Raw genomic sequence first — 57671 nt, 5'->3', positions numbered from 1 at the left:
CGCTATCGGGGGCAAGCCCCCTCCCACCTTTGGTTTGTGGACGCGGTCAAAATGTGGGAGGGGGCTTGCCCCCGATAAGGCCTTAAAGGTCGCCCATGATCCGTCCGGCAAATCCGAATACCCGGCGCCCACCGCTCAAATCGACCAGCTCGACCTCACGGCTCTGCCCCGGCTCGAACCGCACCGCCGTCCCGGCCGGAATATTCAGGCGCATGCCACGGCTCGCCGCGCGGTCAAACGTCAGCGCGTCATTGGTTTCAAAAAAATGGTAATGCGAACCCACCTGGATCGGCCGGTCGCCGCTGTTGGCCACGCTGAGGGTGACGGTACGCCGGCCGACATTCAGTTCGATATCGCCAGGCTGGATCTGATATTCACCAGGAATCATGCAGGTTGCCCCAGGGTCTTGTAGTAGATGGCGGTCGGGCTGTAGCGCCCGTCCGGGCTTTGGCAGTAGTCGGGCAATTCACCGATTTTGGTGTAGCGCAGCGACTGGTAAAAGGCTTCGGCACCGGAGCCGGCTTCGGTGTCCAGGTACAGCAGGCCGCGCTTGTGCTGGCGCGCGGCGAGTTCCAGAGCGCTCATCAATTGCTGGCCCAGGCCATGGCGGCGGGCGCTGCTGTGTACCAACAGTTTTTGCACTTCGGCGCGGTTGAGGCCATTGGCTTTCTGGCACAGCGCCAATTGCACGCTGGCGATCACCTGTTCATCGCGCACCACCACCCACAGCAGCAGGCTGGCGTCTTCGATGCTGGCTTGTACGCCCTTCAGATAGTCGCGGGCCTGGGCTTCATCGAAATCCGCCATGAAGCCCACCGACGCACCATGCTTCACCGCGTCCAGCAACAGCTCGATCAAGCCCAGACGGTAATGGGCAAAACTTTCAGCATTTACTCGACGCAGTTGAGCAGTGTTCATCGATCTCACTCCTTGGGCGGTTCGGCGCCCGGATTCAATGTCAGTTGCATAAAGGTCAGGTCCAGCCAGCGGCCGAACTTGATGCCCACTTGCGGCATTTGCCCGGTGGTGGTGAAACCCAGGCGCTCATGCAGGCGAACAGACGCCTGGTTGCCGCTTTCGATGGCTGCGACCATCACGTGTTTGCCGGCGCTGCGGGCGCGCTCGATCAGCGCTTGCATCAGGCGCGGGCCGAGGCCTTTGCCGCGCTGGTCATTGCGCACATACACCGAGTGCTCGACGCTGTAGCGAAAGCCTTCAAAGGGTCGCCAGTCGCCGAACGAGGCGTAGCCGGTGACTTCATCGTTTTCCACCGCCACCAGGATCGGGTACGCCTGGGCCTGACGCGCCGTGAACCAGGCCTGTCGGTTGGCCAGGTCGACGGGTTGTTCGTTCCAGATCGCCGTGGTGTTGAGCACCGCGTCGTTGTAGATGTCTCGAATGGCCGGCAGGTCTTGCTCGGTTGCATCACGAATCATGATCGGCTCTCACGCGATAGGCTGGTGGACGGTGACCAGCTTGGTGCCGTCGGGAAAGGTGGCTTCCACCTGGATATCCGGGATCATTTCCGGGATGCCTTCCATCACTTGCTCGCGGCTGAGCAGGGTGGTGCCGTAGTGCATCAAATCGGCGACGGTGCGGCCATCGCGGGCACCTTCCATCAAGGCAGCGGAAATGTAGGCGATGGTTTCCGGGTAGTTGAGCTTCACGCCTCGTGCCAGGCGGCGTTCGGCGACCAGGCCTGCGGTGAAGATCAGCAGTTTGTCTTTTTCCCGTGGGGTCAAATCCATGGTTCAAGGTCCTTCATAAACAGCATTCTTAAAAACAACAGAGATCCGAGAGTGGGAGCTGGCTTGCCTGCGATGGCATCACCTCGGTACATCAGCTATACCGAGTTGCCTGCATCGCAGGCAAGCCAGCCCCCACAGGGGACAGGTTCCACTTCAGATCGTCATGTGCTCCAAATTCTTGGTGGGACCGCCTCTCGCCCCAGTACGGTCGGACGCAGCAGTTTCCACACATCAATCAACCAGCCCCGCGCCAGCAGTGCTTCACTGGCCAAACAGCGGGCCACCAGCAGCCCGGGCAGTTGGGTCAGGTCGCCGCGCACCGCATGGGGCAAGGCGCGGCAGCTTTCCAATAAGTCAGGCTCGATATCGCCAGTGAGCAGCAGTGTGGCGAACACCGGTTGCCCGTCCAGCCCGATGGGCGAGTCGAGCAACCCGTCGGCGCCTACAATGCGCTGGCGCTCATGCCAGAGCAACTGGCCGTCGCGGCGGATATCCAGGTGCGCTTGAAAGTGGCCCAGGTCAAAACGCTCGCCACTGGCTGGCCGGCCGAGAGCGACCACGTCCCAGTAGAACAGCCGGGCATCGCCTTGCAGGTCAATGCGGGTGGTGAGTTCGGCCTGGGCGGCGCTGAACACGATGGTTTCCTGGGGCAGCCACTCCAGCGTGGCGCCCGCTTCCACGGTCAATTCAAGCTGTTGAAAGGCCGGGCCGCTGGCGCGGTACCACTTGGCCGCGCCGGGGCTGGTCAATTGCGCCCAGGCACCGGCGCCAACATGGGCGCGGATGTCCAGGCGATCACCGCCGGCAATCCCGCCGGGCGGGTGCACGATGATGTGCTGGCACACCTGAGGACCTTCGGCGTACAGGTGCTTTTGCACGCGCAGCGGGCCGAGGTGGCGGCGCATCACTGGGCGCGTGGTGTCGCCGAAACGCGCGTAGCCGAGGTCCAGCTCGGCATGCCAGCTGGGGGTGAACAGGGCAGGGGAAACGGGCAGGTTCATGGTTGAGTGCTTATCGTCAGGACGCTACAGATTAGATGGTAACCAGCCCGCGTACACCCTCACTTTCCATATTTTCACCGCGGCCTTGCTGGACGATTTCGCCGCGTGACATCACCAGGTATTGGTCCGCCAGCTCGGCAGCGAAGTCATAGAACTGCTCCACCAGCAGGATCGCCATATCGCCGCGTGCGGCGAGCTTCTTGATCACCATGCCGATTTCCTTGATCACCGACGGCTGGATGCCTTCGGTGGGCTCATCGAGGATTAACAGGCGCGGGCGGCTGGCCAGGGCGCGGCCAATCGCCAACTGTTGCTGTTGGCCGCCGGACAAGTCACCGCCGCGCCGGTGTTTCATTTGCAGCAGTACGGGGAACAATTCATAGATAAACGCCGGCACTTGCTTGGCCTCAGAACCCGGAAAGCGCGACAGGCCCATCAACAGGTTCTCTTCCACCGTCAGCCGCGCAAAAATCTCCCGGCCCTGTGGCACGTAGGCAATGCCAGCGTGCACGCGCTGATGCGGCTTGAGCCCGGTAATGGCTTTGCCTTCCCAATTCACCGCGCCTTCTTTGGCCGGCAGCAAACCCATCAGGCACTTGAGCAGGGTGGTTTTGCCCACACCGTTACGGCCGAGCAGGCAGGTGACCTCGCCGATCTTCACGTCAAAAGACAGCCCGCGCAGGATATGGCTACCGCCGTAGTACTGATGCAGCTTGTCGACTTGCAGCATGTTCAAATTCTCCTCAAATCCCTGGTAGGAACCGGATCAACTGTGGGCGCTGGCGTGCCTGCGATGCAGGCAACTCGGTATGCCTGATGGACCGAGTGATGCCATCGCAGGCAAACCAGCTCCCACATCTGCATCGGTTCCCACGAAGCAGCCCGCATCTTGGGTTAGCGACCGAGGTAAACCTCGATCACTCGCTCATTTTCCTGCACGTGTTCCAGCGACCCTTCGGCCAGCACGCTGCCCTGGTGCAACACCGTCACGTGGTCGGCAATCGAGCCGACAAAGCCCATGTCGTGCTCCACCACCATCAGCGAATGTTTGCCCGCCAGGCGCTTGAACAGTTCGGCGGTAAATTCGGTTTCGGCGTCGGTCATGCCCGCCACGGGTTCGTCCAGCAGCAATAGCTGCGGGTCTTGCACGAGCAGCATGCCGATTTCCAGAAACTGCTTTTGCCCGTGTGACAGCAAGCCCGCCGGGCGCTGCGCCGAGGCGCTCAGGCGCAGGGTGTCGAGCACTTCATCGATGCGGTCTTTTTGCTCGCCGCTCAAGCGTGCGCGCAGGCTGGCCCACACGGATTTGTCGGTTTTCTGCGCCAGCTCCAGGTTTTCGAACACGCTGAGGGCTTCGAACACGGTGGGTTTCTGGAACTTGCGGCCGATGCCGGCCTGGGCGATCTGCACCTCGCTCATGCTTGTCAGGTCGAGGGTTTCGCCGAACCAGGCCTTGCCGTGGCTGGGGCGGGTCTTGCCGGTGATCACGTCCATCAGCGTGGTCTTGCCCGCGCCGTTGGGGCCGATGATGCAGCGCAATTCGCCGACGCCGATGTAGAGGTTCAAGTCGTTGAGCGCCTTGAAACCGTCGAAGCTGACGCTGATGTCTTCCAGGGTCAGGATTGTGCCGTGGCGGGTGTTGAGGCCCTTGCCGGCGGCCTGGCCGAGGCCGATCGCATCGCGGCTGCTGCCCGCGTCTTTGTTTGGCTCAAGAATGGGTTCGAGCATAAATTCCGCCGTCGCAGTGACTCTCATTGTTCACCCCGTTTCTTCAACAGGCCGATCACGCCCTTGGGCAAATACAAGGTGACGAGGATGAACAGCGCTCCCAGAAAGAACAGCCAGTATTCCGGGAAGGCCACCGTGAACCAGCTCTTCATGCCGTTCACCACACCGGCGCCGAGCAATGGCCCGATCAGCGTGCCACGCCCGCCCAAGGCCACCCACACGGCGGCTTCAATGGAGTTGGTCGGCGACATTTCGCTGGGGTTGATGATGCCCACTTGCGGCACATACAACGCGCCCGCCAGGCCACACAATACCGCGCTCAACACCCACACAAACAGCTTGAAGCCACGCGGGTCATAGCCGCAGAACATCAAGCGGTTCTCGGCATCGCGCAGGGCGGTGAGCACGCGGCCGAACTTGCTCTGCGCCAGGCGCCAGCCGGTGTAGAGGCTGGCGACCAGCAACACGACCGTGGCAAAAAACAGCACCGCCCGCGTGCCCGGTTCGGTAATCCCAAAGCCCAGAATGCTGCGGAAATTGGTGAAGCCGTTATTGCCACCAAACCCGGTCTCGTTGCGAAAAAACAGCAGCATCCCGGCGAAGGTCAGGGCCTGGGTCATGATCGAGAAATACACGCCCTTGATCCGCGAGCGGAAGGCGAAGAAGCCAAACACCAGCGCCAGCAACCCCGGCGCCAATACCACCAGGCACATCGCCCAGAGGAAGTGCTCGGTGCCAACCCAATACCAGGGCAGTTCGGTCCACGACAAAAAGGTCATGAAAGCCGGCAGCTCATCGCCGGAGGCCTGGCGCATCAGGTACATGCCCATCGCATAACCGCCGAGGGCAAAGAACAAACCGTGGCCGAGGGACAGCATGCCCGCATAGCCCCACACCAGGTCCAGGGCCAGGGCGACGATGGCGTAGCAAAGGATCTTGCCCACCAGCGTGAGGGTGTAGGCCGACACGTGCAGCGGGTTTTCCGGCGCCAGCAGCGAACACAAAGGCAACGCCAGCAGCAGGATCAGGATCACCGCGCCGACGGCTATTGTCAGCGTGGGGCCGGCCTTTCGCGTGGCCGTAAGCATCAATGGCTGGTTCATCAGTCGATCACCCGTCCTTTCAGTGCGAAGAGTCCTTGCGGGCGTTTCTGGATAAACAGAATGATCAGCGCGAGGATCAGGATCTTGCCGAGCACGGCGCCGATCTGCGGTTCGAGAATCTTGTTGGCGATGCCCAGCCCGAAGGCGGCCATCACGCTACCGGCCAACTGGCCGACACCGCCGAGCACCACCACCAGGAACGAGTCAATGATGTAGCTCTGGCCCAGGTCCGGGCCGACGTTGCCGACCTGGCTCAGGGCCACGCCACCCAGGCCGGCGATGCCGGAGCCCAGGCCAAAGGCGAGCATGTCCACACGCCCGGTGGGCACGCCGCAGCAGGCGGCCATGTTGCGGTTCTGGGTGACGGCACGCACGTTGAGGCCCAGGCGCGTCTTGTTCAGCAACAGCCAGGTCAGCACCACCACGCACAGCGCGAAGGCAATGATCACGATGCGGTTGTACGGCAGCACCAGGTTGGGCAGCACTTGAATGCCGCCCGACAGCCACTGCGGGTTGGAGACTTCGACGTTCTGTGCACCGAACACCAGGCGCACCAACTGGATCAGCATCAAACTGATGCCCCAGGTGGCGAGCAGGGTTTCCAGCGGACGGCCGTAGAGGTGACGAATCACGGTGCGTTCCAGGGCCATGCCGATGGCGGCGGTGACAAAAAACGCCACCGGCAACGCGATCAATGGGTAGAACTCGATGGCCGCTGGCACGTAGCGCTGCATCAGCAGTTGCACCACGTAAGTCGAATAAGCGCCGAGCATCAGCATCTCGCCGTGGGCCATGTTGATCACGCCGAGCAGGCCGAAGGTGATCGCCAGGCCCAGGGCCGCAAGCAGCAGAATCGAACCCAGGGACATGCCGCTGAAGGCCTGGCCGAGGATCTCGCCGACCATCAATTTGCGTTTGACCTGCGCCAGGCTGGTCTCGGCGGCGGTATGCACGGCGGCGTCGGTTTCGACCCCCGGCGCCAGCAGGGCTTCGAGGCGTGTGCGCGCCAGCGGGTCGCCGGTGCTGCCGAGCAAGCGCACGGCAGCAAGGCGCACCACGGGGTCGGTATCAACCAATTGCAGGTTGGCCAGGGCCAGGCTGAGGGCGGTGTGCACGTCTTCGTTGGTTTCGGCGGCCACTTGCTGGTCGAGGAATTTGAGCTGCGCAGGCTGCGCGGTTTTTTGCAGGGTTTGCGCGGCGGCCAGGCGCACCTTGGGGTCGGCGGCGAGCAACTGCTGACTGGCCTGCACGTTGTCGATCAAGCCACGCAGGCGGTTGTTCAGGCGCACGGTTTTGGTTTCGCCGTTGAGCGTGATCTGGCCTTGTTGCAGGGCGTCCACCAGCTCGATGCGTGCCGGGTCAGGCTGGGCGGCCCAGTCCTGCAGCAGCTTGGCTTGTTGGGGCGGGTTGGCAGTGAGGAAGTCTTCGGCGTCGCCTGCATATACCGCCAAAGGCAGCAGCAACAAGGCCGTGAGGATGAAACGGTGCAGGGCAGTGGGCATAACAAAATGTCCTGATCATGCGCGGACAGTGTGGGAGGGGGCTTGCCCCCGATGGCTGGGTGTCAGGCACTGCATGTGTTGCCTGATGCACCGCAATCGGGGGCAAGCCCCCTCCCACATTTTTAATCTGCGCTAGGGGCCTTAGTTGCTCTTGACGGCGTAATCCGGCTTCTTGTCATTGCCAGGGATGTACGGGCTCCATGGCTGCGCACGAATCGGCTCCTGGGTCTGCCACACCACCGAGAACTGCCCGTCAGACTGGATCTCGCCGATCATCACCGGCTTGTGCAGGTGGTGGTTGGTTTTATCCATGGTCAGGGTGAAGCCCGACGGCGCGGCAAAGGTCTGCCCGGCCATGGCTTCGCGCACTTTGTCGACGTCGGTGGACTTGGCTTTCTCCACCGCCTGCGCCCACATATGGATACCGACGTACGTGGCCTCCATCGGGTCGTTGGTCACCGCTTTATCCGCGCCCGGCAGGTTGTGGGCCTTGGCGTAAGCCTTCCAGTCGGCGACGAATTTCTTGTTCACCGGGTTCTCCACCGACTGGAAGTAGTTCCAGGCGGCGAGGTTGCCCACCAGTGGCTTGGTGTCGATGCCGCGCAGTTCTTCTTCACCCACGGAGAAGGCCACCACCGGTACGTCGGTGGCTTTCAAACCCTGGTTGGCCAGCTCTTTGTAGAACGGCACGTTGGAGTCGCCATTCACGGTGGAGATCACCGCGGTCTTGCCACCGGCCGAGAACTTTTTGATGTTGGCCACGATGGTCTGGTAATCGGCGTGGCCGAACGGGGTGTAGACCTCTTCGATATCTTTGTCGGCTACGCCTTTGGAGTGCAGGAACGAGCGCAGGATTTTGTTGGTGGTGCGCGGGTACACGTAGTCGGTGCCGAGCAGGAAGAAGCGCTTGGCGCCGCCGCCTTCTTCGCTCATCAGGTATTCCACCGCCGGGATCGCCTGTTGGTTGGGCGCCGCACCGGTATAGAACACGTTCGGCGACATCTCTTCGCCTTCGTATTGCACGGGGTAGAACAGCAAACCGTTGAGTTCTTCGAACACCGGCAGCACGGATTTGCGCGACACCGAGGTCCAGCAGCCGAACACCACGGCGACTTTGTCCTGGGTCAGCAGCTGACGGCCTTTTTCGGCGAACAACGGCCAGTTCGATGCAGGGTCGACCACCACCGGCTCGAGCATCTTGCCGTTCACGCCGCCTTTGGCGTTGATCTCGTCAATGGTCATCAACGCCATGTCTTTGAGCGAGGTCTCGGAGATTGCCATGGTCCCGGACAGCGAGTGCAGGATGCCGACCTTGATGGTCTCGGCGGCCTGCACGGTCCAGGTCAGACCCATGGCGGCAATGGAGGCGGACAGGGTGAAAGCCTTGATCAAACTGCGACGCTTCATGGTGCGGTCTCCAGAAACTCAAGTTGTTATGAGGGCATTGCACAGGCTTTTGCAAAGGCTGTGCCGAGGTGCACGCGGGCGCTTGTTTGCGCAGCAGACGGACGCTGCCGGGCCGGGCGCGCGCACCAGATCGGCGCGCTGGCGGGGTGGGCGTGCACGGGGTGCGCTGAAGTGGTGCCGGGGTCGACAACTATCTAGCGCCGCCTGGAATCGCGTTGATGGAACAGTGACCGCTCCTCACTTTCCAAGGACTGAACTTATGCCACGTACCCCAAGAGTCGCTGCGCCACAGCCGACCCTGCCGGTCTTGAGCCCGCCGTTTATCAGCGCCGACGATGCCGCGCGCTGGGCCTATGAGCAGGGCGACTACGCAGCGGCCGACAAGGAATTGGGTGGTGCGATTCTCAAGCAGGGCCACTACTGGTTTGCCACAACGCCTGTGGCCGACCAGCACGTCACCTTCGATCATCGGATCGTGCTGGCCACCGACGCCGAGGATAATTTCATCGCCCCCGAGGGCTATACCTGCGAGGCGCTCTATCACTCGCACCCGCCGGACATGGCGCAGGTGAAGCGGCACAACCCCGGCATGAGCGATGAGCAGGCCTCGGTGTTCATCAGTTTTTTCTCGCCTGCCGACCTGCGTTTTATCATCGAACACCGGCGTTCAGTGGTGGCGCACTATGTGTTCGGTCCCGAAGGCTCATTGCTCAAATACATGAGCAGTGGCTCGGCGGCCGAAGTGCTATTGAGAAAGCGCATTGCCGGTGAGGAGCCATTCGCGCCCTCTGCAGACTTCGAGTCGTTGATCTGGCAGGCCGCGCAAGCCGGCGATCTGCGCGTGGTGGTGGCCAACGCGCATTGGGGCGGCGTGCGCGGCCGGGTCAAGCACGGCTGGCGGATCAACGCCGCCGTCACGCAGGTGACAGAGGAACAGCCGTTCTGCACGCCGGTCTTTGAGCGCGCAGACCTGGCGCTGATGGCCGCGCGCGCGTTGTTCCCTGAAGGCTCAGCTCAGGGCTTTGTGCTTAAGCACACGCGCGGCGAAGCGTATGTGGCGACTTACCCCGAGGCGCTTGGCACGCCATTGTTCTCTCCCGCAGCCCGGTTTCCGTTGCGCGCCGATGGCCAGTTACGCCTGCCCTCAAACTTTCGACTGGAGGCCATCTACTACCGCGCCACGCCCTTGGCCGCGGAGATTCCCGCACGTGAACCCTGGCTGTATTCCACCTTCTTTACCCCCGCCGAAGTGGCTGCCGCCATCACCCAGTCGCGCGCGACCCTGGCGCTGCAGGACAAGGCGCGTGGGCTCCAGCTGTATCTGCAGGCGTCGGATGGCGCGCTGCTCAAACTGCAAGTGCCCGGCGCCGAGACCGACCTGGCCGGCGCTGATGTTGACGACAACGGCGCCCAGGCCGCGCTGCTGGCCGGCACGCTGAGCCCGCGTGGCTATGTGCGCCGTGTGATTGCCTCAACGACGGTGTCGGTAGTGGCGGCGGGGTTGCTTTGGCGAACGGTCGGCCCGGTGGACAATCGCTCGGCAGTGCTGGACGGTGTTTCGCGGGCGGTGATAAGCCGCGCCTTTATTTCGGCTCACGATGCAGCGGTGTATGCGCACGAGCAGATAGGGCGGCGCCGCGAGCGTGCCTACGGCGGCTACGTGCTCAAAGACGCTAAAGGACATTTCTTTATCACCGCGCCTGAGGCCAGTGATGCCAACCCGTTCGCCCAGTTGCTGTTTTTTCCTGCGGATGGGCAAGGCCCGTTGATTCCGCCTGAGCCGTATCAGGTATTTGCGCGTTACGGCTCGCACCCCGCGCTGTCGATGGTCGACCCCGAGTGGGTGGCGCAACGACGCTGGAGCCGTGAAGACGCGCTGATCAACCTGCAGGTTTTTTCCGCCGATGAAATTCACGCTGTGATCAGTCACAGGCAGCCGGCCTATCTGTCGGCCGCCGAGGATTGTTTACTGGCGTACACGCCGAGTTTTTCCAGTGCTGAGCAACGGCTGCTGAGCCAAACTGCGCCGCAACCGGGTGGCAGTGCCGCTCAGCAACGGCTGGACAGCGGGCAGGTCAAGCCTGCGCAATGGGTCATCGTGCTGGCCGAAGCCGGTGATTTGCGGGTGATCCTGGGCAATGCCTTGTGGGGCCCGCGCTCGCCGGTCTATGACGACTGGACTGCGTATTTTGACTATGCGCCAAGAGTCGGCGCGCCGGACTACGCGACCTATGGCGCGCTGTTTGCCAGCGCAGACGCGGCCGCTCGCAACCTTCATGCACGGGTTCATGGGCGCAACCTTGCCGAGCAGGCGTACTTCGGTTTTATTCTCAAGCACAAGGACACCGAGCAATACCTGGCGAGCGAGGTCGCAGGCGCGGGCGACCAGAATGCCCTGTTCAAGCTCAACCGTGTGTTTGCCCCGATTGCGGGCGGCGATTTCCGTTTTCCTGACGGGTTCGTTCTGTGTGGATTGTTTCGTTCGCAGCAGTGGCAACCGGCGGACCTGCCTGCCCCAACCGCCTGGCTGACCCGCTATTTCGTGATGCCCAAGGTGCTGTACGTCGCCCTCTACGACACCAAGCGCGCGGGCGAAAAATACAACCATGGCAAAAACCTGCCGGTGTACTTCTCGACCGAGGAGGGCGCCTTGCTGCGGTACGTGTCGCTGCCCTTCAACGTGGGAAGTGGCGGCCCGGTGGACAGGGTCCTTGAGGAAGACGAACGCTTGTTGATTTCGGGCCAGAAGACGGCGCAAGCCTTTGTCCGCGACTGGGCCGACCGAGGTGAACTCAAGGTGATCCACACCAGCCAGTGCTGGGACACCCCGGGCGTGGTATCGCGTACCTGGGCCGGCTACGAGCACCTGGCTCGACGCCGGTTGAGCCCGGCCTTCGCCAGCGCGGATGATGCGGCGCGTTATGCCGCCGACATTATCGGCGAGGGACGCCGCCGCGCCTATGGCGGGGTGCTGCTGCGGCAGGCGGATGGCCTGTACGTGGCGACGGACCCATTGGCCTTGCCGCCCCAGGGGTTTGCGCTGAACTGGGTGTACCCCGATGTGGCCGTCACTGGCGGGCTTTATCCCCATGGCAGCACTGTCGTTGCGCGCTACCGCTCGGTGCTTGGCGAGGAGACGCAAATGCTGTTGGCCGCCGAGCAAAAGGCTATCTACCAGAGCATGCTGCCCACCGCCGTGCTGTCGAACCTGTTGCACCGTGACCCGCGCATACAGCGCGAATACCTGTTCGGGCCCCACGGCACGATCCTGCGTTACCAGTTGACCGGCTCGGTGGAGGAAGCGGCGCTGAAAGCGCGTCTGGTGCCCCTGAACCCACTGAACGGCAACCAAGTAGACACCGAGGTTGAACGCCAACTGCGGGCCGGTACCCTGCTGCCGGGTGACTTCGTCGGCCAGGTCGCCAAGGCCGGCGACCTGCGCGTTATCAAGGGCAATGCGTTGTGGGGGTTTGCCCGGCGCGTGAGCGCGCCCTTCGTGGCGAATCTGGCGACCCTGCCGGCCCTGGAGATCAAGCAGGTATTCGCCGATGCGCCGTGCAGCCCGATCTTTGCCCGCGCCGACGACGCCGTACGTTATGCACAACGATTGGCATCGCCCCGGCCAGAGGTACAGTTCGGTTACGTGCTCAAGGCCGTCAATAAAAATGCCTACATGACCACTCTGCCGCTGGTGCGCGGGGATTGCACGCGGCTCGCACAGGTTTTTGCCGACGGGTTGCTGCCCCAGGGCTATGGCTTGGATGGCCTGTATTTATGCGCCTCTACCGCTGCGATTGCGCCGCCCAGCGATGCCATGGCCACCAGCTTCTTCACTCCCCAGGCGTTGGCCGGTGGCGTCGGCTTCGTCAGCAATTTGTCCAAAAGCCGAGGCTTGCCGCTTTACCTGCTGTGTGCCGACGGGGCGCTGCTCAGCTATGTGGTCAACAAGAACGGCCGGCAATTGGCCTACGCGATGCTCAGCCAAGCGGGCGCCATCGCCCGGCGCATGCTTGAGGGCAGCTCGACCGTCGCAAGCTTTGTCAGAGAACTGGCGGCCAAGGGCGCGCTGGAGGTGCGGGTGCGCAGCACCGTGTGGGGCAAGGAGCAGGCCGTGACGGCGCAGTGGCAGCCCAACGCCGAACCCTGGCCGTTCGAACACAACCCGCACGTGCTGTCATTTTGTGGGCCGTTGTTCAGTCATGCCGATGATGCGGCGCGCTGGGCTCGTAAACAGGTGGGCCCGTTCAAGGGCGTCGAATACCTCGGCGCGGTGCTGACCTGTCCCGGGATTACGGGGTTTGTGTCACTTGACCCGATAGAGGACCGCCACGCCTGGCTGCAGGACACGATTGTGAAACTGTTCCGGTTCGAGCGCGCCGGGCTTGAGGTCACGGTCGCCCACCCGCTGTTCGGCTACGCGGTCAACGCCGTCCAGGCCTTCTACAAAGGCATGGCTGCCGTGCCGAACCTGCAGGCGCAGGAATGGAAGCTGCTGAACAATTTTGTCTCCGGCACCGAGCTGAGGTCGTACTTGGACATCGTCAAGATCAACCACCCCGTCGCCGAGAGTGTCTACCTGACGTGCCGAGGCGGCGCGCTGCTCAAGTATGTGCCCGGTTTTACGGCGGCCGAGACGCAATTGCTGAGTGCCGGTGCGTCGGTTTTGCCCAGCGCGTTGGTCAGCGGTTTGTGGGCGGCCGGCCAGCTTGCGGTGCTGGAAACCGACGCCTTCTGGACCCGCGCAGGGGTGTTGGGCACGGCGTGGCAAGCCAACCTGCAGGCCGAACCTGATCCGCTGGACGTCCAGTACGGTCGGGACAAGGACGAACTCTGAGGTGTTATCAGCGCTTGCGCATCAGCCCGATAAAAAACAGCCCGCCAATCGCCGCCGTGGCCACGCCGATCGGCAAGTCCTCGGGGGCGATCAGCGTGCGTGCGGCCACGTCGACCCACACCAGGAACACGCTGCCCAGCAGCACGCACACCGGCAATAAACGCCGATGCTCGGCGCCGACCAGGCGCCGGGCAATGTGCGGCACCATCAGCCCCACAAAACCGATGGAGCCGCTGATCGACACCAGCACTGCGGTCATCAACGAGGCGACCAGGAACACCTTCAACCGCACGGTGCGTGCGTTGAGGCCGAGGGTCACGGCGGTCTGTTCGCCGGCCATCAAGGCATTGAGCGGGCGCGCCATGCTCAGCAGCAACAGCAGGCCCAGCAGCACCGTGATACACGGAATCGTCAGCAGCTCCCAACGTGCGAGTCCGAGCCCGCCAAGCATCCAGAACATCACCGCCGACGCGGCGCGGTGGTCGCCCATGAACAGCAACAGGTTGGCTGCCGCCATCATGACAAACGACACGGCCACGCCGCACAGCAGCAGGCGATCGCTCTCCAGTCGCCCGTTGCGGCTCGCCACCGCCAGCACCACCAGCATGCTCAGCAGCGCGCCGATAAAGGCGGCGATGGGCAGCGTGAGCAGGCCGATGATTTCCCCCACATGCAGCACCACGATCACCGCGCCGAGGGTGGCGCCGGAGGTCACGCCCAGCAGGTGCGGGTCGGCCAGCGGGTTGCGCGTCGCCGCTTGCAACACCGCACCGATCAGCGCCAGCCCGGCGCCCACCAGTGCACCGAGCAGCATGCGCGGCACGCGGATCAGCCAGACGATGTGTTCCTGCCCGGTGCTCCAATTCACTTCACCGAGGCCGAACGCCTTGTTCAGCAAAATGCGCCACACCACGTCCACCGGCACCCGCGCCGAGCCGAACCCCAGCGAAATCACGCAGGAGACCAACAGCAACGCACCCAGAGCGCTTAACAGCAGGACGTAGCGCCGCGTGATCATTCGCCGTGGAACCCCTTGGCCAGGGTTTCCACCGCCAGCACGTTATCGATGCCCGGCGTGGCCTGCACGTAGGGGATCACGATAAAGCGCTGATTACGGATGGCGTCCACCGATTGCAGGGCCGGGTTGTTGAGCAGAAAGTGCGCCTTTTGCTCGGCTGTGACTTCGCTGTAATCGACGATCACGATCACCTGCGGGTTGCGTTCCACCACCGTTTCCCAGTTGACGCGGGTCCAGCTGGCGTCGATGTCATCGAGAATATTGCGCCCACCGGCGGCCTCGATCAGCGCCTGCGGCATGCCCAGGCGGCCGGAGGTCATGGCGCGGTCTTCGCCGCTGTCGTAGAGGAACACGCGAGGCTTCTCGGCGGGCAGGTCTCTTTGCACCTCGGCAACGTGCGCCTGCATCTGCGCGATCAAGGCGTTGGCGCGGTCCTGCACGTCGAAGATCCTGCCCAGGTTGCGCAGGTCGTTATAGGTGTCTTCCAGCGTGGCGGCGGGGCGCTTCATCACAAAGGCGCACGACTCGGTCAGCTCATACACGTTGATGCCCAAAGGTTGCAGGGTTTGCGGCGTGAGGTCGCCGCCCACGCGCATGCCGTAGTCCCAGCCGGCGAAGAAGAAATCGACGTTGGCATTGAGCAGCGTTTCCACCGACGGGTACTTGCTCGCCAGCTCCGGCAGGCCGTCGAGGCTGCTGGCCATTTGCGGAGTGACCGACTTCCAGCCGGTCACTCCGCTGTAGCCGGCCATCTGCGGCTTGAGGCCGAGCGCGAGCATCATCTGGGTCATGTTGATGTCGTGGCTGACCGCATGTTTGGGCGCTTGCTGAAAGGTCACGTCGCGGTTGCAGCTTTTGACGGTCACCGGGTAATGGGTCGCTTGGGCGAACGCTTGGGCAGTGCCGAACATCAGGGCGAGAGACAACAGGGCGCGCAGGGTCATGGTTGGGTTATCCAGGTGATTCGGGGGTAGCCGGACAAGGGGTGAGTGTCGATCAGTGCGTCAACGCCAAACACGTCACGCAGCAACTCGGCGGTCAGCACGTGGTGAGGTGTGCCGCTGGCGACGATGCGCCCGTGGTTGATCACGTACAGGCGGTCACAGAAGGCGGCGGCCAGGTTCAGGTCGTGGATGCTCGCCAGGGTGCCGATGTTCAGGCGTTTGATCAGCCGCAGTAGCTCAAGCTGATAGCGCGGGTCGAGGTGATTGGTCGGTTCGTCGAGGATCAGCAATTGCGGTTGCTGGGCCAACGCGCGGGCGAGGATGACGCGCTGCTTTTCACCGCCCGAGAGGGTGGCGAACGCATGGTCTTCAAAGCCCTGCATGCCGACTGATGCCAGCGCTGCTTGAATCAATTGTCGGTCGTGAAGCGTGTCGCCATCGAACAAGCCTTTATGAGGCGTGCGGCCCATGGCGACCACTTCATCCACGCGCACACCGAAGGCGTCGGGAAACTCCTGCAGCACCACGGCGATGCGTTGTGCGCACCACTTGGCGCTGTGCTTCCAGACGTTTTGGTGTTCGAGCAGTACGTCGCCGTGTTCCGGTTTGGTGAAGCGATAGGCGCAGCGCAACAGGCTGGTTTTACCGCTGCCATTGGGACCGATCAGCCCGACAAACTCCCCCGCACCGACCTGCAGGCTGGCGTCACGCAGTTGGAACTGGTGATTGCAGTGGTCGTGGCCCGGTGGGGTCCAGGTCAGGTCGGTGAGTGAGAGTGAGGCCATTCATGTTCTCAAGGTCAGCGCAGATCAAACGACGTGGGAGCGGGCTTGCTCGTGAAGGCGGTGGTTCAGTGAAAGACGTGTTGGCTGACACACCGCATTCGCGAGCAAGCCCGCTCCCACAGGGCTCCATGGTGTATTCGTTAAAAGGTGTAATCCGCCGTCACGAAGAACGAACGTGGCTCACCCAAAATCCACTGCTGGCCGTTGTTGTACTGGCTGACCGCGTAAGTGCGGTTGAACAGGTTGTTCAGCTCCAGGCCCAGCGTGGTGTTGCGCATCGCCTTCCACGACACGGTCGCGTCGGCCACGGTGTAGCTCGGCACCTCGCTGCTGTTGGCGGTGTCGGCATACCGCGCGCTGACGTAACGCACCCCGGCACCGGCGCGCACATTATCGGTCACGGCCTTGCTCAGCCACAGGTTGGCAGTACGGTTGGGGACGTCCACCGGGCGGTTGCCGGCGCGGGACACCGCCTGGCCATTCACCGCTTCGGAAAAGTCGTCGTACTTGGCCCGCACGATGGCGGCGTTCGCTTGCAATTGCCAGGCGTTCGGCAGTTGCAGGTCGAGGCTGGCTTCCAGGCCGGTCGAGGATTGCTGGCCGACTTGTTGTTGCAGCGTGGTGCCGGGGATGTTGGTCAACAGCTTCTTTTTGACGATGTGATAGGCCGCCAGCGTCCACTCGCCGCGCGAGTCCCAGAATGCCTGCTTGATACCGACTTCGGCTTGCTTGGCAGTGGACAAGCCAAACTGCTGCTGGCTCGGGCTCAAGCTGATCAGGCTGCCGACGCCGTCGGTGCTGGTGGCGTATTGGCCGTAGACCGAAGTGTCCGGAGTGATCGCATAGACCAGGCCAGCTTTCCAGTTGTTGCCGGTGAGGGTTCTGTCGGCATCCTGGTTCGCTGTGGTCAGGTCGTTGCTGTCGATGTGCAGATAGTCACGGCGCGCGCCGGTGATCAGCGACAGTTTATCGGTCAGTTGCAGGCGGTTTTCAGCGAAGGCGGCGAGCTGTCTGGTGGTGCTGACCGACTGCGCAATAAAGGGGCTGTCGCTTTCAAACGGTTGTGGCACGGGATGGTTGATGTCCACCGGCTGGCCGCCACCCGGCAGGTCGTCGAAGGGCGCGTTGCTCGCCAGACGGAAGCGAATACGGTTGTACTCGACCCCTGTCACGGTCTGGCTGTCGAGGCCCAACAGGGTGTGTTTGAAGGTGAAGGTCTGGCGATCGCCGACCTGCTCCTGATCGTGCTTGATGCCCAGGTAGCTCTGGCGTACGAGGCCACCCTCGACATAGTTGTAGCTCTCGGCGTTTTGCCAGCGACGCTGGTTTTTCAGGTACGACAGCTCGTTGGTGGCCGTGACGTTGTCGTTGATTTGCCACTCGCTGGTCAGGCGTGTCCACTGGTCGTTGTAGTGCTGTTTGTCGTCGCTGACGTTGTAGTTTTTGTCGCGCAGGCTTTTGTGCAACTGGCCATTGATCAGCGGCGTGCCGTAGTAATTCTGCGGGGTCTGGTCGCCATAGTCGTGTGCCAGGGTGACGCTCAGGTTGTCGGCCGGCTGCCAGCGCAGGGCGCCGCTGACGAAGTCGCTGGCAGAGTCGCCGCGCGCGATGAAACCGTTGCTGCGCAGGCGGTTGATGTTCAGGCGGTAGCTCAGGGTGTCGGTCAGCGAGCCGCCGCTGTCCAGGGCTTGCTGCTGGCGGTCATAGGAACCGTAGCCGAGGCGCAGGTGGTTTTCGATCTCGCCTTCAAACGGCTTTTTCGGCAGGGTGTTGACCACCGCGCCCGTGGCGCCCTGGCCGTAGATCACCGAGGCGGGGCCGCGCAACACATCCACGCGTTCAACCGACCAGGTGTCTACCGGGAAGGTGGAAGTGCCCGCGCCGTCGAACATGCGCTGGCCGTCGTACAGTTGCAGCACCGCACTCTGCCCGGTAAAGCCGCGCGCCTGTAACGAGGTGCCGCCGTCGCCCGGCGTGCCGGTGCGGCTGATGCCGGTGGCGCGCGAGATAGCGTCCTGCACACTGGCGTCGCCGCGTTCGCGGATTTTTTCGCCGGTCTGGCTTTCAACACTGCCAGGGGTTTGCAGGGCCGTAAGGTTCAGGCGCGAGCCCGCAGTGGTCGGGGTGTTGAGGTCGACGCGTTGGTCATCCACGGCGGTTGCGGTGACGGGGCTGGCGGGCAGGGTCAGGGCCTGGGCACTGGTGTGCAGGGCGAGCAGGCACAGGCCGGGCGCTAGGTACTTGTTCATCGATCAATCAATCACTTCTTGGAGGGGTACTCGCCGCAGTGCGCGGCGAGCAACGATAACGCAGTAAGTGTTATAAGTTAACACTTATTGGCTGCGGGACAAAAGTCGCGCAAGGCTACAGAAGGGCTCTGCCGAGGGCATCTCGCCTGCCTCATGCAGAACCTGAGGTAGATTCACGTTGGTTGAAAACGCGCGCCAATACCAGCCGATCCAATGCCCACACCCCGATCAACGAGGCGCCGACCAAGGGGAAAATGATCGCCAGCGCGAGCATGATCCCCATCGCGGTTTTCCACTTCGGCACGTCATGGCGCAGCGGCGGCACACCCAGGCCACCGGCAGGCCGGCGTTTCCACCAGATCACCACACCACTGACCGCGCTGAGCAAAATCATCAGGCAGATCAGCAGCACGATCAGTTGGTTGACCCAACCGAACATCTTGCCTTCGTGCAGCATCACACCCGTTTCGGTGGCGCGCGCCACCGTGTTGTAGTGTTCCCAGCGCACATCGGCGAGCACCTTGCCGGTGTATTGGTCCACGTGCAGGGTCGCGTCGTTGCGTGGGTCGTTGGCGAACACCGCGACGGTGAACACACCGTCGGCGGTGCTGGGAAAGGTGATGCTGTAGCCGGGTTCAACCTTGCGAGCATTGGCCAGATCGACCACCTGCTGCAAACGCACGGTTGGCGCGGCCGGGCCCGAATGCATGGCGCCGTGGTTCATGTGTTCGGCGTGGTCGCCGGACAACGGCATCGGCGTGTTTTCCATCGCCCACGGCACGGTTTGCTGGCTGGCGGTATTGAGGCTGCGCGCCTGCTGATCCGACTGCGGCACGGCGTTCCACATCGCCGCCGGAAAGCGATTCCACAACGCGGCGTATTGCTTGCCCCAGAAGCCGGTCCAGGTCATGCCGCTGAGCAGCATCACCAGTAAAAACGCCGCCCCCCAGAAACCGGCGACGGCGTGCATGTCGCGCCAGAACACGCGCCCACGCGCGTTGAACCGTGGCCATAACACCCCGGCCGACGACTTGCCGCGCGGCCACCACAGGTACAGGCCGGACACCACCAGCATCACGCCCCAACCGGCGGCGAGTTCCACCAGGCGGTCGCCGACGGTGCCGATCATCAGCTCACCGTGGAGTGCGCGGGCGATGGCTTGCAGGTTGTATTTGGCATCCTGTTCGCCAAGCACGGTGCCGCGGTACGGGTCCACGAATACGGTCACTTCGCGGCCGCTGTCATGCATCACGAACTGCGCGCTGCTGGTGGCGTCGGCCGGTGGCAGGTATTTACTGATTTTGCCCTGGGGAAAGGCTGCCTGCGCGCGCTGTAATTGCTCGTCGGCACTCAAGGCGTGTTCGGCGCTTTGCACGGTGAGCAGGTCGGCGTACATCAGCGGGTCGAGCTGGGGTTTGAACAGGTAGATGATGCCGGTGAGGGCCAGCAGCACCATGAAAGGCGCGACGAAAAGCCCGGCGTAGAAGTGCCAGCGCCAGGCCAGGTTGTAGAAGGAAATCTTTTGAGTGGTCATCAGGATGCTCCGCAAAGGCTTTAAAAATTTTATTCAGTTATGCCGCCTTCGCGAGCAAGCCTCTCCCACATTTGAAATGCATTCCAAGTGTGGGAGCGGACTTGCTCGCGATGCTGTTAGAAGCTCATGTCCACCTTGGTCCAGAGCGTGCGCCCCGGTTCCTTGATGGCTTGCGGGTCGCTGGCCGGGTAGCCGAAGCCGGCGTTGCCGGCCAGGTTCAAGTGCTCGGCGTAAGCCTTGCCAAACAGGTTGTCGACGCCGGTGCTGACCTTGAAGTGCTTATTGATGCGGTACGCCGCGTTCAGCGAGAACACGCCAAAGCCGCCGCTTTTGTCGAAGTCCTTGCCGACCACGTTGCCCTTGTTCGGGTCGATGCGGTTTTGCGCTGCAACCACGCGCCACAAGGCACCGGCGCTCCAGTCGTCTTCGCTGTAGGTCAGGCCGAAACGCGCGTCCAGCGGCGGCATTTGCGGCAGGGCCTTGCCGTCGCTGGTGTTCTTGCCCCAGGCGTAGGCGAGGCTGGCATCGGCCTTCCAATGGCGCGTCAGCTTATAGGCCGCGCCGAGTTCGCCGCCCATGATGCGGGCATCGACGTTACGCGCCTGGGAGGTGGTGCCCATCATGCCGGGCGTGTAGTCGAACAGGATGAAGTCGCGCACCTGGCCGACATAAGCCGAGGCCCAGGCTTCCACGTCAGCGGTTTTGTACTGCGCGCCGAAGTCGAGTTGGGTGGTTTTTTCCGGCTTCACACCCTCGAAAGCATTCACTGAACCGACCGCGCCGGTATTAGGGGAAAACAGCTCCCAGTAATCCGGGAAACGTTCCGAATGGCCCAGCCCGGCGTAGACAGTGGTGGGGCTGTCGGCCAAGTCGTGCTCATAGCGCACAAAGCCCGACGGCAGCGTATCGGCGCGGGTGTCGTCGGCGGTCGGGTTGGGGCGGGACATCATTCCTGAACCGGTCGTCTGGCGAAAATCCTTGGCCGAGGCGCGGTCCAGGCGCGCGCCGCTGATCAGGCGATCGCGGTCGGCTGCGTACCAGGTCAGTTCGCCGAACACGCCATAGTTGTGGAAGTTGGCGTCCTTGTTGCGCGGCAAATCCTTGTAGGTGTCGATGCCCATGCTGCTGCGCTGGCGGTGCTCGTTAGTCTGCGCGTCCAGGCCGCTGATCAGTTGCACATCGGCCCAGCGCCAGGTGGCCTTGATCCGCGCGCCGAGGGTGCGGCGGTCGACGTTGGAGGCCATGGGCCCGGCCATCATGCCGGTGCCGGACGGCGTGCGCAGGCTGTAGTTGTCCATCACATGGTCGGCGTAGTTGTAGTAGACCTGGGCTTCAACTTTATCCAGCACCTCGCCGATGTTGGATTTTTCGAAGCGCAGGCCCAGGCTTTCGCGCAGGAACTGCGAACCGTCCATGCCGCGCCCGGCGTAGCGTGCTTCGCCATCGCCACGGCCGGCGGTAAGTTCCAGCAGGGTGTCGGCGTCGGGGGTAAAACCGACGGCGACATCGCCGTTCCATTTGTCGTAGCGCGAGGCAACCGTGTCGTTGTTGCCGTCCTTGTAGTCATCGGCGTGTGCCTGGTTGCCGATCACGCGCACGTAGCCCAGCGGCCCGCCGGCGGCGGCATCGATGACTTTGTCGAAGCGCCCGTTGGAGCCGGCCAGCACGCTGGCGTTGACCCGCGTGCCCAGCTCGCCGAACTGCTCCGGCTCACGCTCGAACAGAATGGTGCCAGCCGACGCGCCCGGGCCCCAGAGCACGGTTTGCGGGCCCTTGATCACGGTGAGCTTGTCGTAGGTTTCCGGCGAAATGTAGGAGGTCGGTGCGTCCATCCGGCCTGGGCAGGCGCCGAGCATCATGCCGCCATTGGTGAGGATATTCAGGCGCGAGCCGAACATGCCGCGCAGCACTGGGTCGGCATTGGTGCCGCCGTTGCGCACCAGGGCGAAGCCGGGGATGGTCTTGAGGTAGTCGCCGCCATCGCTGGCCGGCACCGGTTGGCGCGGGTCTTTGGGGTTGGTGATCACGGTCAGCGGCGAGCTGGGGGCAATCGCGGTGATCACCGTGGGGCTTAACTCATGATCATCGGCGTGTACCTGTGGCACCAACAGTGCGCCACACAGAACAGCGAAAACGGGGGTACATCCCATACGGGTGTCAGCAGAAAACCTGGACATGAAAAATTCCATCAATCATTCGTAAACAACACGGCCAGCAGCCTGCGGCTGTCTGTCTAAAGTCGGCCGGTGTGAAGTAACGCGGTGAAAGGCTTACGCGGTGATGGGGGGCGCGCGGCTGCGGGCGCCGGGGAAAATGCTCTGCCGGGCATGGCCCAGGCGTGGGGCGGGGGTGAGGGCGTTGGCGGGTGGCGCGGTGCCGAGGGTGATATAGGACACGCTGCCGGGCAGGGCCGGGCAACTGAAGAGCAGGCTGCAATAGCCGCACTTTTCCCAGAGCACGTGGTGCTCGTCAGGCGCTTTGCTGTGTTGCGGTGCATCGCCATGGCAGCTGGGCATGTCCATGGACATTTCCATCGACATACCGGCGTGATGATCCATCGGCATCGCTTGGGAAATCAGCGGACCGATAAAGATCATCAGCATGGCGAACAGGCTGATCCAGCTGGCGCGCATCAAACCCAGGGGATTGCGGCGTTGCGCGGATAACCTGGCGCGAGGGGCGCCCATCGAGGTTGGCCTATTGAGCGTGCATAGACTCGTGGCCAGCCGCTGGCGGCGTTTTCTGAACCGAAACTTCGACTTCAACCTTGCCGGCTTTTTCGAAGGTCAGGGTCAATGGGAATTGCTTGCCGTCGGCCAGCAGGCTGCGGTCTTTTAGGCCCAGCAGCATCACGTGATAGGCCATTGGCGCGAAGGTCAAATCCCCCTTGGCCGGCACGGCAACGCTGGGCACTTGTTGCATCTTCATCAAGTCGCCTTGCATCACATGCTCGTGCAGCTCGGCTTTGTCCGCTACCGGCGTCTCGACGCCAAGCAGGCGGTCCGGCGTTTCGCCGGCGTTATGAATCACGAAATACGCAGCAACGGTCGGCGCATTCGGTGGCAGCTCCTGTGACCAGGGATCGCTGACCAACAGGTCGCCGGCCTTGTAGTCATCGGCATTGGCAGCAACACACACCGGCAGCAACAACGCAGCCAGAAGCAGGGAAGATTTGAGCATGGCAGTTCTCCAGAACGGTTCTAAACGCAGTTCACTTGCGAAGAAATCAGACCGTTGGAGACGCGCGCGGGTTGAGGCTCGGCCATTGCTGGCGCGGGGTAGGGGCTTGCAATGAAGGCGGCGGCAGGCTCTGCGCCGCTGCAAAACGGGTGAGATACAACTGCGGCACATGCCCCGGCAAGGCCACCAAAGGCGGTGAGCCCGAGCAACACCAGCAGTGCTGCATGGTGGAGTGGTCGTCCTGCTGCGGCGCCGGAATGTCGAGCTTGCCCAGGGCAATGGTCTTCAGACTGGCGCCATTGGAGGAGCAAAAACTGCCCCATAGCAATTGCTGAACAGGGTCGCTGGACTGCTGCATCGCACTTGCCATCGGCATGGCAAAGGCGTTGAACAGCACTGCAAAGCAGGCGATCCACACAATTGCAAAGCGTTGACGGGCCATGGCGGACAATCCGTAGGGTTAAGCGATCAGGTGCGTATTTAGCCTGATCGGTGGGGATAAGTAAAAAAGGCCGGTGTGGTTTGGTGTCGCAGTGGTTGTCTACAGGATAGCCGGGAACCACAGATTGCCAATTTTGCAGATGCGCCGCGACATTCAGCGTGACGCTGAACCCTGTGGGGGCTGGTTTGTGTTCGGCGGTGGATGGAGGCGTATAGGAACGTCCGACAAAGATTCAAGGTTGTCCCTAGGAAGATGGAACTCTAGTCTCCGTACACCGCTGAAAACTCAGCGAAACACTCGCCTCGGCCAATGCGCTGAGCTGCGACCTTGCCTTTGACCTGGATGGCCCGAAACCAGAGAATTTGCTCGGCGTTGCGCAGTTGATTGAGCTGGCGCAGTTGCTGGCCGATCGAGTGCACAAGGGCGTCGGACAAACGAAAACTGCAGCCTGATAACGCCGTTCCAAATGTGGGAGCGGGCTTGCTCGCGAAGGCGGTGGATCAGTAACGGCCAGGCTCACTGACCCACCGCCATCGCAGGCAAGCCGGCTCCCACACTTATTTGTGCCTGGGCAAATTTTGCACCCGCCACAAACCAAATGTGGGAGCCGGGCTTGCCCGCGATAACGGTGGGTCAGCCAGTGATTGATTGGCTGACCCAGCGCCTTCGCGAGTAAGCCCGCTCCCACATTGGAAAGGTGATGTTTAGAGAATGTTGACGGCCTGTAGCACCGCAGCCACGTCGGTGAACTCTCGATCTACCGCAGCCAGCACTGGACGCTTCAAGACAAGCACCGGTATTCCCAGCTCCCGCGCCACTTCCAGTTTCGGTTCGGTCGCCGTACTGCCGCTGTTCTTGCTGATCAACACATCAATCCCACGCCGCTCAAACAACGCGCGCTCGTCTTCAATCAGAAACGGCCCACGTGCGCCGATGACTTCACAGCGTGCATTGCCCGGATACACATCCAGTGCGCGCAGCGTCCAGAGCTGATCGGCGGGGATCTCATCAAGATGCTGCAACGGCTCGCGCCCCAGTGTGAACAACGGGCGCTTGAAGGGCCTCAACGCTTCAACCAGCTCGGCCCAATCACTCACCTCACGCCAGTCATCGCCGGCCTGCGGTTGCCACGCCGGACGGCGCAGCGCCCAGCAAGGGATGCCGCACAGCCGCGCCGCCTGCGCGGCGTTCCGGCTGATCTGGGCGGCATACGGATGGGTGGCATCGAGGATCAGGCTGATGTGTTCATCGCGAACAAACTGCGCCAGCCCTTCAACCCCGCCATACCCACCGACGCGCACGTGGCAGGTGAGGTCGGTAGGCACCCGGCCCACACCGGCCAGACTGTAGATATGTTCAGGCCCCAGCGTACGCGCGATGGCCAGCGCTTCGGTCACGCCGCCCAACAGCAGGATGCGTTTCATAACGGCTTGACCACTTCCAGCAAGGTAATCGGCAACGCCTGGCGCCAGGTGTCGAACTCGCCCAGCGGCTGGGCCTGCGCCACGTGAATGCGGGTCAGCTCGCCGCCGTGCTCCGCGCGCCAGTTCATCAAGGTCATTTCGCTTTGCAAGGTCACGGCGTTCGCGACCAGACGGCCGCCCGGGCGCAGGTGCTGCCAGCACGTGTCGAGCACGCCGTCGCGGGTGACGCCGCCACCGATGAAGATCGCGTCTGGTGCTTCCAAACCGTGCAGCACGTCCGGCGCCTTTCCACGAATCAATTGCAAACCGGGCACGCCAAGGGCGTCGCGGTTATGTTCGATCAGGCCTTGGCGGCCTGCGTCGGCTTCAATCGCCAGCGCGCGGCAGCTGGGATGGGCACGCATCCATTCAATGCCGATGGAGCCACTGCCTGCGCCTACGTCCCAGAGCAACTCGCCGGGCATCGGTGCGAGGCGGGCGAGCGTCATGGCGCGCACGTCACGCTTGGTCAGTTGACCGTCGTGCTGGAAGGCTGAGTCCGGCAGGCCGGCGAGGCGCGACAGGCGCGGTGTGTTGGCGTCGGCCACGCAGTCAATGGCGACGAGATTCAAATCCGCAACCGAGGCGTGTGGCCAATCAACCGCCAGCCCGTCAATGCGCTGTTCATCCGCGCCGCCCACGTGTTCAAACACACTGACACGGCTGGCACCAAACCCGGACTGAACCAGTAGCGAAGCAATCGCCGCAGGGCTGCGGCCATCGTTGCTCAACACCAGCAACCGCACGCCGCTGGCCAGATGCGCATTCAGTGCCGCCAGCGGCCGCGCCACCACCGACAACGTCACCAGGTCCTGCAACGGCCAGCCCAATCGCGCCGCCGCCAGCGACACCGACGACGGCGCCGGTAAAACCAGCAACTCTTCAGCCGCCACCTGCCGCGCCAGGCTGGCGCCCACGCCATAGAACATCGGGTCGCCGCTGGCCAGCACGCACACAGGCTCGCCGCGTTGCGCCAACACGGGCGCCAGGGAAAACGGGCTCGGCCACAGCTGCCGCTCACCACGAATACACACCGGTAACAGGTCCAACTGACGCTGGCCGCCTATAATCCGGGAGGCGCGCAACAGGGCATGCCGGGCGTTTCTGCCCAGCCCCTTGAAGCCGTCTTCACCGATGCCTACTACCGTCAGCCAGGGCGACATATCAATTCCTTGAACGACATCCGACGGGCAGGCTTTTCATGCCGCCGGACAAAGCAGGCATAATACCGCGCCTTTACCCGTCAACCGGTAGCCCCGTGAACCCAACACCTGCTCTGAACACCTTGCGCCCCTCGGCTTGTCCGGGGTTGCTGCGTATTGTCCAGGCGTTGGATGGCGGCATTTGCCGGATCAAATTGGCCGGTGGGTCCATCAGCGCCGCGCAAGCGGTGGCCGTGGCGGACGCGGCCCAGGCCTACGCCGGTGGAGTGATCGAGGCCACCAACCGCGCCAATCTGCAGATTCGCGGGATCGGTGCCGAGCTGCAGGCCTTGATCGCCGCGCTGCTGGCCGCAGGCCTGGGCCCGAACAACGCTGCTGGCGATGATGTGCGCAACCTGATGCTCAGCCCCAGCGCCGGTATCGACACTCAAATGTTGTTCGACACCCGACCGTTGGCCGGGCAGATCCTCGCGACCTTGCAAAACCATCCACGTTTCCATGAGTTGTCGGCCAAGTTCGCCGTGCAGCTCGATGGCGGTGAAGCCCTGGCAATGCTCGAGCATCACCACGACCTGTGGCTGTCGGCGTTTGAGCGCGATGGCGAAACATTATTGGCCTTCGGGCTGGCGGGTTGCCCTGGGTTGGATGCGCCGGTGGCGGCCGTGCCCCTGGCGCAAGGTCATGCCCTGGTCGTTGCAGTGCTGGAGCTGTTTCTCGACTTGGCGACACCGACGCAAACCCGCATGCGTCATGTGTCTGTGGATAACTTATTGGCCCGTCTGAGCCTGCCGCTGCTGCCGGTGGAGGGCTTCAAACGCCCGGCCAGTGGGGCTTTGCTGCACTTGGGCAGTTATCCACAGCGGCAAAAAGATCAATTCTACGTCGCCGCCGTTGCACCGCTGGGTCGCCTGGATTCAACCATGCTCAAAGGCGCCGCGCAGTTGGCCATGGAGTTGGGCGACGGCACTTTACGTTTCACGCCATGGCAGGGCGTGCTGCTGCCCAACATTAAAAGCCACGGCGCAGTGACTGAGCGTCTGGAGCACCTGGGCTTTCTCTGCTCAGTCGACCAGCCCCTGGCGCGCCTGATCGCCTGCACCGGCTCAAGCGGCTGTGGCAAAGGCCTGGCCGATACCAAGGCCGACGCCCTGCAATTGGCCGCGTTGCAACCTGGCGTTGAGGTGCACTTATCCGGCTGCGCACGCTCCTGCGCGGCCGCGCACACCGCGCCAGTCACGTTACTGGCAGTGAGCCCCGGCCACTACGACGTCTATTTTCGCGATGCAGCCCAGCCAGGTTTCGGCCGGCTGCACGCGCGCACTCTTTCCATTGAAGCGGCGGGCGCCCTGTTACGCGCACGCTCACGGAGCAACACCGATGATTGATTACATCCGCGACGGTCAGGAGATCTATCGCAACTCCTTCGCCATTATTCGCGCGGAAGCCAAGTTGGACCGCATCCCGGCTGATTTGGAAAAACTCGCGGTGCGGGTGATCCACGCCTGCGGCATGGTCGAGGCCATCGATGGCCTGCAGTTCTCCGAAGGCGCAGGCAAGGCCGGGCGCGATGCGCTGGCCGCCGGTGCGCCGATCCTGTGCGATGCGCGGATGGTCTCTGAAGGCGTAACCCGTGCGCGCCTGCCGGCCAACAATCAGGTGATCTGCACCCTGCGCGACGACAGCGTGCCGGAACTGGCGCGCGCGTTGGGCAACACCCGTTCCGCTGCTGCCCTGGAGCTGTGGCGCCCGCACCTGGAAGGCAGTGTGGTGGTGATCGGCAACGCGCCGACCGCGCTGTTCTACCTGCTGGAGATGCTCGATGCCGGCGCGCCAAAACCTGCATTGATCCTGGGCTTCCCGGTCGGCTTTGTCGGCGCTGCCGAATCCAAAGCGATGCTCGCAGCAGACAGCCGTGGCGTGCCGTTCGTGATCATGCAAGGGCGTCTGGGTGGCAGTGCGATGGCGGCCGCTGCGGTCAACGCCCTGGCCACGGAGGTCGAATAATGTCGGCACGCGGACGTTTGATCGGCCTGGGCGTGGGCCCCGGCGACCCGGAACTGATCACCCTCAAGGCCCTGCGCCTGCTGCGCGAATCGCCGGTGGTGGCGTACTTCGTGGCCAAGGGCAAGAAGGGCAATGCGTTCGGCATCATCGAAGACCACCTGGTTGCGCAGCAGACCCTGATGCCACTGGTGTACCCGGTGACCACCGAAGTGCTGCCGGCGCCGCTGTCCTACGAGCAAGTCATCAGCGACTTCTACGACACGGCAAGCCTGGACGTAGCCGCGCACCTGGACGCCGGCCGCGACGTGGCGGTGATCTGCGAAGGTGACCCGTTCTTCTACGGGTCCTACATGTACCTGCACGACCGCCTGGCCGAGCGCTATGACGCCCAGGTCATTCCCGGCGTGTGCTCGATGCTCGGCGGCGCCTCGGTACTCGGCGCGCCGCTGGTGTATCGCAATCAGAGCCTGTCGGTGCTCTCGGGCGTGCTGCCCCACGACGACCTCAAGCGTCGCCTGGCGGATGCCGATGCGGCGGTGATCATGAAGCTGGGGCGTAACTTCCCCAAGGTGCGTCAGGTGCTGGAAGAACTCGGCCTGGCCGAGCGCGCGCTGTATGTCGAGCGCGCGACCATGGCCAACCAGAAAATCGTGCCGCTGGATCAGGTCGACCCGGCGTCTTCGCCGTACTTCTCGCTGATCATCGTGCCCGGCGAACGGTGGCAAGGTTGATGCGCCCGGCGATTGTCATTCTGGGCCAGGGCAGCCTGGCCACGGCGCGCAAAATTGCGCAGGTTTACCCCGGGGCGCTGATCCACGGTTTGGCCGGGCGCGTTGAAGGCGCCGACCAGACCTACAGCGAGTTCGGCGCGACCCTGCGCCAGCTGTATCAACAGGGTACGCCGCTGATTGCGCTGTGCGCTGCCGGCATCGTGATCCGCACCCTGGCGCCGCTGCTGCTGGAAAAAGGCGAGGAGCCCGCCGTGCTGGCCGTGGCGGAAGACGGCAGCGCCGTGGTGCCGTTGCTCGGCGGCCTCGGTGGCGTGAACGTGATGGCGCGCGACATTGGCGCTGCATTGGGCGTGTCTGCCGCGATCACCACCAGTGGCGAGTTGCGGTTCGGCACCTGCCTGCTCAACCCGCCTGCGGGTTATCAACTGGCGGATCTGGAGCTGGGCAAGCGTTTTGTCTCGGACCTGCTGGCTGGCGAAAGCGTGCGCATCGAAGGCGCAGCGCCCTGGCTGGCTCAGGCCAATCTGCCGCAGGATCAGCAGGCACGCCTGGCGATTCATGTGGGCAGCGCCGAGCGCGTGCCCGCCGCCAACGAGTTGCTGATTTACCCGCAGAACGTGTGCGTCACCTGCAAGCCCGGCGCGCACCTGGCTGAGCGCGTGCGGGCGGCATTGCACGACGCGGGTATTGCCGTTCAATCCCTGGCCTGCGTGTTGGCCAGCGATACACAGATGGCCGAACCTTCGCTGCACGAGGCTGCGCTGGCATTGAGTGTGCCGCTGCTGTTTTCCAGCGTCACGCAGGAGGCGGACATCGTCATCAGCGTCGCCGAGCAGCCCCTGGACCTGGCGCATGTTGGTCGCCCGCGCGGCCGTCTGGCGGTGATTGGCCTGGGCCCTGGCGCCGCCGAATTGATGGTGCCGGCGGTCAAGGCTGAACTGGCGCGCTGCACCGATGTGCTCGGTTACGAAACCTATGTGCGCATGGCCGGGCCATTTCGTGACGACCAGGTGCAGCACTGCACCGATAACCGCGAAGAAATGCAGCGTGCGCGCCATGCCTTCGAGCTGGCTGCGCAAGGGCGCTCAGTCGTGGTGGTATCGTCCGGTGACCCCGGCGTGTTCGCCATGGCGGCGGCTGTGATCGAGGCCTTGCATGAGTCGAGTGACCCGGCCTGGCATCAGGTTGACCTGCAGATTCTGCCAGGCGTCTCGGCTTCGCTTGCCACCGCTGCGCAAGCGGGTGCGCCGCTGGGGCATGACTTCTGTGTGATGTCGCTGTCGGACAACCTCAAGCCCTGGTCGATCATCGAAAAGCGTCTGGACCTCGCGTCCCAGGCCGACTTGGCGTTGGCGTTCTACAACCCGATCTCGCGTTCGCGGCCATGGCAATTGGGGCGCGCGCTGGAAATCGTCGCGCTGCACCGCACGCCTGAAACGCCGGTGGTGCTGGGGCGCGATATCGGTCGTCCAGGCCAGACACTGCGTGTCACCACGCTTGGGCAACTGACGCCCGAACAGGTCGATATGCGCACCATGGTGCTGATTGGCTCGTCCACCACGTGCGTATTTGCGCGCGCCGGTGGCGGTGAGTGGGTGTACACGCCGCGCTGGTATGGTGAAAAACCCGCCTCCTGAAAACGGCCTGTCGCACGCCGGAAAGCTCCGAGTAACGCTGGGTGAACGCCCGCCGTTATTCGGGGCTTTTTCTTTTTTTATCGACGAAATCCGGAAGGGCCCACGGGCCGCCCAGCAATCGTTGGGTGGCGGGACTTGTCGCATGCCGGCAAGTGATGTTTGTGGCCTGGAAAGCGCGCTCGCGGCTGGACTAGTGTGAACACACGCCCCATGTGGGGTGCTTGTGGAGAACTGAAAATGGAGCGACAGCACCGAAGGATCAACAGCGTAAAGAGGCGCAAGTTGATTGCCGCCTACAAGTTGCCGGGAGCGCCGGGTGCACAGACCTCTGTGCCGATGGGCGCGGACGATGACAGCAATGCAGCGGTGGTGAACAACGGCGTGATCTCGTTTATCGAGGGGATGTCCGCCTTGAACCGCGAATACGTTCGCAAGAGCTACTTGCTTGCGAGCAGCTACGTCAGCGATGTGTTGAAGGTTCAGCGCGGCACCGAAGCCTGGTACGACGAATTTATCAAGGTGATGGTCAGCCTGGGCTGGCTGCCGGTGCGCAGCCGCTTCGAGCGGGTCACGCGGTCGGGCAAAGGCCTGACCGTGCAATTGGCGGCGCTGAACATCATTGCGGCGATGCTGGCCTCGACGTCACTGGCCGGACCTTTGCTCACCGCACTGCCCAAGCTGGCGGCGGATGCGTTGGAGGCGTTGAAGCAGCAACCCGCGACGTTCGACCTGTTCAAACGCAATAGCTCGGTGCATCAGGGCGGTGATTTCGGCCTGGCTTCCTGCGCCGAAACCGAAGGGGAAGTGATGATGGTGCTGGTGACCTACAGCAGCCACGGTGTGAGCAAACAGGTGGGCTTGCCCTTTCTGGAATGGGACAGCGCCTCGTTCGAGGCCTTCAGCGGGCAAACCTGCCTGGTGCTCAATACCGCGGTGGTCAACGAAACGACGCTCCAGCTGATGCGTGAGAGCGCCGGTGACAAGGTCCAGCTGGCCATCGCCAAGTACCGTATCTAGGGCACCAGGTAACCGCGTACGCCGGTAAAGATGATCTGCGCGGCGAGGGCGCACACGAACAATCCCATCAACCGGCTGACAATCTGCAAGCCCTGGTCGCCCAGAATGCGTTCGATGCGATTGGACAGGTACAGCACCACGCCCACCGTGAGGCTGGCCAGGGCAATGCTGAGGATGGCCATGATCTTGTCATCCCAGTGCGGCTGGCTCACACCCATTACCAGCAGCGCACCGATGGTGCCCGGGCCGACAGTGAGCGGGATGGTCAGCGGCACGATGGTCACGTCCTGCTGCACGTTGTCGGTCTGCACTGCCGACTTGCCTTGGGCCATACCCAGCGCCGAGATGAACAGCACGCTGCCGGCGCCAATGCGAAAAGCGTCCACGGTGATGCCGAACACGCTGAAAATCACTCGCCCGAACAGGTACAGCAACACGCTCGACACCAGCGTTGCCAGCGCTACTTTCCAGGCCAGTCGCCGCCGCTCCTTGCTGGAGTAACCGCGGGTCAGGCTGATAAAACAGGACAGCACGAAGAACGGGCTGTAGAGCACCAGCATCTTCAGGTAAACGCTGAATAACACGTGGAGCATGAGGGCGGCTCGCGGGCGGAAAGATGGGGTGAGTCTAACAGGCGGCGCAGATCAAATGTGGGAGCGGGCTTGCTCGCGAATGCGGTGGATCAGTTAAAGATGCATTGACTGACACACCGCATTCGCGAGCAAGCCCGCTCCCACATTTTGATTGTATTTCAGGTCAGGAAGGCGCGTGTTCCGGTCGTTGCTGGCGCTGCGCCACCCAGAACTCCACCAGCTCGCGCAACTGCGACAACTCCACCGGTTTGGCCATGTGCCCATCCATCCCGGCCTGGCGCGCGCGCTCTTTATGTTCCGACAGGATGTGCGCCGTCAGTGCGACCACCGGCGTTCGAATGCGTTGGTGGCTGACTTCCCACGCGCGCAGTTGCTGGGTGGCGGAAAAACCGTCGAGGATCGGCATTTCACAGTCCATCAGCACCAGGTCGTAACGCTGAGCCTTCATCGCCTCGAGGGCTTCTTCGCCATTGCTGGCGGTGTCCGGGTTGAGGTTGAGCTTGCCGAGCATGCCGCGGATCACTTTGGTGGAGATGCTGTTGTCTTCGGCCACCAGGATGCGGAAATCGGCCGGCACGGTCACGGCTGCCGGCGCGCTGATGGCCGCGCGCGGCTGCACCACGCCTTTGCTGCGCTGGGTCAGTTCGTCGGCCAGCGTGGTCTTGAGCGTGTAGCCGGCCACCGGTTTGGCGAGGATGCGCTTGATCCCGCAGTTGCGCGCGATGATCTTGCTCGGCGCGTTGCTGATACCGGTGAGCATGATCAACAGGATGTCGTGGTTCAGGCTCGGGTCTTCCTTGATCTTGGCGGCCAGTTGCATGCCGGTCATGCCGGGCATGTTCTGGTCCAGCAGGACCACGTCGAAGTAGTCGCGCAGGTGCGCCTTGGTGCGCAGCAACGCCAGGGCTTCTTTGCCGGACGGCACGGCGCTGACGTTCAAGCCCCAGGCCGTGCATTGCTGCACCAGCACTTTGCGGCAGGTGTCGTTGTCGTCGACCACCAGCACCCGTGCGCCTTTGAGCGGGCCGTCGAGGTCGGAGGTCGGGTGTTCCAGGCGTTCCGGGTCCAGCGGCAGGGTCAACCACAGGGTGCTGCCCTGATGGCTGCCGCTCTTGATGCCGAACTCGCCATTCATCAACAGGATCAGCTGTCGCGCGATCACCAGGCCCAGGTGGCCGCTCAAGCGCGTGGCCGAGAGGAAGTTCTTGCTGTGCAGTTCGCTGTGCAGCAACGCGTCGCGCTCGGCGGCTTCCATCGGCAGGCCGCTGTCTTGCACGGCAATGCGCAGGCGCGGCTTGGTGCTGCGTTCATCGAGTGCAACGACGATCAGCACTTCACCTTCGTCGGTTTTTTGCAGGGCATTTTCCAGCAGGCTTAACAGCGCTTGGCGCAGACGCGTCGGGTCACCGCTGATCACGCGGGGCACCTGGGGCTGGATAAAGCTGATCAGTTCGACGTTCTGTTGCTCGGCCTTGGCGCGGAAGATACTCAGGCAGTCTTCGATCAATGCGTTGAGGTCGAACTGCACGTCGTCCAGCTCGATTTGCCCGGACTCCAGCTTGGAGATGTCGAGGATCTCGTTGATCAACGTCAGCAGTTCGTTCCCGGCGCTGTGGATGGTCTGCACGTAGTCACGCTGCTTGACCGACAGCGGCGTGCCCAGCAGCAGCTCGGTCATGCCCAGCACGCCGTTCATGGGGGTGCGGATTTCGTGGCTGATCTTCGCCAGGAACTCGGCTTTGGCGGCGATCTCGGCATTGCTGGCCGCCAGGTCGCGGCTGAGGCTGAAGCGCGCTTCGACAATTGCGCGCTGGCGTTCGCCCAGGGCCAGGCTCATCAGCAGGCCGCTGAGGCAGATAAAACCGAGCAGCGTGACGATCAAGCCTTGCGGCGCCACCAGCGTCAGGCCGAGCAGGGCAGGCAGGATGATCAGTGTGCCGATGTTGAACACCACCATGCCCGCCACGAACAAACGTGCCGGCCGGTAGCCTTTCTGCCAGTGGTAGGCCGAGACAAACAGCATGCTCAGACCGGCCAGGGCCACCAGGGCGTAGGTGATGATGTTCAGCGGCAAGGTGTTGACGAACAACAGCAGCAGGCCGCACAGCACGATCAGCAGGATGTCGGCCATCAACAGTTTGTTCAGCGGGTGCGGGCCCAGCGGCATGAAGAACCGGTAGGCGAACATCAGCCCGCACGGCGCGGTCAGCAGCAGGGCGAGGTAGGCGCCCGGGGTCTGGATAGCGTGCCAGTTCGGCAGCCACGGCCCCACCAGGTTGAGCAACAGTGCCAGGCTCAACATCAAGAGCAACTCGCAGGCCGCCAACCACAGGCTGCTGCGCGAGCGATGGTAGGCGAAGCGCGTGAGGTTGTGCAGGATCAGCATCAGCAGGCAGCCGAACAACAGGCCGTAGATCAGCGTCTGGTTCTGGTTGGCGGCGGCCAGTACGGCCGGCTCCAGGGTGATGTAGGGGCGCAGTTCGTGTTCCGACACCAGGCGCAGGTACACCTCGAGGGGCTTCTGGCTCTGGGGCATCGGCAGCATGAAATCGCTGCTGGGCAGCGGGCGTTCCGCCTGCGGCTGGCGGGTGCCGGTACTTTGTTGTTCCACCAGGGTGTCGCCGTCCAGTACATAGAGGCTCAGGTGGGACAGGTCGGGGGCAAATACCCGTAGCACTTGCTCGTGCTTGCCAGGTTGCAGCTTGAAACGTACCCACAGCGCACCGTCCGGCTCGGCGGCGGTAATCCGGTCCAGTTCGATGGGGCTAAATTGATTGGTGTAGCGGGCGGAGCGGATATCGCTCAGTTGCAGGTCGGCCTGTTCATCAAGCAATACTGCCCATCCACTGCCTTGCGCGGCGGCCTGGGCCGGGAACAAGCAGAGCAGGGTCAGCAGACTGACTGTGAAACCTATGGCGATCCTGAGCCAGCGCACGGCGAAATCCCTTCGTAGGTTGATTGCACGGGTTAACTATGCGCGGGGCGACATGGGTACGGCAAGGGCCAGAGGCCCTTGCCTAACCGAACGGATAGCGACTGGAGGGCAGTTACTTATTGGTTCTCGCCACGTTCACGGGCAATGGCGCGGTAGCCGATGTCCGTGCGGTAGAAGCAACCTTTCCAGTCGATTTTCGCGGCCAGCTTGTACGCCTGTTGCTGCGCGGCGTCGACACTGGCACCCATTGCGGTGGCGCACAATACACGGCCACCTGCGGTTACAACCTTGCCATCCTTGAGCGCGGTGCCCGCATGGAACACCTTGCCTTCCAGCGTAGCAGCTGCGTCGAGGCCTTCAATCACATCGCCCTTGGCGTAGTCGCCAGGGTAACCACCGGCTGCCAGCACAATGCCAACGCTCGGACGCGGGTCCCATTGCGCTTCAACCTTGTCCAGCGCCTGGGCCAGGGCCGCTTCCACCAGCAGCACCAGGCTCGATTGCAGGCGCAGCATCACCGGTTGGGTTTCCGGATCACCAAAGCGGCAGTTGAACTCGATGACTTTCGGGTTGCCGGCTTTGTCGATCATCAGGCCGGCGTACAGGAAGCCGGTGTACACATTGCCTTCGTCGGCCATGCCGCGCACGGTCGGCCAGATCACCAGGTCCATCACGCGCTTGTGTACCTCAGCGGTGACCACCGGGGCAGGGGAGTAAGCACCCATGCCGCCGGTGTTCGGGCCGCTGTCGCCGTCGCCGACGCGTTTGTGGTCCTGGCTGGTGGCCATTGGCAGGACGTTCTTGCCGTCGACCATCACGATGAAGCTGGCTTCTTCGCCGTCGAGGAACTCCTCGATGACCACGCGGGAACCGGCGTCACCAAATGCGTTGCCGGCGAGCATGTCGCGCACCGCGTCTTCGGCTTCTTGCAGGGTCATTGCCACGATCACACCTTTACCGGCGGCCAGACCGTCGGCCTTGATGACGATCGGTGCACCTTTTTCACGCAGGTACGCCAGGGCCGGCTCGATCTCGGTGAAGTTCTGGTAGTCGGCCGTCGGGATCTTGTGGCGGGCCAAAAAGTCTTTGGTGAAGGCTTTCGAGCCTTCCAGTTGGGCTGCGCCGGCGGTCGGGCCGAAGCAGTCCAGGCCACGGCTGCGGAACAGGTCGACGACGCCAGCCACCAACGGCACTTCCGGACCGACGATGGTCAGGGACACGTTTTTCTCGGCGAAGTCGGCCAACTGCTCAAGGGCCAACACGTCGATGGCGACGTTTTCGCACTTGGCTTCAATGGCGGTGCCAGCGTTGCCGGGTGCGACGAATACTTTCTGGACGCGGGGGTCCTGGGCAACTTTCCAGGCCAGGGCGTGTTCACGGCCACCGCTGCCAATGATCAAAACATTCATTTCAAAAACCTCGGATGACGCAAATTCTGGGAGCACCGTGGACCGCGTTTCCGTGGCAGCTGGCTTGCCTGCGATAGCAACACCTCGGTGTACTTGATACACCGAGGCGCCCGCATCGCAGGCAAGCCAGCTCCCACAGAGGGCCAGTGCCCGCTTGGGATCAATCTGTCAGTGGCGGAAGTGACGCATGCCGGTGAAGACCATGGCAATGCCAGCCTCATCAGCGGCGGCGATCACTTCGGCGTCACGCATCGAGCCGCCCGGTTGGATCACTGCGGTAACGCCGGCTTTGGCGGCGTTGTCCAGGCCATCACGGAACGGGAAGAACGCGTCAGAAGCCATCACCGAACCGGCTACCTGCAAACCGGCATGCTCAGCCTTGATCGCGGCGATACGCGCCGAGTTCACGCGGCTCATCTGGCCGGCGCCGACACCGATGGTCTGGCGGTTCTTGGCGTAGACGATGGCGTTGGACTTAACGTACTTGGCGACTTTCCAGGCGAATATCAGGTCGTTGATTTCCTGCTCGGTCGGCGCGCGTTTGGTCACGACCTTGAGGTCTTCGCTGCCGATCATGCCGATGTCGCGGCTCTGTACCAGCAAGCCGCCATTGACGCGCTTGTAGTCCCAGGCAGCCGCACGGTCAGCCGACCACTCGCCACAGGCCAGCAGGCGCACGTTGGCTTTGGCGGCAACGATGGCGCGCGCTTCTTCACTCACGCTTGGGGCGATGATCACTTCAACGAACTGACGTTCGACGATGGCCTTGGCGGTTTCGGCGTCCAGCTCTCGGTTGAAGGCAATGATGCCGCCGAAGGCCGATTCGGTGTCGGTGGCGTAGGCCAGTTCGTACGCCTGGCGGATACCGCCTTCAGCGTCCGGGCTCACGGCCACGCCGCACGGGTTGGCGTGCTTGACGATCACGCAGGCCGGCTTGACGAAGCTCTTCACGCATTCCAGCGCGGCGTCGGTGTCGGCCACGTTGTTGTAGGACAGCTCTTTGCCTTGCAGTTGGGTCGCGGTGGCGATGCCGACTTCAGCAGGTTTGGCCTCAACGTAGAACGCCGCGCTCTGGTGCGGGTTCTCGCCGTAGCGCATTTCCTGGGCCTTGATGAACTGGCTGTTGAAGGTGCGCGGGAACTGGCTGCGGCCTTCGGTGCTGAGGGTGTCAGCCGCCTGGTTCACGGTGCCCATGTAGTTGGCGATCATGCCGTCGTAGGCGGCAGTGTGTTCGAACGCCTTGAGCATCAGGTCGAAACGCTGGGCGTAAGTCAGGCCGCCGGCTTTCAGGCTTTCCAGCACGTTGGCGTAGTCGCTGGCGTTCACCACGATGGCCACGTCTTTGTGGTTCTTGGCTGCCGAGCGAACCATGGTCGGGCCGCCGATATCGATGTTTTCGATGGCGGTCGGCAGGTCGCAGCCTGGCTTGTTGATGGTGGCTTCGAACGGATACAGGTTAACGGCCACCAGGTCGATCGGCTTGATGCCGTGCTCGCTCATGATGGCGTCGTCGATACCGCGACGACCGAGGATCCCGCCGTGGATTTTCGGGTGCAGGGTTTTGACCCGACCGTCCATCATTTCTGCGAAACCGGTGTAGTCCGCGACTTCTACTGCGGCCACGCCGTTGTCCTGCAGCAGTTTGAAGGTCCCGCCCGTGGAGAGGATTTCCACGCCCAGGGCTTCCAGCTCCCGGGCAAATTCGAGGATCCCGGTCTTGTCGGAAACACTGATCAAGGCGCGGCGGATCGGCAGGCGGGTAGTCTGGTCGGTCATTTCAATTTCCATCAAAAGCAAAGGAGTCAGCAAAAAAGGCGTCCGTTTTTTACGCGGGCGCCTTTCTGGTTTGATTGAATGCTTACAGCAAATCGTACTGCTTGAGCTTTTTGCGCAAGGTGCCACGGTTGAGGCCCAGCAGCTCACTGGCTTTGGTCTGGTTGCCCTTGACGTAGTTCATCACGCTTTCGAGCAAGGGCGCCTCGACTTCGGAGAGCACCAGGTTGTACACGTCCGTGACGGAAGCGCCCTCTAGGTGGGCGAAATAATTGTGCAGCGCCTTCTCGACACTCCCGCGAAGGGTCTGGCCTTCTTCGCTCGGCGTGTTGAGGTGCTGTTTCAAATTGACGTTGTCGCTCACGGGTGTTGTTCCACTCACTAAAGTCTCGGTCATCATCGTCATGCGGCCACCCCCTCTCCGTCCCCTGTCCCCAGGCTCTTGTAACGCTCGCTGAAGAACTCACGAACGTTGGCGCACTGTGCTTCCGTATCATCCAAACGATTGAAGTGGGCGCGAAACTCCCTGGCGCCCGGCAAGGTTGCGAGATACCAGCCGACATGCTTGCGAGCAATGCGTACTCCCATCACGTCTCCATAGAAGGCGTGCAGGGCGGCCAGATGCTCTAGCAGAATACGTTCCACCTCGATCAGCTCCGGTGCCGGCATGACTTCGCCAGTACGCAGAAAATGCTCGATCTCACGAAAAATCCATGGCCGCCCCTGGGCGGCCCGGCCAATCAACAAGCCATCGGCACCGGTTGCGTGCAGCACGCGCCGGGCTTTCTCGGCTGAGTCGATATCGCCATTGGCAAAGACCGGGATCGACACTGCCTGCTTGATCGCGGCAATGGTGTCGTACTCGGCTTCACCGGTGTAAAGGTCGGCGCGGGTGCGGCCATGCACCGCCAGCGCTGTAATGCCTGCCTGTTCGGCGATCTTCGCCACCGTCAGGCCGTTCTTGTTGTCCCGGTCCCAGCCGGTACGAATCTTCAGGGTGACCGGCACATCCACGGCGGCGACAACGGCCTGCAGGATCTCGGCTACCAATTGCTCATCTTTCAACAGGGCGGAACCGGCGGCCTTGTTGCAGACCTTCTTGGCCGGGCAGCCCATGTTGATGTCGATGATCTGTGCGCCCAACTCCACGTTGGCCCTGGCCGCGTCCGCGAGCATCTGTGCATCGCCACCGGCGATCTGTACCGAGCGGGGCTCGGGATCACCTTCGTGGATCATGCGCATCCGCGATTTGCGGGTGTTCCACAAGCTCATGTCGCTGGTGACCATTTCAGAGACTACTAGACCCGCGCCCAAACGCTTGCACAGCTGACGAAAGGGCTGGTCGGTGACGCCCGCCATCGGGGCGAGGATCAAGCCGTTTTGCAATGTGTATGGGCCGATGCGTACCGCCGACATAGGACTTCCCTGTTGTGGGGCCGGATCATTAGAGTTCGAAAAAGGGTTGGCATGATACCCGCTCTCGATGACTGGATAAAGGCTGAATTGGATAAAATCTGAACAGTTATTTCTTTATCGCGGTCGGTTTGGTTGCGCAGTGCCCAGTCAATAATCTGCCGTCAAACCTCGGCGTGCGCGGCGCCTCACTCGGGTGAGTGGAAACTCAGGCTGTAATTCACGGCTTTATTGCCTGGATCGAGGATATCCAGGGAAATATGGATCGGTGTCTGCGAAGGCATTTCGCTCACCCCGGCCAGCTCACCACTGAGGTATTCGGCCGGTTTGAAGCGACGACTGGCAATCAGGCCGCCGTTCAAATCGGCAAAGCGCAGCTCCAGCAGCGGGAAGGGCTGCGAGAACGTGGCGCGGTTATAGATGATTGCATCCACCACCAGCGCCCCGGCGAACTCGGGATTGCTGCGCACCACCAGGTTGCTGCTCTTGATGTGGGCAATATCGACCCGTGATGGCACGGTGCAACCCAGGGTTGGACACAGTTGCTGGAACCACGGGCGATAAGCGTCCTGGCGAGCCAGGTCGTCGAATTGATAGGCGATGTACTGGCCCGCCAGGCCCGCGGCGGCCAGCAGCACCAGGACTATCCAGATGAGGCGACGGCCCCAGCTCGTCGGACGTTTCTGCGCATACAGGTGCAGCGGGTCGTCTTCCAGGTCCTGGAGTACATCGTCGTGAACGCTGGTTTCCGTGCGCGCACGCTTGCGCCGCGGTTGCGGGCGGTCTTCAGGGTCCGGCGCGTCCGCTGCCGCCGTCAGCGGCGTGAACGGCGGGTCGAGGTCGTCATCGTCGTCATCAGGTGAAGAACGCAGCGGGGGCTCATCGTCGATATCGTCGATGTTGAACGACATCGACGGCTCGGTGCGTTGCTTGGTCGCAGGCGTCTTGGCCGATTCAGGTTCGTCTTCGCTTGCCTGGGTGCGCTCTTCGGGTGGCTCGCTGAACAGGCTGGCGGCCCATTTTTCTTCTTCGGCCTTGACGGTGTCGCGGCTGGCGCTGAGGGCATCTTCTTTTTGCCGGCGCTCGCTGCTTGCCTGGCGACGCTCCGCGCCGAGCGGTTGCGTGTGTTGAATCTCGCGGCGTTCGAGCTTGGCCAGTTCTTCGTCCAGGTCCAGGTTGTCCAGGTCCAGCTCTTCGGCGGTCCACTGTTTCTGGCTGATGGCCCGCGGTGCCTGGGGCGCCGGCTCAACGGCGTGTTCGGCGACGCTTGGCTGCTCGGGTTCCGGCGCCGAGGTGCTGGCGCGCTGCTCCAGCAATTGGCGCGCGGCGTTGAACACTTGCAGGCACGAGCCGCAGCGAACCACGCCACGGGCCACGCTCAGTTGAGCGTGGCTGACGCGAAAGCGCGCTTGGCAATGCGGGCACTGGGTGACGAAACTGTCGGTCATGCGGCCATCCGATTCAGGCAAGCGCTCATTCTAGCGCCGACGACCGCTGATGCGTACCCAGCCATCACGGTTGGCGATCGGATCCAGATCGAAATCCGCGGCATAGGCCGCAGCCACGTCTTCACCTTGCTCGGCAAGAATGCCCGACAGCGCCAGGCGACCGCCCGGCTTGACCAGGCTCGACAACTGCGGCGCCAGCGAAACCAAAGGCCCGGCGAGGATATTCGCCACCAGCACATCGGCCTGCACCTGGGGCAATTGCTCCGGCAGGTAGAGGGGGAATTTGCCCTCAGGGATGTTGTTGCGCCCGGCGTTATCGCGGGAGGCCTCCAGGGCTTGCACGTCGATGTCGGTGCCGACGGCTTCCTTGGCGCCCAGCAGCAGGGCGGCAATCGCCAGAATCCCGGAGCCGCAACCGAAGTCCAGCACGTTGCAGTCGGTCAGGTCCTGGCCGTCCAGCCATTCCAGGCACAGTGCGGTGGTCGGGTGGGTGCCGGTGCCGAACGCCAGGCCCGGGTCGAGCAGCAGGTTGACGGCGTCCGGCTCAGGTGCGGCGTGCCAGCTCGGTACGATCCACAGGCGCTGGCCAAAGCGCATCGGCTGGAAGTTGTCCATCCAGCTGCGTTCCCAGTCCTGGTCTTCGATCACTTCGCTGTGGTGCTCGGGCAGCGGGCCGCCGGTGAGCAACTCCATATGGGCCAGCACGGCGGCGGCATCGGTGCCGTCTTCGAACAGGGCCAGCAAGTGGGTATGGGACCACAGAGGGGTGGTGTTGAGTTCCGGTTCGAAGATCGGTTGGTCTTCGGCGTCCATGAATGTCACCGAGACGGCGCCGACTTCAAGAAAAGCGTCTTCGTAGGTTTCGGCTTGTTCTGGGCTGATGGCGAGACGGACTTGCAGCCAAGGCATGGCGGGCACCTTTGAAAAAAATGAGTGTGCGACGGCGGGGTCGCGAAAGCGCGCAAGTTTACGCGAGCGAACAGCAGAAGACGACTGTGCTGAATGAACACGGACCGAATGGGGGAGGGGGCTTGCCCCCGATGGCGGTGGGTGAGACACGGATGCATTCACTGGCGCTACCTCATCGGGGGCAAGCCCCCTCCCACATTTGAACGATAGACATCTTCAGAATAGAGGGCTCAGAAACAACAAAGCCGCCCGAAGGCGGCTTTGTGGGGTGGAGCACTTACTGGTTGGCCAGCTTGTGTTCCAGGTAGTGAATGTTCACACCACCTTCGCAGAAGCCTTCATCACGCACCAGGTCCCGATGCAGCGGGATGTTGGTCTTGATGCCGTCTACCACGATTTCGTCCAGGGCGTTGCGCATGCGGGCCATGGCCTCGTCGCGCGTGGCGCCCCAGGTGATCAGCTTGCCGATCAGCGAGTCGTAGTTGGACGGAACCTTGTAGCCGCTGTACAGGTGCGAATCGACGCGAACGCCGTTGCCGCCTGGAGCATGGAAATGCTTGACCAGGCCTGGACTCGGGATAAAGGTTTTCGGGTCTTCGGCGTTGATCCGGCACTCCAGGGAGTGGCCGTGGATCTTCACCTCGTCCTGGGTGAAGGACAGCACGTTACCGGCGGCGATGCTCAGCATCTCCTTGACGATGTCGATACCGGTGACCATCTCCGACACCGGGTGCTCTACCTGCACACGAGTGTTCATCTCGATGAAGTAGAAGCGGCCGTTCTCGTAGAGGAACTCGAACGTACCGGCGCCACGGTAGTTGATGTCGATGCACGCCTTGACGCAGCGCGCCAGCACTTCCTGGCGAGCGGTTTCGTCCAGGCCCGGTGCCGGAGCTTCTTCCAGTACCTTCTGGTGACGACGTTGCAGCGAGCAATCGCGGTCGCCCAGGTGGATGGCGTGGCCCTGGCCGTCGGACAGTACCTGCACTTCCACGTGACGTGGGTTGGTCAGGTACTTCTCCAGGTAAACCATCGGGTTGCCGAACCAGGCAGCCGCTTCGGAGCGGGTCTGCTTGGCGGCTTCGATCAGGTCTTCTTCCTTGTGGACCACGCGCATGCCGCGACCACCACCGCCACCGGCGGCCTTGATGATCACCGGGTAACCGACTTCGCGACCAATGCGCAGAGCGGTTGCCTCGTCTTCAGGCAGTGGGCCATCGGAACCTGGAACGGTTGGCACGCCGGCAGCGATCATGGCGTCCTTGGCCGATACCTTGTCGCCCATCAGGCGAATGGTTTCGGCTTTCGGGCCGATGAAGGCAAACCCGGATTTTTCCACTTGTTCGGCGAAGTCGGCGTTTTCCGCAAGGAAACCGTAGCCTGGGTGGATGCCATCAGCGCCGGTCACTTCAGCGGCCGCGATGATGTTGGAGACCTTCAGGTACGAGTTGGTCGCCAGTGGCGGGCCGATGCAGATGCTCTCGTCCGCCAGTTTCACGTGCATCAATTCGGTATCGGCCGTCGAGTAAACAGCGACGGTCTTGATGCCCTCTTCCTTACAGGCGCGCAGGATACGCAGCGCGATCTCGCCGCGGTTGGCGATCAGGACTTTTTGCAGTTTCTTCGCAGGTTTCAACATCGAAGGCGCTCCGCGGTTCAAACGATGGTGAACAGCGGCTGGTCGTACTCAACCGGCTGACCGTTTTCTACCAGGATGGATTCGATGACGCCGGCTTTTTCAGCGGTGATGTGGTTCATCATCTTCATCGCTTCAACGATGCAGATGGTGTCGCCCACTTTCACGGTTGCGCCGACTTCAACGAAGGCTGGCGAGGTCGGTGCCGGGGTGCGGTAGAACGTACCGACCATTGGCGACTTGACCACGAAGCCGTTCAGTACAGGCGCGGCAGGTGCGGCTGGAGCAGCGGTAGCAGGTGCGGCGGCTGGAGCAGCAGCGGCCGGAGCCGGTGCTTGCATCTGTGGTGCGTAGAACTGTTGAGCCGGGGTCTTGCTGTGACGGCTGATCCGAACGGACTCTTCGCCTTCCTTGATTTCCAGCTCGTCGATACCGGATTCTTCCAGCAGTTCGATCAGTTTCTTAACTTTACGGATATCCATGAATCATCAACTCCCAAGGGTCGGTCAGGGGCGCTTGGCCGGTTGTTCAATGTGTTCCAGGGCGGCCTCCAGGGCCAGTCGGTAACCGCTGGCGCCAAGGCCGCAGATCACGCCTACCGCTACGTCGGAGAAGTAGGAGTGATGGCGGAAAGCTTCGCGTTTGTGCACGTTGGACAAATGCACTTCGATGAATGGGATGCTCACCGCCAGCAGCGCGTCACGTAATGCAACACTCGTGTGCGTAAAAGCGGCGGGATTGATCAGGATAAAGTCCACGCCTTCGCCGCGCGCGGCATGGATGCGATCAATCAATTCGTACTCGGCATTGCTTTGCAGGTAGAGCAAATGGTGGCCGGCTTCACGCGCCCGTCGTTCAAGATCGAGGTTGATCTGATCGAGGGTGACTGCCCCGTAGACGCCCGGTTCGCGGGTGCCGAGCAGGTTCAGGTTGGGTCCGTGAAGAACCAGTAAGGTCGCCATCGGCTGTTCCTTGTTATTGATGTGGGTACGTCAGAACCCGGCGACTATGCCGCAAAGCCTTTGTGACTGTCCAGTTCTATGCAGTAGGCAGCACGATTAGCGAGGATTGCGCAAAATTTGTGACTGGGGTGCAGTATCCAGTCATTGGCAACACTGTCTTGAATACTGTGGATGTCAAATGTGGGAGGGGGCTTGCCCCCGATGCGCTGCATTAGGCACACATGCAGTGAGTGACACACTGTCATCGGGGGCAAGCCCCCTCCCACTTTTTGCTCTCCATATGGCAGGAGATGGCCTCAAACCCGGAACGCCTGAACCGCCGTGTTCAGCTGCCCACCCAGCACCAGCAGGTGTTCGCCCTGGCGGCGGCCCTGGCCGATGCGCAGCAGATTATCCTCGCCCAGTTGGTGAATCCGCTCGCTGTTGTCGCGAATCTCACTGACGGCGCCACTCTGCTGCGCGGTCACATCGGCGATGCGCACCGCTGTGTCGGAGATGGTCTGAATTGCCCCGACGATTTCATCCAGCGCGCCATCCGCCGCCTGGGCTTGCTGGGCGGTGGCCTCGGCGTGTTCGACCTGGGTGCGCATGCCTTGAACTGACTGGTGGGCGGCGGTTTGCAGGCCGGCGATCAGGCTCTGGATTTCGGCCGTGGCACCGGCGGTGCGTTGCGCCAGCGAGCGGACCTCATCGGCCACCACGGCAAATCCGCGTCCGGCCTCACCGGCCCGTGCAGCCTCGATGGCGGCATTGAGCGCGAGCAGGTTGGTCTGGTCGGCAATCGCGCGAATCACCGTCAGCACGCCGCCAATGGTGGCAGACTCTTCGGCGAGTTTTTCAATCATCTGCGCGTTTTGCTGCACCTCGCCCACCAGAGCATGCAGCCCGGTCAGGCTCAGGCCGATCACCCGTTGGCCCTGTTCCACGGCCTGGCCTGCACTGCGGCTGGCGCCAGCCGCCTGGCTGGCATCACCGGCGACTTGCTGGATGGTCGCTTCCAGTTCACCCAGCGAATCACGGATCTGCGCCGTATCGCCGGCCTGGCGCTCAGCGCCGTCGTGCAACCCGCTGCTCAGTTCGGCGAGGGCGCGGCTGCTGCCGGCGACTTCTTCGGCATTGCCGCGGATGGTGCCCACCAAGTCCACCAGGTAAGCACGCAGGCGGTTAAGCGAGGCCTCGATGTCGTGCAGTTCGCGGTTGGTCTTGCCCAAGGCAATCGACTGGCTGAAGTCGCCTTCGGCCCAAGTGGACAAGGCCGGTGCGAGGTTGGTCAGTACCCTTGCCAGCCGTCGTTGCAGCGTGTCGATCAGCAGTGCGATGAGCAAAATCAACCCGATCATCACGCCTTGCATCAAGCGCACTTCGCCCTGGATTCTGGCATGTTGGGCGCGAACAACGGGTTCCAGGCCGGCGATGGCTTGCTGCACGGCAGCAATCTTCACATGGGTGCTGTCGGCCAGCGCAGTGCGCAGCTGGATCTGATCGCGAGTGCGCTTGAGTTCGGCAGGGTAGCGGGTCAGCAGGCTGTTGAGTTCGCGTTTGAGGTCCACGCCGGTGTCCTGCACTTCGACTTTTTCGCTGCTTTCCAGGCCCAGCATGGCGGAGAAATCATCCGCGCTGGACTCGGCGCTGGCCTTTACGCCCAGCAGCGGTAACTGCGCCAACAGGTCGGCCTGCGTGCGGATGCTGGCAACTTCGCGCTCCACTTCATCGGCCAGCTCTGCGCGCCCGCTGCTCACCAGCTTGTCGCGGGCCAGTGACAGTTTGCCCAAGTGCTGGGACGCGGCCAGCAGCGGCGGCAAGTAGCGTGCAGCGTCGGGTGAAGTGACGCCCGTGGCGTACTGGCTCAACTGTTCCAGGTTCGCGCCCAGCTCACGTTCGGCTTGCAGCAGCAGCGCTTGTGGGTCGCCGGCCAGTTTGCCGGCGGCCAGCAGGTCGGTTTTGCTGAAGGTGTCCAGTTCGACCAGGCTGGGGCGCAGGTTCTGCGCGAGGTCCGCCGGCAGTTCATCGAGGTGCTGCAGGAGGTTTTCCAGGCTCTGACCGGCACTGCTCAAACGCAATGCGTCGCCGCTGGCCAGGTAGTCGTCGATATTGCGCGCGGCCTGATTCTGAAACGCCTGCGACAGGCCCAGGTAGCGCTCCATCAGCAAATAAGGCCGTTCCAGTGCGCGTTGCGACCACCATAGCGTCGCGCCAAGTGCCAGACACACGGCCACCAGCAGAAGGGTATTCAAATTGGTCAGCAGCTTCAGGCGCATGCGTGGTTTCAACCGACAGCAAAAGATAAGTGCCTGAAGTTATTGCGTTTCCGTTACAGAGTTATGACGGAATCGGTGGATTCCGGTGAAAAGATGGCACTTTGCTTTGATGTGCGCGCAGCCTGCACGCGGTTACGCCCGGCGTGCTTGGCGCGGTACAGCGCTTCATCCGCTTGGGCAGCCATCATCAGGCTGTCGGAACCGTCGCACAGCTCCACCAGCCCGGCGCTGAAGGTGCACCACAAATCCTGCGGCTGGGCCGGGTAGTGAATTTCGGCAAACCGCCCACGGATTTCGTCCAGCACTTTGCAGGCCGATTCCAGGTCGGTGTCGGGCATCACGATGGCAAATTCTTCACCGCCGTAGCGGCCGATGTAGTCGGTCTTGCGCAAGCGCTGCTTGAGAAACAGGGCCAGGCTCTTGATCACGCGGTCGCCCATGGGGTGGCCGTGGCTGTCGTTGACCCGCTTGAAGTGGTCAATGTCGAGCATGGCAAAGCTCAGCGGCTTGTTCTCGCGGCGCGCGCGAAAGCTGCAGTCTTCCAGCAGTTGCAGAATATGGGTGTGGTTGTACAGCCCGGTCAGGCTGTCGCGTACCATCCGCGCCTTGAGGTTGCGTGCGCGGGCGGCGCGGTTGCGCACGGTGGTGATCAGGTGGCGTGGCTTGATCGGCTTAGTGAGGAAGTCGTCGCCGCCTTCGCTCATGGCGTCCAGCTGCTTGTCCAAGTCGTCTTCGGCTGACAGGTAGATGATCGGTACGCTGACGTAACGGTCGTTGTGGCGAATCACCTTGGCCAGTTCGGTACCGGTACAGGCCGGCATGTACATGTCGAGGATGATCAGGTCCGGTTGGAAATCCGCCAACTCGGCCATCGCCTGGATCGGCTCGATTAAGGTGCGCGTGACGATACCGGCACTGTTGAGCAGGCGTTCGGTGTGCAGGGCCTGGGCGCGCGAATCGTCGATGATCAACACCTTATACGGCTCGTATTGGGCGATGCAGGTCAGCACTTCGATTTTTTCCAGCAGGCTGGAGGCTTCCAGCGTGCCGGTGAGGAACTCCTGGCCGCCGGCGCGCACGGCGGCCAGGCGCGTCGGCGTGTCGGTTTCATGCAGGCTGAAAAACAGCAGCGGCAGCTTTTGTTCCAGGCCTTCCTGGGCTTCGGCGGCGAGCGTGAGGCCCAGGCCGGGGCCGCAGAAATCCACGTCCATCACGATCGCCGAGGGCAGACGCTCGGCCAGGGAGGCACGAAACGCCGCCACGCTGTCGAGAGGCTGGGCGCTCATGCCAAAGAATTCCAGCTGCTTGGCCAGGCGCTCAGCGCGGTCGTGATCGGCCAGCATCACGTAGATCGGCTTGCGCATCGGCGGCAGGAAGGTTTGTTCGAGCTGGTCGCCCTGGCGCAGGCCGGTGCGGGACAGGCGCTGCATCAAACGGTTGAGTTCGGTGATCACCTGGCTGCTCAGGCGGCCGCGATTTTCATCGACTACCTTGAGCGATTCGCCAATGTGCCGCGCCAGTTGGCCATGCTCGGGCTGTTCGAAACGCTCGGCAAAGCGCAGCAGGCGCAAATTGGCCTCGCTGAGTTCGGACAAATCGGTGTTCGACCATTCGCTGCGTTGCAGACGTTGCCAGATCTCAAGAATTTGACGTGCCTGATGAATTACCCGCTGGGCAAAATGGTGCTTGAGACGCTCACGGCTGGGGTCTTCTGGCTCGGTCATATCCTGACTACTAGTTAGGGTGCATGCTGAGGTCGACTGATGGCGCTATGCTAGCACCTCTTTTCTCCCATATGAGTGTCATACGTCAATTAAGTAGCAGTCTGGGCCATTCAGTTTTGACCTGATGGTCGCGCTGCGTAAAAAGCGTGCTTCATTTATAGTCGAACATCCCCTGTGCGCCACTTTCGGTTAAAAGCCCCGCGCCGATGGGCACGATGGGGTAGGGTTGTGGTCGGAGTGTTTGAACGCACCCGGACAAATGACGTGCATGAACTCAAGTGATTGAAAGGATATCGCCATGCTGGACTGGAAAAACCGCGCAGGCAGTGCCAAAGGCCCCGCCCCTGAGCCCAAGTCGGCCAACCGTAGTTACTTTCGCAACCTGCTGATGAGCAAAGCCTTGCTCAGCGTGCTGGGTTTGTACCTGTTGGTCACCGGCGCCCTGGGTTGGTACTGGAGCGAAGAGCCGGCGCTGTTCCCGGTCCAGCAAAATGCCCAGCTTGCCGCAGAGAAGGAAGGCAAACAGATGGTGGTGGGCTACACCACTGTCGAAACCCTCAAGACCGTGGTCGGCACCTTGCTGAACAAGCCCGGTGGCTACATTTCCAACGACCGTTTCCCGCCGGGCCTTTGGATGGACAACATGCCGAGCTGGGAATACGGCGTGCTGGTGCAGGTGCGTGACCTGACCCGTGCCCTGCGTAAAGACTTCGCCCGTTCCCAGTCGCAGTCGGCCGAAGACGCTGACTTGGCCAAGGCCGAGCCGCGTTTCAACTTCGATAACAAGAGCTGGGTGCTGCCTTCCAGCGAGTCGGAGTACCAGGAAGGCATCAACTCCCTGAGCCGCTATGAAGCGCGCCTGTCGGACCCGAACCAGCGCGGCGCGCTGTTCTATGCGCGTGCCGACAACCTGAACAACTGGCTGGGCGATGTCGCGACCCGCTTGGGTTCGCTGTCGCAACGCCTGTCGGCCAGTGTTGGCCGGGTGAAACTGAACACCGCACTGAAAACCGAAGCCCTGGCGCCGGGTGAAGTGCCGCAGGTCGATGAAGAAGTGGTGGAAACCCCATGGATGCAGATCGACAACGTGTTCTACGAGGCCCGTGGCCAGGCCTGGGCCTTGTCCCACCTGCTGCGCGCCATCGAAGTCGACTTTGCCGACGTGCTGGCCAAGAAAAACGCCACCGTCAGCGTGCGCCAGATCATTCGTGAGCTGGAGGCCTCGCAGGAGCCGGTGTGGAGCCCTATGATTCTGAACGGCAGTGGCTTTGGCATCCTCGCCAACCACTCGCTGGTCATGGCCAACTATATTTCCCGGGCAAACGCTGCAGTGATCGACTTGCGTCAGCTCCTCAACCAGGGGTGATGATGGACGCTACTCAAAAGGAGGCCGCGCACCGCGCGGCCTCCGACGCTGAACTGATCGCCTGGGTTGATGAGCACGACAACCTGCTCGGTACCCTGGTGCGATCCGACCTGCGCCGACGTGGCCTGATCGGCCGTTGCACCTTTATCTTCCTGTTCAATTCTGCCGGTGAGTTGTGTGTGCATCGGCGCACCCTGAGCAAAGCCATGTACCCGGGTTTCTGGGACACTGCAGCGGGCGGCATGGTGGCGGCCGGTGAGAGCTACGCCGATTCGGCGGTCCGTGAGCTGCAAGAAGAGCTCGGCGTTGCGGGCGTGGCGCTGGTCGAGCATGACCATTTCTACTTTGAGGATGGCGACAGCCGGCTCTGGTGCAAATCCTACTCTGCTGTCTGGGATGGCCCGTTGCGCCTGCAACCGGAAGAGGTGATGGAAGCGCGGTTTTTGCCCATTGACATTGTCCTGCAGGAAGCTGAACAGAAGCCTTACTGCCCGGACGCTCAAGAGGGCTTGCGGCGCTATCTGGCCTTGCGTCGCTAAAGTTGCATAAATTGGCGCTATTTGGCTCTTAGCAAGCCGGCTTTTTGCCGTTACACTGCGCGACTTTTCACCCGAACCACCTTTGCGGTTCGGTAGCGCTGCCCCTGCCTGAGTGGGGCTTCGCGGTCGGTAATGCTCCTGGTGAGCGCCGATCAGTCTTTGTCCTCCCAAGAGGATTGCCGGTGGCCAAAAAAGCCGCATCCTTCGCCGCCCTTGGTGGCCTGGTATTTTCCACCGACGCAGGTCGACACTGCCCGGACTGTCGTCAGCCCGTGGATTCGTGCACCTGCAAACAGACCCTGATCCCTGAAGGCGACGGTATTGCGCGCGTGCGACGCGAGAGCAAAGGCCGTGGCGGCAAGACGGTGACCACCATCACCGGCGTGCCGCTGGCCGAAGATGCCCTGAAGGAACTGGCTACCACGCTGAAAAAGCGCTGTGGCACCGGTGGCGCGTTGAAAGACGGCGTTATCGAGATCCAGGGCGATCACGTCGAGTTGCTGTTGGCCGAGCTGATCAAGCTGGGTTACAAGGCGAAGAAATCCGGCGGCTAGCAGCCTCTGTGAAACCCACCCCGATCGCCGGTTTGCTGAACGCGAACTGTCGTCTCCATGGTTTTCACAGAGCCTGTTCCTGACCGGTGTCTAAACTCTGTCCTGCGAGTGGGGTCTACCTTCCTTACAGGCAAATCGTCATTTTCATTCTTTAGACTTCGCCAGCCTTACAAGAAGGGTGTGGTGATCTTCGACTTTATATAGGGGACTTCGATGTCCGTACGACGCACACGCAAAGACGATGGCAGCCAATGGACAGTTGCGGACAGCCGCAGTGTTTACGGGATTCGCCATTGGGGGGCCGGGTATTTCGCGATCAATGAAGCCGGTCGCGTTGAAGTCCGTCCGAACGGCCCGAACAGCACGCCTGTCGATCTGTACGAACAAGTTGACGAGCTGCGCAAAAGCGGCCTGTCCTTGCCGCTGCTGGTGCGCTTCCCCGACATCCTGCAAGACCGCGTGCGCCAGCTGACCGGTGCGTTCGACGCGAACATCGAGCGCCTGGAATACCAGAGCAAGTACACCGCGCTGTACCCGATCAAGGTGAACCAGCAGGAAGCGGTGATCGAGAACATCATCGCCACCCAGGACGTTTCCATCGGCCTGGAAGCCGGCTCCAAGCCTGAGCTGCTGGCCGTGCTGGCCCTGGCACCGAAAGGCGGCACCATCGTCTGCAACGGTTACAAAGACCGTGAGTTCATCCGCCTCGCGCTGATGGGCCAGAAGCTGGGCCACAACGTGTTCATCGTGATCGAGAAAGAATCCGAAGTGGCGTTGGTGATCGAAGAGGCGGCCAACCTCAAGGTCAAGCCACAGGTCGGCCTGCGCGTGCGGTTGTCGTCCCTGGCGTCGAGCAAGTGGGCAGACACCGGTGGCGAAAAGTCCAAGTTCGGTTTGTCGGCGGCGCAACTGCTGTCGGTGGTCGAGCGCTTCCGCGCTGCCGGCCTGGACCAGGGCATCCGCCTGCTGCACTTCCACATGGGTTCGCAGATCGCCAACCTGGCCGACTACCAGCACGGGTTCAAGGAAGCCATTCGTTATTACGGTGAACTGCGCAACCTCGGCCTGCCGGTGGACCACATCGACGTCGGCGGTGGCCTGGGCGTGGACTACGACGGTACGCACTCGCGTAACGCCAGCTCGATCAACTACGACATGGATGACTACGCCGGCGTGGTCGTGGGCATGCTCAAGGAATTCTGCGACGCGCAGAGCCTGCCGCACCCGCATATCTTCTCCGAAAGCGGCCGTTCCCTGACCGCCCACCACGCCATGCTGGTGGTGCAAGTCACCGACGTCGAGAAACACAACGACGAAATCCCGCTGATCGAGAACAAGGAAAACCTGCCGGAAACCGTGCAGTGGCTGGTGGACCTGCTGGGCCCGACCGACATCGAGATGGTCACCGAAACTTACTGGCGTGCCACGCACTACATGAGCGACGTGGCCACCCAGTACGCCGACGGCAAGATCACCCTGGCGGAAAAAGCCTTGGCCGAGCAGTGCTACTTCGCGGTGTGCCGTCGCCTGCACGACTCGCTCAAAGCCCGTCAGCGTTCGCACCGCCAAGTGCTCGACGAGCTCAACGACAAGCTGGCCGACAAGTACATCTGCAACTTCTCGGTGTTCCAGAGCCTGCCGGACACCTGGGCGATCGGCCAGGTCCTGCCGATTCTGCCGTTGCACCGTCTCGACGAAGAGCCGCTGCGCCGCGCCGTGCTGCAAGACCTGACCTGCGACTCCGACGGCAAGATCAAGCAATACGTCGACGAGCAGAGCATCGAAACCAGTTTGCCGGTGCACGCCTTGAACGAAGGTGAAGACTACTTGCTGGGCATTTTCCTGGTGGGCGCTTACCAGGAAATCCTGGGCGACATGCACAACCTGTTCGGCGACACCGACTCGGTGAACATCTACCAGCGTGAAGACGGTTCGGTGTACAGCGCCGGGATCGAGACCCACGACACCATCGAAGACATGCTGCGCTATGTGCACTTGTCGCCGGAGGAGTTGATGACGCACTACCGTGACAAGTGCGCGAGCGCGAAGATCAGTGCGTCGGAGCGTACGCAGTTCCTCGACGCGTTGCGTCTTGGTTTGACGCGTTCTTCGTACCTGTCGTCGTGATCTAAGCTGATAGCAATCTAATGTGGGAGCGGGCTTGCTCGCCAAAGCGGTACATCAGTCACACATGTGTTAACTGACCCACCGCCTTCGCGAGCAAGCCCGCTCCCACATTTGGATCTTCATTTGGCAGTGCCTTGCATGTGGGGTCTGAACGATGTCGAGCAAATGGCTGCAAGCCTTCACCCTGGCATTCGCCGCATTCCTGGCGGCCTGCTCCCCCATCAAAGTGCTCAACGCACTCACGCCCTCCAGCACCTTTACCAAAACCGCCTCCATTGCCTACGGCGATGACCCGCGCCAAACACTCGATGTCTACCGTCCGATCAAGGCATTGCCCAACACCCCGGTCGTGGTGTTTTTCTACGGCGGCAGCTGGAACAGCGGCGCCAAGGATGACTACGGTTTTGTCGGCGAGGCTCTGGCCTCACGCGGCATTGTGGTGGTGATCGCCGACTACCGGCTCTACCCGCAAGTGCGCTACCCCTCGTTTCTGCAGGACAACGCCCAGGCCGTCGCCTGGACTTATCAACACATCGCCGACTACGGCGCTGACCCCAGGCAGCTGTACCTGATGGGGCACAGCTCTGGCGCCTATAACGCGTCGATGCTGGCGCTGGATCCGCGCTGGCTTAAAGCAGTGAACCTGTCGCCCACGATGCTGAAGGGCTGGATCGGCCTGGCCGGGCCGTACGACTTTCTGCCGATTGAAAACCCTGACGTGAAGCCGGTGTTTTTCTTTCCTGACTCACCGCCGGACTCCCAGCCGATCAACCATGTCAGCCACGCTGCGCCGCCGAGTCTGTTGATCGCGTCGGTGAGCGACACGCTGGTCAACCCCACGCGCAACACCGGTGGGTTGGCGAAAAAACTGCGCGCAGCGGATGTACCGGTTGAAGTGTTTTACTTCACCAAGACCAGCCACGCGACACTGGTGGCGTCTATCGCTCGGCCCTTACGCTGGCTGGCGCCGGTATTGGACCGCGTCACGGCTTTTATCCAAGCCACTGATTCTGCCGATTCAAGCGCCAGGCAATCGCCCATAAAGTAAGGCTGCGCAGGGCCATGAACAGCAGGAAGGTTATCCACAGGCCGTGGTTGCCGTACGGCTGCAGCGCCCAGGCGAAGGGCAGCAGCATCGCCACGGTGAGCAGCATGCCGTTGCGCATTTCCCGCGCGCGGGTGGCGCCGATAAACAGGCCGTCGAGCAAGTAGCTCCACACCGCAATCAACGGCAGCACGGCCAGATACGGCAGGTAAATGTCGGCGGTTTCGCGCACGTCGGGGATGTCGGTTTGCATCGCGATAAACAAATGGCCGGCAAAGGTGAACAGCAGCGCGAACCCGACACTGGCGATCAGTGACCAGCCGCAGGCAACCACCAGCGAACGGCGCAGCGCCTGCCGATCATGGGCGCCGATGGCATGCCCGCACAGGGCTTCGACGGCATGGGCCAGGCCGTCCAGGGCATGGGCGGTCAGCAGCAGGCCATTGAGCAGCAGCGCGTTGGCTGCCACGGTGGCGTCGCCCAGGCGCGCGCCTTGCACCGTGATCATGAAAAACACCGATTGCAGGGCGAGGCTGCGGATGAAAATGTCGCGGTTCACCGCCAGCAACGGGCGCCAGCTTTGCCAAACTTTGAGCGCGGCCCAGGCGATTTGCCCGGGGTAGGCGCGCAGGGCGTTTTGCGTCAGGGCCAGGCCGAGCAGGGCGCCGGTCCATTCGGCGATGACTGACGCACGTGCGGAGCCGACCACGCCCCACTCCAGGCCGAGAACGAACCACAGGTTCAAGGCGATGTTGACCAGGTTGGTGGTCAACAGAATCGCCAGCGGCGCGCGGGCGTTTTGCGTGCCCAGGAACCAGCCCACCAACGCGTAGCTGGCCAGGGCGGCGGGCAGGCCGAACAGGCGCGTGTGGAAAAACTCGCGGGTCAGCTGATTGAGTTCGGGAGAGGGTTGCATCCACTCCAGCGCCAGGTGGCTCAGCGGAATGCCGATGGTGCCCAGCAACATCGCCAACCCCAGTGCCAGCAGCAGGCCTTGCAGCAGGATTTGCCGCAGCGCCGCGCCGTCATTGCGCCCGGCGGCTTGGGCAGCGAACCCGGTGGAGCCCATGCGCAGAAAGCCCATGGCCCAGGCGAGGAAGGTGTACAGGCTGGCACCGACGGCCACGGCGCCCAACTGGTGGGCGTGGGGCAGGTGGCCAATGACCATGTTGTCGACCAGGGCCACCAGCGGCACCGAAATATTTGACAGGATCATCGGCGCGGCCAGCGCCCATACGCGACGGTGGGTGGGGCGGTGGCGCCAGTCGGTGAGCAGGGTAGTCATGGAGGCTCCTTTGGGGGAGCGGCATTGTAACTGGCCCCCCGCTGCACCGCAGAACCAATGTGGGAGCGGGCTTGCTCGCGAAAGCGGTGGATCAGTGAAGGGCATGTTGACTGACCCACTGCATTCGCGAGCAAGCCCGCTCCCACAATTTGAGCTGTGTTGCTTGTGGGATTTGGCTTGGAGTGATCAGGGGCCAGAACCAAAGCACCCTCCGTCGGTCAATGTGACCAGCACCTCATCGGCCCCTCGCAGGCTGATATATAGTTCACCCCTCGGACCCCTCTCACGACGAGTGCCCCATGCTTAACAAAGGACTGTTCCTGGCCTGCGCGCTGGCCCTGCTGAGCGCCTGCGATTCCTCCGATAAACCGGCTGCCCCGACCGCTCCTGCGGCGGCGACGGTTGCACCCAAGCCGGCGAAAGCGGCGGTGGATGTGGCAGCGCTGAAACAGCGCTATGCCGGCCGTGAGTTGAGCGTGGTGGACGTGTCCGAAGTCCAGTTGGACGGGGCCAGCACGCTGTCGGTGAGCTTTTCCATCCCGTTGGACCCCGAGCAGAAATTCGCCGACAAAGTCCACTTGGTGGACAGCAAGTCCGGCAAGGTCGATGGCGCCTGGGAGCTGTCCGATAACCTGATGGAGCTGCGCCTGCGCCACCTCGAGCCGCAGCGCAAACTGGTGCTGACCGTCGACGCCGGAGTCAAGGCGGTCAACGACAACAAGCTCGCCGCCGAGTACACCGCGCGCCTGGAAACCCGTGACCTGCAAGCCACGGTCGGCTTTGCCAGCCGCGGCACGTTGTTGCCGACGCGCCTGGCCGAAGGCCTGCCGGTGATTGCGCTGAACGTTGACAAGATTGATGTCGAGTTTTTCCGTATCAAGCCCGAATCGCTGCCCTCGTTCCTCGCGCAGTGGGGGCGTAACACCAGCCTGCAGAGTTATGAGTCGCGCGAACTGTTACCGATGGCCGACTTGGTCTACGGCGGCCGCTTCGACCTGAACCCGGCGCGCAATACGCGCGAAACCCTGTTGCTGCCGATCGCCGGCCTCAAGCAATTGCAGCAGCCGGGCGTGTACCTGGCGGTGATGCGCGCCACGGGCACCTACAACTATTCGCAACCGGCCACGCTGTTCACGTTGAGTGATATCGGCCTGTCGGTGCACCGCTATGCCAATCGCCTGGATGTGTTTACCCAGGCGCTCGAAGGTGGCAAGGCGCTGGAGGGCGTGGACCTCGAAGTGCTGGATGCCGAAGGCCGTGTGCTGGGCCAGGGCAAGACCGAAAAGGGTGGCCATGCCGAGTTGCCGCTGCCGAAAAAAGCCCAGGTGTTGCTGGCCAAGCTTGGCGAACAGACCAGCCTGCTGCGTCTGGACAGCGCTGCGCTGGACCTGGCCGAGTTCGATATCGGCGGCCAGCCGGCGCACCCACTGCAGTTTTTTGTGTTCGGCCCACGTGACCTGTATCGCCCCGGTGAAACCGTGCTGCTCAACGCCCTGTTGCGCGACAAGGATGGCTATGCCGTCAAGCCGCAACCGGTGAGCGTGGAGGTGCGCCGGCCGGATGAGCAGGTCAGCCGCAAGTTCGTGTGGGATGCCGATGCGTCGGGCCTCTATCAGTATCAATTGCAGTTGGCCGGTGAAGCGCCGACCGGGCGCTGGCAACTGGTGTTCGACTTGGGCGACGGCAAGCCGCAGCTGTATGAGTTTCTTGTCGAAGACTTCCTGCCCGAGCGCCTGGCGCTGGAACTCAAGGGCAGTGACACAGCCTTGAGCCCGGCGGATAACCCGGTGATTCACGTCAATGGTCGCTACCTCTACGGCGCACCGGCATCGGGCAACCGCGTCAGCGGGCAAGTGTATGTGCGCCCGTTGCGCGAGGCCGTCAAATCGCTGCCGGGCTACCAGTTCGGCTCCGTCACCGAAGAAGAACTGAGTCAGGATTTCGAGCTGGACGAAAGCGTGCTCGACGCCAAGGGCGAGGAAGATCTGACGCTGGAAAGCAAATGGGCCGAGGCCAAATCACCCCTGCAATTGATCGTGCAGGCCAGCCTGCAAGAGTCAGGTGGGCGCCCGATCACTCGGCGCCTGGTGCAGCCGATCTGGCCGGCCGAGCAACTGCCGGGCCTGCGTGGCTTGTTTGACGGCAAGGAAACCAACGGCGATGGCCCAGCGGAATTCGAAGTGCTGCTGGCCAACCAGGACGGGC

47 protein-coding genes and 1 pseudogene (1 of these 48 running past the window's edge) are annotated in these 57671 nt (G+C 62.5%); 13 read left to right on the top strand and 35 right to left on the bottom strand.

Features of this window, described 5'->3' with window-relative positions; all coding sequences use genetic code 11:
• Positions 1–82 precede the first annotated feature (82 nt).
• The 10 genes from AC19YS_RS03930 to urtA form a co-directional block, all read right to left on the bottom strand.
• A complete protein-coding gene (locus AC19YS_RS03930; RefSeq protein ID WP_049710249.1) occupies positions 83–388 on the bottom strand; it encodes an urease subunit beta in 306 nt (101 codons plus the stop codon).
• The gene (locus tag AC19YS_RS03925; protein ID WP_106577668.1) at positions 385–918 is read right to left on the bottom strand and encodes a GNAT family N-acetyltransferase; all 534 of its coding nucleotides are present in this window, start codon (positions 916–918) and stop codon (positions 385–387) included. Before AC19YS_RS03925 ends, AC19YS_RS03930 begins: the two co-directional genes overlap by 4 nt.
• Positions 919–923: 5 nt before the next feature.
• Positions 924–1436 carry a GNAT family N-acetyltransferase gene (locus AC19YS_RS03920; protein WP_500600991.1) on the bottom strand — a complete coding sequence of 171 codons (513 nt, stop codon included), beginning with the start codon at positions 1434–1436 and terminating at the stop codon, positions 924–926.
• 9 nt (positions 1437–1445) lie between these two features.
• Positions 1446–1748 (bottom strand): urease subunit gamma, encoded by a 303-nt coding sequence (gene ureA / locus AC19YS_RS03915; protein ID WP_003171437.1) that lies wholly within the window; start codon positions 1746–1748, stop codon positions 1446–1448.
• A 161-nt stretch (positions 1749–1909) separates the two neighbouring features.
• Positions 1910–2749 carry an urease accessory protein UreD gene (locus AC19YS_RS03910; protein ID WP_106577670.1) on the bottom strand — a complete coding sequence of 280 codons (840 nt, stop codon included), beginning with the start codon at positions 2747–2749 and terminating at the stop codon, positions 1910–1912.
• A gap of 31 nt (positions 2750–2780) precedes the next feature.
• Complete coding sequence (gene urtE / locus AC19YS_RS03905; protein WP_106577671.1) at positions 2781–3479, bottom strand: urea ABC transporter ATP-binding subunit UrtE; 699 nt, start codon at positions 3477–3479, stop codon at positions 2781–2783.
• Between the two features lie 164 nt (positions 3480–3643).
• Positions 3644–4504 (bottom strand): urea ABC transporter ATP-binding protein UrtD, encoded by an 861-nt coding sequence (urtD, locus tag AC19YS_RS03900; RefSeq protein WP_124416306.1) that lies wholly within the window; start codon positions 4502–4504, stop codon positions 3644–3646.
• Complete coding sequence (urtC, locus tag AC19YS_RS03895; protein WP_119737840.1) at positions 4501–5580, bottom strand: urea ABC transporter permease subunit UrtC; 1080 nt, start codon at positions 5578–5580, stop codon at positions 4501–4503. Before urtC ends, urtD begins: the two co-directional genes overlap by 4 nt.
• Entirely contained in the window at positions 5580–7082 is a 1503-nt protein-coding gene (urtB, locus tag AC19YS_RS03890; protein ID WP_448198862.1) for an urea ABC transporter permease subunit UrtB, read from the bottom strand. The genes urtC and urtB overlap by 1 nt, the downstream gene beginning before the upstream one ends.
• Before the next feature lie 141 nt (positions 7083–7223).
• Positions 7224–8489, bottom strand: coding sequence for an urea ABC transporter substrate-binding protein (urtA, locus tag AC19YS_RS03885; protein ID WP_106577675.1), 1266 nt, complete (start codon positions 8487–8489; stop codon positions 7224–7226).
• Between the two features lie 259 nt (positions 8490–8748).
• On the opposite strand from urtA, the gene AC19YS_RS03880 reads away from it, so the two are divergent.
• On the top strand, positions 8749–13323 hold the full coding sequence (locus tag AC19YS_RS03880; protein WP_500600988.1) for a DUF4329 domain-containing protein: 4575 nt from the start codon (positions 8749–8751) through the stop codon (positions 13321–13323).
• A gap of 7 nt (positions 13324–13330) precedes the next feature.
• Here the strand turns inward: AC19YS_RS03880 and AC19YS_RS03875 are convergent, their stop codons facing one another.
• The 9 genes from AC19YS_RS03875 to AC19YS_RS03835 form a co-directional block, all read right to left on the bottom strand.
• Positions 13331–14341 carry a FecCD family ABC transporter permease gene (locus tag AC19YS_RS03875; protein ID WP_500600986.1) on the bottom strand — a complete coding sequence of 337 codons (1011 nt, stop codon included), beginning with the start codon at positions 14339–14341 and terminating at the stop codon, positions 13331–13333.
• Positions 14338–15285: an ABC transporter substrate-binding protein gene (locus AC19YS_RS03870; protein ID WP_169368105.1), complete on the bottom strand. Its 948-nt coding sequence runs from the start codon at positions 15283–15285 to the stop codon at positions 14338–14340. The genes AC19YS_RS03875 and AC19YS_RS03870 overlap by 4 nt, the downstream gene beginning before the upstream one ends.
• A complete protein-coding gene (locus AC19YS_RS03865; RefSeq protein WP_119737830.1) occupies positions 15282–16070 on the bottom strand; it encodes an ABC transporter ATP-binding protein in 789 nt (262 codons plus the stop codon). Before AC19YS_RS03865 ends, AC19YS_RS03870 begins: the two co-directional genes overlap by 4 nt.
• A 140-nt stretch (positions 16071–16210) precedes the next feature.
• Entirely contained in the window at positions 16211–18319 is a 2109-nt protein-coding gene (locus AC19YS_RS03860; protein ID WP_500600985.1) for a TonB-dependent receptor, read from the bottom strand.
• Positions 18320–18470: 151 nt separating this feature from the next.
• Positions 18471–19853 carry a PepSY-associated TM helix domain-containing protein gene (locus AC19YS_RS03855; RefSeq protein ID WP_500600983.1) on the bottom strand — a complete coding sequence of 461 codons (1383 nt, stop codon included), beginning with the start codon at positions 19851–19853 and terminating at the stop codon, positions 18471–18473.
• Positions 19854–19969: 116 nt separating this feature from the next.
• Complete coding sequence (locus tag AC19YS_RS03850) at positions 19970–22030, bottom strand: TonB-dependent copper receptor (RefSeq protein WP_500600982.1); 2061 nt, start codon at positions 22028–22030, stop codon at positions 19970–19972.
• A gap of 93 nt (positions 22031–22123) precedes the next feature.
• Positions 22124–22486 (bottom strand): DUF2946 domain-containing protein, encoded by a 363-nt coding sequence (locus AC19YS_RS03845; protein WP_106577769.1) that lies wholly within the window; start codon positions 22484–22486, stop codon positions 22124–22126.
• Between the two features lie 64 nt (positions 22487–22550).
• Positions 22551–23033, bottom strand: a complete 483-nt coding sequence (locus tag AC19YS_RS03840; RefSeq protein ID WP_106577682.1) for a copper chaperone PCu(A)C — start codon at positions 23031–23033, stop codon at positions 22551–22553.
• Between the two features lie 46 nt (positions 23034–23079).
• Complete coding sequence (locus tag AC19YS_RS03835; protein WP_106577683.1) at positions 23080–23475, bottom strand: DUF2946 domain-containing protein; 396 nt, start codon at positions 23473–23475, stop codon at positions 23080–23082.
• A 284-nt stretch (positions 23476–23759) separates the two neighbouring features.
• Here AC19YS_RS03835 and AC19YS_RS03830 point away from each other — a divergent pair.
• Positions 23760–23927, top strand: a pseudogene (locus tag AC19YS_RS03830) (DUF6124 family protein); the annotation flags it as partial.
• Between the two features lie 252 nt (positions 23928–24179).
• Here AC19YS_RS03830 and AC19YS_RS03825 read toward each other — a convergent pair.
• On the bottom strand, positions 24180–24899 hold the full coding sequence (locus tag AC19YS_RS03825; protein WP_179678296.1) for a cobalt-precorrin-6A reductase: 720 nt from the start codon (positions 24897–24899) through the stop codon (positions 24180–24182).
• Entirely contained in the window at positions 24896–26101 is a 1206-nt protein-coding gene (cbiE, locus tag AC19YS_RS03820) for a precorrin-6y C5,15-methyltransferase (decarboxylating) subunit CbiE (RefSeq protein WP_500600981.1), read from the bottom strand. The genes AC19YS_RS03825 and cbiE overlap by 4 nt, the downstream gene beginning before the upstream one ends.
• 38 nt (positions 26102–26139) lie before the next feature.
• Between cbiE and cobG the strand changes: the two genes are divergently transcribed.
• The 5 genes from cobG (at position 26140) to AC19YS_RS03795 (ending at position 31490) form a co-directional block, all read left to right on the top strand.
• Positions 26140–27486, top strand: coding sequence for a precorrin-3B synthase (cobG, locus tag AC19YS_RS03815; protein ID WP_500600979.1), 1347 nt, complete (start codon positions 26140–26142; stop codon positions 27484–27486).
• Entirely contained in the window at positions 27479–28105 is a 627-nt protein-coding gene (locus tag AC19YS_RS03810) for a precorrin-8X methylmutase (RefSeq protein WP_119737817.1), read from the top strand. The genes cobG and AC19YS_RS03810 overlap by 8 nt, the downstream gene beginning before the upstream one ends.
• Positions 28102–28836 carry a precorrin-2 C(20)-methyltransferase gene (locus tag AC19YS_RS03805; RefSeq protein WP_177410092.1) on the top strand — a complete coding sequence of 245 codons (735 nt, stop codon included), beginning with the start codon at positions 28102–28104 and terminating at the stop codon, positions 28834–28836. The genes AC19YS_RS03810 and AC19YS_RS03805 overlap by 4 nt, the downstream gene beginning before the upstream one ends.
• The gene (gene cobJ / locus AC19YS_RS03800) at positions 28836–30473 is read left to right on the top strand and encodes a precorrin-3B C(17)-methyltransferase (protein ID WP_119737815.1); all 1638 of its coding nucleotides are present in this window, start codon (positions 28836–28838) and stop codon (positions 30471–30473) included. The genes AC19YS_RS03805 and cobJ overlap by 1 nt, the downstream gene beginning before the upstream one ends.
• A 237-nt stretch (positions 30474–30710) precedes the next feature.
• Entirely contained in the window at positions 30711–31490 is a 780-nt protein-coding gene (locus AC19YS_RS03795) for a hypothetical protein (RefSeq protein WP_179606190.1), read from the top strand.
• Here AC19YS_RS03795 and AC19YS_RS03790 read toward each other — a convergent pair.
• The 13 genes from AC19YS_RS03790 to AC19YS_RS03730 all read right to left on the bottom strand — a co-directional run bounded on the left by AC19YS_RS03790 (position 31487) and on the right by AC19YS_RS03730 (position 48550).
• On the bottom strand, positions 31487–32083 hold the full coding sequence (locus tag AC19YS_RS03790) for a MarC family protein (RefSeq protein WP_017253590.1): 597 nt from the start codon (positions 32081–32083) through the stop codon (positions 31487–31489). The two genes, AC19YS_RS03795 and AC19YS_RS03790, sit on opposite strands and share 4 nt — an antisense overlap.
• Before the next feature lie 163 nt (positions 32084–32246).
• The gene (locus AC19YS_RS03785; RefSeq protein ID WP_124416319.1) at positions 32247–35018 is read right to left on the bottom strand and encodes a hybrid sensor histidine kinase/response regulator; all 2772 of its coding nucleotides are present in this window, start codon (positions 35016–35018) and stop codon (positions 32247–32249) included.
• Positions 35019–35134: 116 nt separating this feature from the next.
• Positions 35135–36427 (bottom strand): phosphoribosylamine--glycine ligase, encoded by a 1293-nt coding sequence (gene purD / locus AC19YS_RS03780; RefSeq protein ID WP_106577691.1) that lies wholly within the window; start codon positions 36425–36427, stop codon positions 35135–35137.
• Between the two features lie 168 nt (positions 36428–36595).
• Positions 36596–38203 (bottom strand): bifunctional phosphoribosylaminoimidazolecarboxamide formyltransferase/IMP cyclohydrolase, encoded by a 1608-nt coding sequence (gene purH, locus AC19YS_RS03775; RefSeq protein WP_500600976.1) that lies wholly within the window; start codon positions 38201–38203, stop codon positions 36596–36598.
• A gap of 82 nt (positions 38204–38285) precedes the next feature.
• Positions 38286–38606, bottom strand: coding sequence for a DNA-binding transcriptional regulator Fis (gene fis, locus AC19YS_RS03770; RefSeq protein WP_002555375.1), 321 nt, complete (start codon positions 38604–38606; stop codon positions 38286–38288).
• A complete protein-coding gene (dusB, locus tag AC19YS_RS03765; RefSeq protein WP_119737806.1) occupies positions 38603–39616 on the bottom strand; it encodes a tRNA dihydrouridine synthase DusB in 1014 nt (337 codons plus the stop codon). The genes fis and dusB overlap by 4 nt, the downstream gene beginning before the upstream one ends.
• Before the next feature lie 185 nt (positions 39617–39801).
• Positions 39802–41061: a DUF3426 domain-containing protein gene (locus AC19YS_RS03760; RefSeq protein WP_200624060.1), complete on the bottom strand. Its 1260-nt coding sequence runs from the start codon at positions 41059–41061 to the stop codon at positions 39802–39804.
• 30 nt (positions 41062–41091) lie between these two features.
• Positions 41092–41970: a 50S ribosomal protein L11 methyltransferase gene (gene prmA, locus AC19YS_RS03755; RefSeq protein WP_106577697.1), complete on the bottom strand. Its 879-nt coding sequence runs from the start codon at positions 41968–41970 to the stop codon at positions 41092–41094.
• A 277-nt stretch (positions 41971–42247) separates the two neighbouring features.
• Positions 42248–43609 (bottom strand): acetyl-CoA carboxylase biotin carboxylase subunit, encoded by a 1362-nt coding sequence (accC, locus tag AC19YS_RS03750; protein ID WP_500600972.1) that lies wholly within the window; start codon positions 43607–43609, stop codon positions 42248–42250.
• Positions 43610–43626: 17 nt separating this feature from the next.
• On the bottom strand, positions 43627–44088 hold the full coding sequence (gene accB, locus AC19YS_RS03745; RefSeq protein ID WP_500600971.1) for an acetyl-CoA carboxylase biotin carboxyl carrier protein: 462 nt from the start codon (positions 44086–44088) through the stop codon (positions 43627–43629).
• 24 nt (positions 44089–44112) lie between these two features.
• Positions 44113–44568, bottom strand: a complete 456-nt coding sequence (gene aroQ / locus AC19YS_RS03740; protein WP_016972516.1) for a type II 3-dehydroquinate dehydratase — start codon at positions 44566–44568, stop codon at positions 44113–44115.
• A gap of 296 nt (positions 44569–44864) precedes the next feature.
• Entirely contained in the window at positions 44865–45908 is a 1044-nt protein-coding gene (locus tag AC19YS_RS03735) for a methyl-accepting chemotaxis protein (RefSeq protein WP_448210107.1), read from the bottom strand.
• A gap of 971 nt (positions 45909–46879) precedes the next feature.
• Positions 46880–48550, bottom strand: coding sequence for a response regulator (locus tag AC19YS_RS03730; RefSeq protein ID WP_200624062.1), 1671 nt, complete (start codon positions 48548–48550; stop codon positions 46880–46882).
• 298 nt (positions 48551–48848) lie between these two features.
• Between AC19YS_RS03730 and AC19YS_RS03725 the strand changes: the two genes are divergently transcribed.
• From AC19YS_RS03725 to AC19YS_RS03705, 5 genes are all read left to right on the top strand, one after another.
• On the top strand, positions 48849–49916 hold the full coding sequence (locus AC19YS_RS03725) for a DUF2333 family protein (RefSeq protein WP_106577700.1): 1068 nt from the start codon (positions 48849–48851) through the stop codon (positions 49914–49916).
• A gap of 2 nt (positions 49917–49918) precedes the next feature.
• Entirely contained in the window at positions 49919–50455 is a 537-nt protein-coding gene (locus AC19YS_RS03720; RefSeq protein ID WP_106577701.1) for an NUDIX hydrolase, read from the top strand.
• Between the two features lie 182 nt (positions 50456–50637).
• Complete coding sequence (locus tag AC19YS_RS03715; RefSeq protein WP_005784408.1) at positions 50638–51009, top strand: translation initiation factor Sui1; 372 nt, start codon at positions 50638–50640, stop codon at positions 51007–51009.
• Between the two features lie 213 nt (positions 51010–51222).
• Positions 51223–53136, top strand: a complete 1914-nt coding sequence (gene speA / locus AC19YS_RS03710) for an arginine decarboxylase (RefSeq protein WP_106577702.1) — start codon at positions 51223–51225, stop codon at positions 53134–53136.
• Between the two features lie 154 nt (positions 53137–53290).
• Complete coding sequence (locus tag AC19YS_RS03705) at positions 53291–54184, top strand: alpha/beta hydrolase (protein WP_200624063.1); 894 nt, start codon at positions 53291–53293, stop codon at positions 54182–54184.
• Here AC19YS_RS03705 and AC19YS_RS03700 read toward each other — a convergent pair.
• Positions 54129–55466, bottom strand: a complete 1338-nt coding sequence (locus tag AC19YS_RS03700; protein WP_500600968.1) for an MATE family efflux transporter — start codon at positions 55464–55466, stop codon at positions 54129–54131. The genes AC19YS_RS03705 and AC19YS_RS03700 overlap by 56 nt on opposite strands.
• Positions 55467–55765: 299 nt before the next feature.
• Between AC19YS_RS03700 and AC19YS_RS03695 the strand changes: the two genes are divergently transcribed.
• Positions 55766–57671 carry the 5' portion of an alpha-2-macroglobulin family protein gene (locus AC19YS_RS03695; protein ID WP_500600967.1) on the top strand. 2996 nt of this gene lie beyond the right edge of the window, so only the first 1906 of its 4902 coding nucleotides appear in the window; its start codon is at positions 55766–55768; its stop codon lies beyond the right edge, outside the window.

It is taken from the genome of Pseudomonas sp. MF08831 (genome assembly GCF_059862645.1).
The sequence above is the reverse complement of the archived record's forward strand: the minus strand, read 5'-3'. Positions and strand labels throughout refer to the sequence as shown.

Excerpts from the sequence above, each read along its gene's own strand:
- AC19YS_RS03930 (WP_049710249.1), bottom strand. The coding sequence starts at position 388 with ATGATTCCTGGTGAATATCAGATCCAGCCTGGCGATATCGAACTGAAT.
- AC19YS_RS03925 (WP_106577668.1), bottom strand. The coding sequence starts at position 918 with ATGAACACTGCTCAACTGCGTCGAGTAAATGCTGAAAGTTTTGCCCAT.
- AC19YS_RS03920 (WP_500600991.1), bottom strand. The coding sequence starts at position 1,436 with ATGATTCGTGATGCAACCGAGCAAGACCTGCCGGCCATTCGAGACATC.
- ureA (WP_003171437.1), bottom strand. The coding sequence starts at position 1,748 with ATGGATTTGACCCCACGGGAAAAAGACAAACTGCTGATCTTCACCGCA.
- AC19YS_RS03910 (WP_106577670.1), bottom strand. The coding sequence starts at position 2,749 with ATGAACCTGCCCGTTTCCCCTGCCCTGTTCACCCCCAGCTGGCATGCC.
- urtE (WP_106577671.1), bottom strand. The coding sequence starts at position 3,479 with ATGCTGCAAGTCGACAAGCTGCATCAGTACTACGGCGGTAGCCATATC.
- urtD (WP_124416306.1), bottom strand. The coding sequence starts at position 4,504 with ATGAGAGTCACTGCGACGGCGGAATTTATGCTCGAACCCATTCTTGAG.
- urtC (WP_119737840.1), bottom strand. The coding sequence starts at position 5,580 with ATGAACCAGCCATTGATGCTTACGGCCACGCGAAAGGCCGGCCCCACG.
- urtB (WP_448198862.1), bottom strand. The coding sequence starts at position 7,082 with ATGCCCACTGCCCTGCACCGTTTCATCCTCACGGCCTTGTTGCTGCTG.
- urtA (WP_106577675.1), bottom strand. The coding sequence starts at position 8,489 with ATGAAGCGTCGCAGTTTGATCAAGGCTTTCACCCTGTCCGCCTCCATT.
- AC19YS_RS03880 (WP_500600988.1), top strand. The coding sequence starts at position 8,749 with ATGCCACGTACCCCAAGAGTCGCTGCGCCACAGCCGACCCTGCCGGTC.
- AC19YS_RS03875 (WP_500600986.1), bottom strand. The coding sequence starts at position 14,341 with ATGATCACGCGGCGCTACGTCCTGCTGTTAAGCGCTCTGGGTGCGTTG.
- AC19YS_RS03870 (WP_169368105.1), bottom strand. The coding sequence starts at position 15,285 with ATGACCCTGCGCGCCCTGTTGTCTCTCGCCCTGATGTTCGGCACTGCC.
- AC19YS_RS03865 (WP_119737830.1), bottom strand. The coding sequence starts at position 16,070 with ATGGCCTCACTCTCACTCACCGACCTGACCTGGACCCCACCGGGCCAC.
- AC19YS_RS03860 (WP_500600985.1), bottom strand. The coding sequence starts at position 18,319 with ATGAACAAGTACCTAGCGCCCGGCCTGTGCCTGCTCGCCCTGCACACC.
- AC19YS_RS03855 (WP_500600983.1), bottom strand. The coding sequence starts at position 19,853 with ATGACCACTCAAAAGATTTCCTTCTACAACCTGGCCTGGCGCTGGCAC.
- AC19YS_RS03850 (WP_500600982.1), bottom strand. The coding sequence starts at position 22,030 with ATGTCCAGGTTTTCTGCTGACACCCGTATGGGATGTACCCCCGTTTTC.
- AC19YS_RS03845 (WP_106577769.1), bottom strand. The coding sequence starts at position 22,486 with ATGCGCGCCAGCTGGATCAGCCTGTTCGCCATGCTGATGATCTTTATC.
- AC19YS_RS03840 (WP_106577682.1), bottom strand. The coding sequence starts at position 23,033 with ATGCTCAAATCTTCCCTGCTTCTGGCTGCGTTGTTGCTGCCGGTGTGT.
- AC19YS_RS03835 (WP_106577683.1), bottom strand. The coding sequence starts at position 23,475 with ATGGCCCGTCAACGCTTTGCAATTGTGTGGATCGCCTGCTTTGCAGTG.
- AC19YS_RS03825 (WP_179678296.1), bottom strand. The coding sequence starts at position 24,899 with ATGAAACGCATCCTGCTGTTGGGCGGCGTGACCGAAGCGCTGGCCATC.
- cbiE (WP_500600981.1), bottom strand. The coding sequence starts at position 26,101 with ATGTCGCCCTGGCTGACGGTAGTAGGCATCGGTGAAGACGGCTTCAAG.
- cobG (WP_500600979.1), top strand. The coding sequence starts at position 26,140 with ATGCCGCCGGACAAAGCAGGCATAATACCGCGCCTTTACCCGTCAACC.
- AC19YS_RS03810 (WP_119737817.1), top strand. The coding sequence starts at position 27,479 with ATGATTGATTACATCCGCGACGGTCAGGAGATCTATCGCAACTCCTTC.
- cobJ (WP_119737815.1), top strand. The coding sequence starts at position 28,836 with ATGCGCCCGGCGATTGTCATTCTGGGCCAGGGCAGCCTGGCCACGGCG.
- AC19YS_RS03795 (WP_179606190.1), top strand. The coding sequence starts at position 30,711 with ATGGAGCGACAGCACCGAAGGATCAACAGCGTAAAGAGGCGCAAGTTG.
- AC19YS_RS03790 (WP_017253590.1), bottom strand. The coding sequence starts at position 32,083 with ATGCTCCACGTGTTATTCAGCGTTTACCTGAAGATGCTGGTGCTCTAC.
- purD (WP_106577691.1), bottom strand. The coding sequence starts at position 36,427 with ATGAATGTTTTGATCATTGGCAGCGGTGGCCGTGAACACGCCCTGGCC.
- purH (WP_500600976.1), bottom strand. The coding sequence starts at position 38,203 with ATGACCGACCAGACTACCCGCCTGCCGATCCGCCGCGCCTTGATCAGT.
- fis (WP_002555375.1), bottom strand. The coding sequence starts at position 38,606 with ATGACGATGATGACCGAGACTTTAGTGAGTGGAACAACACCCGTGAGC.
- dusB (WP_119737806.1), bottom strand. The coding sequence starts at position 39,616 with ATGTCGGCGGTACGCATCGGCCCATACACATTGCAAAACGGCTTGATC.
- AC19YS_RS03760 (WP_200624060.1), bottom strand. The coding sequence starts at position 41,061 with ATGACCGACAGTTTCGTCACCCAGTGCCCGCATTGCCAAGCGCGCTTT.
- prmA (WP_106577697.1), bottom strand. The coding sequence starts at position 41,970 with ATGCCTTGGCTGCAAGTCCGTCTCGCCATCAGCCCAGAACAAGCCGAA.
- accC (WP_500600972.1), bottom strand. The coding sequence starts at position 43,609 with ATGTTGAAACCTGCGAAGAAACTGCAAAAAGTCCTGATCGCCAACCGC.
- accB (WP_500600971.1), bottom strand. The coding sequence starts at position 44,088 with ATGGATATCCGTAAAGTTAAGAAACTGATCGAACTGCTGGAAGAATCC.
- aroQ (WP_016972516.1), bottom strand. The coding sequence starts at position 44,568 with ATGGCGACCTTACTGGTTCTTCACGGACCCAACCTGAACCTGCTCGGC.
- AC19YS_RS03735 (WP_448210107.1), bottom strand. The coding sequence starts at position 45,908 with ATGATCGGGTTGATTTTGCTCATCGCACTGCTGATCGACACGCTGCAA.
- AC19YS_RS03730 (WP_200624062.1), bottom strand. The coding sequence starts at position 48,550 with ATGACCGAGCCAGAAGACCCCAGCCGTGAGCGTCTCAAGCACCATTTT.
- AC19YS_RS03725 (WP_106577700.1), top strand. The coding sequence starts at position 48,849 with ATGCTGGACTGGAAAAACCGCGCAGGCAGTGCCAAAGGCCCCGCCCCT.
- AC19YS_RS03720 (WP_106577701.1), top strand. The coding sequence starts at position 49,919 with ATGGACGCTACTCAAAAGGAGGCCGCGCACCGCGCGGCCTCCGACGCT.
- speA (WP_106577702.1), top strand. The coding sequence starts at position 51,223 with ATGTCCGTACGACGCACACGCAAAGACGATGGCAGCCAATGGACAGTT.
- AC19YS_RS03705 (WP_200624063.1), top strand. The coding sequence starts at position 53,291 with ATGTCGAGCAAATGGCTGCAAGCCTTCACCCTGGCATTCGCCGCATTC.
- AC19YS_RS03700 (WP_500600968.1), bottom strand. The coding sequence starts at position 55,466 with ATGACTACCCTGCTCACCGACTGGCGCCACCGCCCCACCCACCGTCGC.